The following is a 56,430-nucleotide window of genomic DNA, read 5'->3' on the forward strand; positions in this document are numbered from 1 at the left end:
TCGATGATCAGTCGAGAACTATCGCTCCTGACGGAGCGTTAGTCGAGATACAAGGAGCTGCCGAAGGCTGCGATCTTTTGATCTTGATTTTTTGAAGATCAAAATCAAAAGATCGCAGCCTTCGGCAGCTCCTACAGGGGGGGCACTCATCAGATGCCTTTGAAGATCCCCGGACGCCGCTCCACCAACGACCTGACCCCCTCCCTGGCATCTTCAGTGGCGAGCAACTTCTTCACCAGCGCCGGTAACGCCTGCGCCGCCGCTGTCTCACCCTCATAACGCGCCTGTCTCGCTGACATCAAGGTCGCTTGCACGCCCAGTGGTGCCTGCCGGGCAATCCGTTCGGCCAGCTCGATCGCGCGGGGCAGCAAATCTTCGCTGGCCATCACTTCCTGGACCAAGCCCAGATGCAAGGCATCGTGGGCATCGAATTCATCGCCAGTGAGCAGCCAGCGCATCGCGTTGCCCCAGCCAGCGATCTGCTGGAAACGCAAAGTCGCGCCGCCAAACGGAAAGATCCCACGCTGCACTTCCATCTGCGCGAAGCGGGTATTGCTCGCGCACAGGTTGATGTCCGCCGCCAGCATCAGCTCGATGCCGATGGTCAGGCAGTAACCCTGCGCGGCGACGATAACCGGTTTGCTCACCCGTGGGCCGACGAAAACACCCCAGGGATCGCAACCGCCGCTCGGAACCTGCCAGCCTTCGGCCAGTGCGGCGCTGGCATTGACCAGATCGAGTCCGGCGGTGAAGTGCTCGCCATGGCCGAACACCACGGCGACCCGCGCTTCGCGGTCGGCTTCGAATTCGCCGTAGGCCAGGCTCAGGTCGTTTAGCAGGTCGATATCGAAAGCGTTGCGCTTGGCCGCCCGATCAAGGCCGATCAAGTGCACATGACCACGACGTTCTCGGCTGACGCGGCCGGCGCAGGGCTGATTCATGGCTAAATCCTCGAGCGGGAAGGGCGGGTGCGCGGCGCTTTGCCGCAGATCGGTGAACCGTTTAAGCGTCATCGCCCGCAGGGCCGGGCCTTTGCAAAATAGACCGTTGCGCGATTATCCGCAAAACCCCGTTACACGGCGGTGACACCCGGATAAGGGCCACAAAAAAAGCTCCCTTTTCGGGCGAAATCCGGTATAGTGCGCGCCGGCCTTTAACCGGGCCGCGTTTAGGTAGCGCATTTCCCGAAGTCAGCTTCGGCTGCATGTCCGCATTGCGGGCTCTTCCTTGACGATTCATCTTCATTCATTCGTTTTCGCAAATCCCCGCCGACAAAGCTGCCAGGGCGACTCTTGAGTCTCAACACGGCATGCGCAGCTTTGGAGCATGGGTCTTTGCGGATGCACTTAGAGGCAGACCCATGACCCAGGAAACCGGCGGATTCGCCGCTTTTAATCTCAACCCGAATATTCTTGCAGCCGTCGCAGCGACTGGCTACGAAGAGCCTTCGGCGATTCAGCAGCAATCGATCCCGATCATCATGGCCGGCCAGGACATGATTGGCCAGGCGCAAACCGGTACCGGTAAAACCGCCGCGTTCGCACTGCCTATTCTGCACCGCATCGATCCTGCCAAGCGCGAACCGCAAGCCCTGATCCTGGCGCCGACCCGAGAGTTGGCGCTGCAAGTAGCAACCGCTTTTGAAACCTACGCCAAGCAAATGCCAGGCGTCACCGTCGTGGCTGTCTACGGCGGCGCGCCGATGGGCCCGCAACTCAAGGCAATCCGTAATGGCGCACAGATTGTTGTCGCTACTCCGGGTCGTCTGTGCGACCACCTGCGTCGCGACGAGAAAGTCCTGTCGACTGTGAACCATCTGGTTCTCGACGAAGCTGACGAAATGTTGAAGCTGGGCTTCATGGATGACCTGGAGGTCATCTTCAAGGCTCTGCCATCGACCCGCCAGACCGTGCTGTTCTCGGCGACCCTGCCGCAGTCGATCCGCGCCATTGCCGAACGCCACCTGCGCGATCCGCAACACGTCAAGATCCAGACCAAGACCCAGACCGTTACCGCGATCGAACAGGCTCACCTGTTGGTTCACGCTGACCAGAAAACCTCTGCCGTGCTCAGCCTGCTGGAAGTCGAAGACTTCGACGCGCTGATCATGTTCGTGCGCACCAAGCAAGCGACCCTGGACCTGGCCAGCGCCCTCGACGCCAAAGGCTACAAAGCCGCCGCGTTGAACGGTGACATTGCCCAGAACCAGCGTGAGCGCGTGATCGACTCGCTCAAGGATGGCCGTCTGGACATCGTTGTCGCGACCGACGTTGCTGCCCGTGGTCTGGACGTTCCGCGCATCACTCACGTATTCAACGTTGACATGCCGTACGACCCGGAATCCTACGTGCACCGTATCGGCCGTACTGGCCGTGCCGGTCGCGAAGGTCGTGCACTGCTGCTGGTGACTCCACGTGAGCGCCGCATGCTGCAAGTGATCGAGCGAGTAACCGGGCAGAAAGTTGCCGAAGTACGCCTGCCAGACGCTCAAGCCGTTCTCGATGCTCGCATCAAGAAACTGACCAACAGCCTGTCGCCGCTGGTCGCTGATGCCGAATCGACTCACGGTGAGCTGCTTGATCGCCTGACTGCCGACATCGGTTGCACCCCGCGTGCACTGGCTGCTGCGCTGCTGCGCAAGGCTACCAACGGTCAAGCGCTGAACCTGGCCGCGATCGAGAAGGAACGTCCACTGGTGCCGAACAACGCACCGCGTGGCGACCGTCCTGAGCGTTCCGGTGATCGTCCTGATCGTGGTGACCGCGAGCGTCGCGCGCCAATGCCTTTGGGCGAAGGCCGTGCTCGTTGCCGTACCGCGCTGGGTGCGCGTGACGGTATCGCTGCGAAAAACCTGCTGGGCGCCATCCTCAACGAAGGCGGTCTGGCCCGTGAAGCGATCGGTCGCATCCAGGTGCGTGACAGCTTCAGCCTCGTCGAGCTGCCGGAAGAAGGTCTGGAAAAACTCCTGACCAAGCTGAAGGACACTCGCGTTGCCGGTAAGCAGCTCAAGCTGCGTCGCTACCGCGAAGATTGATCCGCCCTTGGGTTGATTGATCGCACAGAAAAAATCCCCGACTGGTTCGGGGATTTTTTTTGCCTGTTCATTGGCTACTGTGGGAGCGAGCCTGCTCGCGAAGGCCTCAACCGAAGCGATAAATATCCATACCCAGCGCCCCCATCGTGAAACCCTGATGCGCCACGCTGAAAACCCCGCCAGCACCGCGAGCAAAATACAACGGCAACAAATGCTCATCACTGGGGTGACTGCGCACGGCATTCGGCGCCTGCTGGCGATAATCATGCAGCGCCGTTTCATCGTCGGCCGCCAGCTTGTCGATCATCCAGTCACGAAAATCCCGCGCCCACGGTTCAATGCTTTCCGGGCCGGCATGCCAGTCCAGCTCGCGGAGGTTGTGGGTGATGCTGCCGGAGCCGATCAACAGAATGCCTTGCTCACGCAGGCTCGCCAGCGCACGGCCAACCCGGGTCTGCAACGCCGGCCCGCCACGACTCGGCAACGAGACTTGCACCACCGGAAGGTCGGCCTGCGGATACATCAACGACAGCGGCACCCAGACACCATGATCAAACGGTCGTTGCGGATCGAGCCGCGCCGGCAGGTCATTGGTGTTCAACCGCTCAGCCACCTCTGCGGCCAGTTGCGGATTACCCGGGGCCGGGTACCGAACCTCAAACAGCGCACGGGGGAAACCGCCGAAGTCGTGCCAGGTTTCCGGATGCGGGTGGCTGCTGACCAGCAGTTCCTGGCTTTCCCAGTGCGCCGAGACGATGACGATGGCTTTGGGGCGTGGCAGTTCAGCGGCCAGTCGCGCCAGTGCCGGGCCGCTGGCACCGGGCTCCAGCGCGAGCATCGGTGAACCGTGGGAGATAAACAGGCTGGGCAACATGGACGGGCTCCTGAGCGCTAAGATGAGCCATCTTCAGTCAGATCATCGATCTGAATCCAATATAAGTTTCTGCGGTTTTTCATCGGTTTTTCGGGAGTGATCCATGCAGCCTGAGTTTTGGTACAAGAAATGGGATTCGAACCAGATCGGCTTTCACCAGTCCGAGGCCAACCCGTATTTGCAGCGCTACTGGCCGGAGCTGGCGATTGCACCGTCGGCGCGTGTGCTGGTGCCGCTGTGCGGCAAGAGTCTGGACCTGCTCTGGCTTGCCGGGCAGGGACACCAGGTGATTGGGGTTGAGCTAGCGGAAAAGGCTGTCGAGGAGTTTTTCAGCGAACATCAGTTGCAACCGCAGATCAGCGAGCAGGGCGCATTCAAGGTTTATCGCACTGTTGCGTTCGAGTTGTGGTGCGGTGATTTTTTTGCGCTGACGGCAGAGGATGTTGCCGGTTGCACCGCGCTGTACGACCGCGCCGCGCTGATTGCCTTGCCGGACGCGATGCGCCAGCGCTACGCGGCGCATCTGCAGCAGTTGCTGGCGCCAGAGATGAAGGGGCTGGTGATTACCCTGGATTACGATCAGACGCAGATTCCGGGGCCGCCGTTTGCGGTGAATGATGATGAGGCGCAGCGGCTGCTGGGCCAGGGTTGGCAGCTGGAGAAACTGGAAGAGCGGGATATTCTGGCTGAGAGCCCGAAGTTTCTGCAGGGCGGAGTTGAGTGGTTGGTGGAGCGGGTTTATCGGGTTTCTTCCAGATAGTTTTTTGTTAGCAGCTCCGGCGTCTTCGCGAGCAGGCTCGCTCCCACAGGGGAATGCATTTCAAAGGTGGGAGCGAGCCTGCTCGCGAAAGGGACTTTGCTGACAACGCATGATCTGGAGATACAAAAAAAGGCCCGCATCGCTGCGGGCCTTCTTTTTCACTTCGGTCAAATCAACCGCGACGACGCAGTGCGTCAATACGCTCTTCCAGCGGCGGGTGGCTCATGAACATGCGGGCGAAGCCCTGTTTGATGCCACCGTTGATGCCGAAGGCGTTCAGGGTGTCGGGCATGTGCACCGGCAGGCCCTGTTCGGCGCGCAGACGTTGCAGAGCGCCGATCATCGCGCTGGTACCGGCCAGGCGGGCGCCGGCTTCGTCGGCACGGAATTCGCGCTTGCGCGAGAACCACATGACGATTGCGCTGGCGAGGATGCCCAGCACCAGTTCGGCGAAGATGGTCGCCACGTAGTAGGCGATGCCCTGACCTTCTTCGTTCTTGAAAATCACCTTGTCGACGAAGTTGCCGATGATTCGCGCGAAGAACATCACAAAGGTGTTCACCACGCCCTGGATCAGCGCCAGCGTGACCATGTCGCCGTTGGCGACGTGACCGATTTCGTGGGCCAGTACGGCTTTCACTTCATCGGGCGAAAAACGCTCAAGCAGGCCCTGGCTGACCGCGACCAGCGCGTCGTTCTTGTTCCAGCCGGTAGCGAAAGCATTCGCTTCGTAGGCCGGGAAAATCCCGACTTCAGGCATCTTGATCCCGGCTTCGCGGGACAATTGCTCGACCGTTTGCAGCAGCCATTGCTCATGACGGGTGCGTGGCTGGCTGATGATTTGCGTGCCGGTGCTCATCTTCGCCATCCACTTGGAGATGAACAGCGAGAACAGCGAGCCGGCGAAACCAAAGACCGCACAGAAAACCAGCAGCTGACTGAGGTCGAGGTCGACCCCGTTGGCCGCCATGAACCCGTTGAAGCCGAACAGGCTCAGGGTGATGCTGGCTATCAGCACGACCGCCAGGTTAGTGGCCAAAAACAGCAGGATGCGCATCATGGTTGTAGAACTCTCCTCAAGCTAAAGATGTAGCGTACTGCGGGGTATATAAGGTGCGGCACCGGGCTATTCAACCGAGTGACTATTTCAAACTGTGTCCTACAGCGGTTTCCTGAGCAAAAAGAAAATTCCCACCCTCGATTCCGACACGGATGACACAGCCTTGCGCCCCGCCGCCATTAGGTCAGACACGTCTGTACGGCTCGCATCGCAAGTGTAGAAGGGCTGCAAAAGCGCGGAACAAAGATGTGTTGCTGAATCAGACAGTGCGCAACAGCCAATTCGTTGCGCACTGCTGGCCCATTACTGGCGGTAGGACTTGAGGAAGTTGCCGATGCGGCCGATGGCCATTTCCAGATCATCGACGCGGGGCAGGGTGACCACGCGGAAGTGATCCGGCCACGGCCAGTTGAACGCTGTGCCCTGGACCACCAGCAGCTTCTCGGAAAGCAGCAGATCAAGCACGAATTTCTCGTCGTTATGGATCGGGCAGACCTTCGGGTCGATTTTCGGAAACGCGTAAAGCGCGCCCATCGGCTTCACGCAGCTGACGCCGGGAATATCGTTGAGCAACTCCCAGGTGCGATTGCGCTGCTCCAGCAGGCGACCCTGCGGCAGCACCAGATCGTTGATGCTCTGGTAGCCGCCCAGCGCGGTCTGGATCGCGTGCTGGCTCGGCACGTTGGCGCACAGGCGCATGTTGGCCAGCATGTCGATGCCTTCGATGTAGCTTTGCGCGTTGTGTTTCGGCCCGGAGATGGCGATCCAGCCGGAGCGGAAACCGGCCACGCGGTAGGATTTCGACAGACCGTTGAAGGTCAGGCAGAGCAGGTCCGGCGCCAGCGAGGCAGTGCAGATATGCACGGCGTCGTCATAGAGAATCTTGTCGTAGATCTCGTCGGAGAACACCACGAGATTGTGCGCCCGGGCGATTTCCAGCATGCCCAGCAACACTTCCTTCGAATACACCGCACCGGTCGGGTTGTTCGGGTTGATGATCACCATGGCCTTGGTGTTCGGAGTGATCTTGGCCTTGATGTCGGCGAGATCCGGGAACCAGTCGGCGCCTTCGTCGCACAGGTAGTGCACAGCGTTACCGCCGGCGAGGCTCACCGCAGCGGTCCACAGCGGATAGTCCGGAGCCGGCACCAGCACTTCGTCGCCGTTGTTGAGCAGCGCCTGCAGCGACATCACGATCAGCTCGGACACACCGTTGCCCAGGTAGATGTCTTCGATGCCGACACCTTCGACCTGCTTTTGCTGGTAGTACTGCATCACCGCCTTGCGCGCGCTGAACAGGCCTTTGGAATCGCTGTAGCCCTGCGCGGTCGGCAGGTTGCGGATCACGTCCTGAAGGATTTCGTCCGGCGCTTCGAAACCAAACGGCGCCGGGTTGCCGATGTTCAGCTTGAGGATGCGCTGGCCTTCCTCTTCCAGTCGTTTGGCGTGCTTGAGCACCGGGCCGCGAATGTCGTAGCAGACGTTGGCGAGCTTGTTCGATTTGCTGAACTGCATGGCGATGTGATCCCGAAAATGAACGATCCAGGCGGCAAATGGACAACCGTACTGGGATTGCTGCGTCTTCGCACAGGCGGAGGTCTGGCGCTTTTGCGCTCAGAATCCGTTTGAATGCGCCCGGTCTGGCTGCCAGACTGGCGCGTGACGAGGCGCAATCATACGTGCCGCCCGATCCGTGGAAAAGGTACAGATCGGGCTTTTTCAGCCGCTGAGGTGTGATGATGGAAAAGTTGCAGAAAACCCTGGAAGAGTGGAAGGCCATGCTCGACCCCGAGCAGTACAACGTCTGCCGTCTGAGTGCCACCGAGCGCCCGTTCTCGGGCAAATACAACGACACCAAAACCGACGGTGTCTACCACTGTGTCTGCTGCAACGAGCCGCTGTTCGACTCCAAGACCAAATTCGACTCCGGCTGCGGCTGGCCGAGTTTCTATCAGCCGATCGGCGAAAGCGCGATGACCGAAATCCGCGACACCAGCCACGGCATGATCCGCACTGAAGTGAAGTGCGCGCGCTGCGATGCGCATCTGGGGCACGTGTTCCCGGATGGCCCGCCACCGACCGGCCTGCGTTATTGCATCAACTCGGTGTGCCTGAACCTCGAGCCCCGCGAATAACCGAAACAGGCGACATTGCGTCGCCTTTTTTATCGAGCAATTAGATTGCGCACGATTCAATTGCTCGTTATGTTTGTGCCTTCCTCACCATTGCGGAGCTGACCGATGAGCGACAACCTGCTGAATATCCCGTGCACTACCATCAAGGGTGAGCAAAAGACCCTGGCCGATTTCGCCGGCAAAGCGGTGCTGGTGGTCAATACCGCGAGCAAGTGTGGCTTCACTCCGCAATACAAGGGCCTCGAAGAACTCTGGCAGACCTACAAGGATCAAGGGCTGGTGGTACTGGGTTTCCCTTGCAACCAGTTCGGCAAACAGGAGCCGGGCAATGAGGGCGCCATCAGCGAGTTCTGCGAACTGAATTTCGGCGTCAGCTTCCCGCTGTTCAAGAAGATCGACGTCAACGGCGCCGATGCTCACCCGCTGTTCGTGCAGTTGAAGAAGCGCGCCCCGGGCCTGCTCGGCTCGCAGGGCATCAAGTGGAATTTCACCAAGTTCCTGATCGGCAAGGATGGCCAGTTGGTCAAGCGTTTCGCCCCGACGACCAAACCGCAGGACCTGAGCGGCGAGATCGAAGCTTTGCTGAAATGAGTCAGCCGGGTGATTCGCTGAAGCTCGACAACCAGTTGTGCTTCAAGCTGTACGCGGCCTCGCGGGCGGTGATTCGTGCCTACAAACCGATGCTCGATCAGTTGCGCCTGACCTACCCGCAGTATCTGGCGATGCTGGTGCTGTGGGAATGGCAGGACGCGGCGCCGGAGCAACCGACGGTCAAGGCCTTGGGCGAACGTCTGGCGCTGGATTCGGGCACGTTGACGCCCTTGCTCAAGCGCCTGGAGCAGATCGATCTGGTCCAGCGTCGGCGCTCGGCGCGGGATGAACGCGAAGTGCATTTGAGCCTGACGCCAGCAGGGCAAGCATTGCGCGAGCAGGTTGGGCCACTGAAAGGGCGCCTGCTCTGCGACAGTGGCGTTGATCTTGACCGGCTCAACGACTTGCGCGCCGGCCTCGATCATTTGCTCGGGCAAATCAAAGCGCTGACGTAGTCGGCATCCACTGGTCGAGCAGCGCGGCGAGTTCTTCGCGGCGAAACGGTTTGGCCAGATAGTCGCTCATGCCGGCCGCGCGGCAACGTTCGCGTTCCTCGGACATGGCATTGGCGGTCAGCGCAACAATCGGCAGATTCGGCCAGCGCCCGCTCTGGCGAATTTGCCGACTGGCTTCATAGCCGTCCATCACCGGCATGTTGCAGTCCATCAGCACCAGATCGAAGTCGGCAAACTCCAGCTGATCCAATGCTTCGGCGCCATGGCCCGCCACCACCACATCGCAGCCAAGCTTGCCGAGCATGCCTTTGGCGACCAGTTGGTTGACCGGGTTGTCCTCGACCAGCAGCACCTTGCCCCGACGCGCGGACGGCGAGGCGTCCGCTTGCGCTTCGGTGAGGGCGGCGACCTCCGGTTGCAGAATCCGTCGCAGATGCTGGTACAGCGCGTTGCGCGCCAGCGGCCGGGCTTGCTGCTGCAAGGGGGCGAGGGCGGCGGCTTCTTCGCTGGGCAGAAAACTGCCGTAGGCAGTCACCAGCAGAATCGGCGCGGTGATGCTCGGGCGCAAACCGAACAGACACTCGGGGCAATCAGTGATCAGGACGTCAGGATTCAGGCCCAGCAGGGAATCATCGATGGTGCGCTGCGTGTATTCCAGGCCCCACACCGGCAACAGGCTTTTCAGCAATTCCGCCAGGCCACTGCTGGCTGCAGTAATGGCGAGGACCTTGCCACGTAACGGCTGCGGAGGGAGGGCGCGAGTGTGGCAGGGCAGTGGCAGCTCTGCACAGAACTGGCTGCCGAAACCGCTTTCGGAGCTGATGGTCAGCCGACCCTGCATTGCCTCGCAGAGGTTATACGTCAGCGCCAGTCCCAGCCCGGTGCCGCCGTACTGACGGGTGATACCGGCGCCGGCCTGGGTGAACGGCTGGAAGATTTTCACCTGCGCTTCCTGGGCGATGCCGATGCCGGTGTCGCAGACTTCGATGCGCACACCATTCTTGTGCGCCGACAGACGCACATCGACGCGACCGAAGCGGGTGAATTTCAGCGCGTTGGACAGCAGGTTGCTGACGATCTGCCGCACCCGCGTCGGGTCGCCCAGCACCAGCGCCGGGAAGTGCGGCTCGATCAGACAGGTCAGCTCGACGCTCGGAGCGGCATTCTGCGAAAGCAGGTTGGCGGTGTCTTCGATCAGCGAGCCGAGGTCGAAGGGGATGTTTTCCAGCTCCAGTTGCCCGGCGTCGAATTTCGACAGGTCGAGAATATCGTTGAGCAGTTCCACCAGCACCTTGCCCGAGTCGTGGGCGATCGACAGTTGTTGCTGCTGTTCGGCGTTGAGCGGGCCGTCCAGCGACAGCGCGATCATCCCCAGCAGACCGTTGAGTGGCGTGCGGATTTCATGGCTCATGTTGGCCAGAAACGCCGAACGCGCTTCGGCCATGTCCAGCGCCGTGCGGCGTGCCACTTCAAGTTCTTCGTTGGACTGACTGAGGCGGGCATTGATCGCCTTGAGTTCGGCGGTGCGCGCCGAGACGATGTCTTCCAGTTGCGCGAGGTATTCGGTCAGGCGGTTTTCCGCAGTGCGCCGTTGCTGGATTTCTGTGGCGATGTTTTCGAACTGCTGATTGGCGACTTTGACCAGCACGCCGATTTCATCGTTGCCGTGGCCGGCGGGGCACTCGAGCGTGGTCGGCTCGGCACTGCGCGGGTCGCGGCCGCTGAGTTCACGGATGACCCGCACCAGTGGTTTGGTCAGCATCACGTAGAACAGCGCCAGGAGGATCCCGGTCAGCAGCAGACTGCGGGCGAAACCGTTGAGCAGGGTGACTTCCGCGCGGCGTAAGAAGCGGCTGCCGAAGGCATAAGTGTCGACTTCAAGCTTGAGCACGCCGAGGGATTCGTTGGGCAAGTGGTCGAGGTACAGGCGATCTTCGAAATGACGCTTGGCGCCGAACAGGAAGTCGCTGATCAGCCGATAGCTGCTCTGCAGTTCCGGGCGTTTGACGTTGGCCAGCACGGTATCGTTGTTGTCGATCAGTTGCGCGGCGATGATCGCCGGCGAGCGCAGCAGGCCCAGCGTGAGTTCCTGCGCCAGTTCGGCGTCGATGTTATAGGCGATGCGCGAGGCCGGATTGTGGCTGATTTCCAGCAGCGCGAGGATTTCCCGGTTGATGGAAGCGTCTTCGCTGGCATAATCGATGCCGATCTGCAGCAGACTGAGCAGGGTGCCCAGAATGAACCCGACCAGCACGGTAAGCCTGGCTTGCTTGTAAGACAGCCGGTGGGTGAATTTGATATCCATGGGTTGTTGAACCACTTCCGTTTCCCTTCGCTGCTCAAGCATAGTCGATCATGCAGGGATACCGAGGTTCCCGAATCGCCTTGTAACAAGGCTTGCTGAGGCGATTTTATCTGTGTGTCGTCGCTGGATCGTCATCATCACTGTGAAAGTGCCCGAGGAGAAGACGTGGATTCCCGATTGAATGCTTTTCTTGAGCGCGCCGAGTCGGTTCTGGCGCGAATCGAACCACTGTTGCCGGCACCGCGCCCCGTCATTGACTGGACCACTTGCCTGGCGGCGCGCTGGCAGCGTGACGGGCGCAGCGGCTACCTGTTGCCGCTGGAAGTCAGCCTCGACATGCGTCTGTCCGACCTGATCGGCGTGGACCGGCAGTTGGAGCAACTGGGGCGCAACACGCAACAATTTCTCGATGGCATGCCGGCCAACCACGCCTTGCTCTGGGGCTCGCGCGGCACCGGCAAGTCTTCGCTGGTGCGTGCGTTGCTGGCCGAGCATGCCGCTGCCGGCCTGCGTCTGATCGAAATCGAACGCGATCACCTGGCAGACCTGCCACGCGTGGTCGAGCAAATTGCCAAATTGCCGCAACGTTTCGTGCTGTTCTGCGATGACCTGTCGTTCGAATCCGGCGAAGGCGACTACCGCGTGCTGAAAAGCGTGCTCGACGGTTCGCTCGAGCAGGCCCCCGACAACGTCTTGCTGTACGCGACCTCCAATCGCCGCCACCTGGTGCCGGAAAAGGAAAGCGACAACGAAAACTGGAAGCGCGTCGACGGCGAACTGCACCCGAGCGAAGCGGTGGAAGACAAGATCGCCCTGTCTGATCGTTTCGGCCTGTGGCTGTCGTTCTACCCGTTTACCCAAGAACACTTTCTCAACGTCGTCGAGCACTGGATCGGCCAGTTGGCCGCCAAGGCCGGCCTGAGCTGGCAGCGCGACGAAGCACTGGACATCCTCGCCGTGCGCTGGGCCACCGGCCGCGGTAATCGCAACGGACGTTGCGCGTATCAATTCGCCCGCTACTGGGTGGGACTGAAATTGCTGGAGCACAAGGCATGATTGATTTGCAACAAAGCGGCCAGGGCCTCGAAGGCTACGGTATGTTGGCTGCGCAACTGGAATCGCTACTGGCGGACGAGCGCGATTTCATCGCCAATGCCGCGCAGTTTTCCGCGTTCCTGTTCAACCAGCTCGATGATCTGAACTGGGCCGGTTTCTACCTCAATCGCAACGAAGAGCTGGTGCTCGGCCCGTTCCAGGGTCAGATCGCTTGCGTGCGCATCCCGTTCGGGCGCGGTGTTTGCGGCGCTGCTGCTGCCAGCCTGCAAACCCAGCGCGTCGAGGATGTGCATGCTTTCCCGGGTCACATCGCCTGCGACAGCGCCTCGAACAGCGAACTGGTTGTGCCGTTGGTCAAGGACGGTCGACTGATCGGCGTGCTCGACCTCGACAGCCCGAAGCTGGCGCGTTTCGGCGCCGAAGATCAGGCCGGCATCGAGCAACTGGCGGCGATTTTCCTGCGCCTGACCGACTGCTGATCAACCGCTGAGGCCAGCCTTGTGCAACAGGCTGGCCGTATCCACGCTGTCGATTTGCGCGGGATCGAGAAACCGCGTCGCGTACTGCATGTACACCCCCTCGTTGATAAACAGGCCAAACAACGGAGCATCGATGTGCGCTTCACGGCACATGGTCGCCATGATTCCCAGCGCCTCGCTCAACGACTTGGCTTTCTTGTAAGGGCGGTCGGCGGCGGTCAGCGCTTCGAAAATATCGGCAATCGCCATCATCCTCGCCGGCAGGCTCATCTCCTCGCGTTTCAGCCGTTTCGGATACCCGGTGCCGTCCATTTTTTCATGATGACCGCCGGCGATCTCGGCAATGCTGTCCAGGTGGCCGGGGAAGGGCAGGTGGCTGAGCATCATGATGGTCTGCACCATGTGATGGTTGATGATGTAGCGCTCTTCGCGGGTCAGCGTGCCACGGGCAATCTTCAGGTTGTACAGCTCGCCGCGGTTGTACTTGTACGCGGGTACATCGAGTTTGAAGCCCCAGGGATTGTCCTCCGGGATCAGTTCGTTCTTGTCGCGTTCGATCAGATGCTCGGGTTTGTCGGCCAGCAATCTTTCACTGACGGGCAGCCTCGGCGCCGGTGTTTTTGCCTGGCGGCGGTTTTCTTCCCAGGACACACCGAGGCGATCATCAAGTGTGCGCAGCCATCTGCGTTGCGCGACTTGCTCGAGGCGTTGCAGATCAGCCTCGGCCATGGCCTCGCCACCGAGATTGCAGCGGGCGACAAAGGCGAAGTCGTCATCGAGCATCAGCAACTCACTATCACGGGTGCGGGCCAGCGCCGCTTGATCTGCACCGTTCGCCAGCGTCTGCCAGTAGTTGATCCACACGTCACGCTTGAGCACCTCGAAGCGGGTGCGGATTTCGTGGATGCGGTCGTTGATGGTCTCGAGTTTGGTGGCTTTGTCGACCACGTATTCCGGCGTCGTGACCTTGCCGCAATCGTGCAGCCACGCTGCGATGTGCAACGCCTCCCATTCATCCTCGCTCGGTTGGTAAGCGCTGAACGCCGGGTCCTGGCTCGCCGCAGCAGCCTGGGCGAGCATCAGCGTCAATTCCGGCACCCGCTGGCAATGGCCTCCGGTGTACGGGCTCTTGGCGTCGATCGCGCTGGCGAGCAGTTGGATGAAGGCGTCGAGCAGCTGTTTTTGCCGGGCCTGCAGACGCTGACTTTCAATGCTCACCGCCGCCGCACCGGACACCGCCTGCAAGAAGGCGATACGGTCGGGGCGCAGCTTTTCCAGATCGCCCGGCGCGCCGCTGTCATTGATCAGCAGAATCAGCAGGCCGATGGTTTCGTCGTGCTGGTTGTGCAGGCGGATCCCGATCAGGTGAATGCGCGGTGAGTCCATCGCCAAGAGGATTTGTTGCAAGTCGCCGGCCTGATCGAAACCCAGATGGCTGACAGTATTGTTGGCGCTGGCCAGTTGCTCGAACCAGGCCGGGCCGGTGTTTTTATGCAGCTCACGGCCCTGAATGTCGAACGCCTCCAGCGCCTGCGGCACGCCATTGATCACCAGCCCGTAAGGTTCCATGCGCGCGCCGTCGGCTTCGCGCAGGTAGATCAGACCGGCCTGCGCCTGAGCGATCTGCACGGTTTCGAACAGCACGCGTTCGAGCAGCGGGGCAAAACGGGTTTCGGCGCACAGGCTGTCGGTGATGCGGAAGAAACTGCCCAGGGTTTCTTTCATCCGCGCCATCGACAGGCTCAATTGATCGACTTCCAGTACGGGAGAGCGGCGCGCCAGCGGAGAACTGAAGTCGAAGCTGCGGATCGCGTCGGCTTCCTTGACCAGGGCATGCAGCGGCTTGACCAGAATCCGCGAAATCACCCAGCCCAATGGCAGGCACAGCAACAGGATGGCCAAGGTGATCAGCGCGCCTTGCCAGCGCATGCGCAAAGCATCTACCAGCAATTCGTCTTCCGGCACCAGCAGCGCCAGTTGCAGACCTTTCGGCCCGCCTTCCTCGATGCTGGTGCGCGCGACGATCCATTGCCGGTCGTTTACTAGCAGACGCTTGCCGATATTGTCGGAGCTGAGCAGCGCGTTCAGCTCAGGGCTGAAATCGGCGGCTCTGGCCAGACGCGCAGTGCGGTCATCGACGATCAGGCGATGGCTGTCGGGGTAGGCCACGGCGTTGCCGTCGGTGTCGTACAGCGCGATCTCTGTCGAGGGCGTGACCCGATGTTTGCCCAGGGCGGTCGACAGCGAAGCGAGGGTCAGGTCGGCGCCGATCACGGCATTCTCGCCGCTGCGCCGGGCCAGCGTGGTGCCGACATTGTGGGTCGAAAAAAATACATAGGGCTCGGTGGTGATCTGCCCGGCCTTTTGCAGGGCGTCGCTGAACCAGGTCCGGCTGCGCGGATCGTATGGCTCTTCGGAATGTTCGCGGCGGTTGATCGGTGTCAGGGCCTGATCGAAGAACAATGATTGCGAGCGCACGGTGCCTTGCGGCTCGTGCTCGATGCTCCAGACCTGATAGGCCGCCGCTTCCGGCGCCTGAAGCTGTGCCTTCAGAGCCGGCGTGCGCAGCGCGCGCACCATGAAGAAATCACCATTGGCGTAACCCAGATACAGCGACGCCAGCGCCGGGTTATCGGTGAGCGACTGGCTGAAGGGTTTGAGTAACGGCAGGCGTTGTTGCAGATCGCTGGCCTGGGCCGCCGGGGTGTCCGCCAGCAGGCTCAGCAGGTTGCGGATCGGCTGATAGGTTGCCTGCAGATCGAGGCGTACATCCTGTTCGATGCGGTCAAACAGCTTTTCGCTGCTCGACAGGATGATCTGCGTGGTCTGGTGGTAATTGAACAGGCCCAGCACCACGCCCGTAAGCAACAGGAGAAAGGTGAACATGACGCTGATGTGCACGTGCAGCGGCAACCGGCGTTGCTCGGGGCGCAGTGGGCTGTGCATTGCAGGCTCTCCATGAATGTTTAACTCACTGCTCAGCGCCCAAGCATAGTTAAGACTCGCTCACTGTGCCTTGATCGGCCAAGGTCAATTGATCCTGCAAGGCTTGCTCCAGTTCGAGCATGGCCTGGCTGGTTGCCGCCCAGCGACGGGCAATCTCCTTTGACGCGAGCGCTTGCTGACAAGCTTCCTCAAGGGCATCGCAACATTCGATCAATCGTGATGCCTGCGCGATGCGTGCGGCGCCCTTGATCTTGTGCGCGACCACTGCCAGCGCTTCGCGATCATCCTCGGGCGAGAGCCTGAGCAGTTCCTCGCGGTCGAGGCGGCTGCTTTTGAGCAATTCAACCAGCATGCGGCGGGTCTGCGCCGGGTGGTTGCCGGTCAGCAGGCTCAGACTTTGCAGGTCGAATACCAACGCGGATGAGGCCGGCGTGATGCCGTCGATCCACTGCCCGAGCAACGTCAGACTCAACGGTTTGAACAGGCAGTCGTTCATGCCGGCAAGCTTGCAACGCTGGATTTCTTCGGGCTGGGCATTGGCGGTGAAACCCAGCACGGTGCACGGCCGGCGGCGATTTTGCAGTTCAAGCTGGCGGATGGCGCGGGTCATCTCGTAGCCGTTCATCAAGGGCATGTTGCAGTCGACGATCACCAGATCGAAATGATCGGCCTTCCATCGTTCCAGACCGCTGCAGCCGTCCTCGGCAATGCTGAACCGATGGCCGAGAAACTCCAGTTGCTGACACATGAGCAAACGGTTGGCCGGATGGTCGTCGACAACCAGGACATGTAACGGCGTTGCCGATGGCTTGATCAACGGTTCGCTTTTCGGCGGATTGGCTTTCACCGGCACGCTGTCCAGCGGCAACGAGACGCAGACCTGAGTGCCGATACCGGGCTGGCTGCTCAACTGCAGTTGCCCGCCCATCATTTCGCACAGATTGCGACTGATGACCAGGCCCAGGCCGGCACCGTTTTTTGCCTGTTGACTGCCGTTACTCGCCTGCGAGAAGGGCTCGAACAAGCGCTGTTGATCTTCGGCGCTGATGCCTGAGCCACTGTCCTGCACGGTCAGTTGCATCAATGCTCGACCAGCAGCGTCTGACGAGATCAGGTCGAGGCTGATCCGCACGTGGCCAGACTCAGTGAACTTGATCGCGTTGCTGACCAGATTGGACAGCACCTGCTTGAAGCGCAGCGGATCCAGATACACATCAACGGCCGGGTGCGGCGGGTTGAAGACGACTTGCAAGGCGAGGTTTTTCTGTCGGGCCAGGCCGTCGAAAATGCGTGCAACGGACGTCACCGTATCGACCAGATTGATCCATTCCGGGCACAGGCTCAGGCGCCCGGACTCGATACGCGCAATGTCCAGAATATCGCCGATCAGCCCCAGCAGATCCTTGGCCGAATGGTAGGCGGTGTCGATCGAAGCGCGATCGGGGTGCTGCGGTTCAATGCGGCGCAGGGTCAGTTCGAGCATGCCGATCACGGCGTTCATCGGCGTCCGGATTTCGTGGCTCATGGTCGCCAGAAAGGTACTCTTGGCTCGGTTCGCCTCGTCCGCCTGCTCCTTGGCCGCGCGCAACTCTTCGAACAATTGGCGGCGCTCACTGATGTCTATCCAGCCGCCGATAATGCCTTGAACGTCGCCGCTGGAGTCGCGATAGGGAAGAATCCAGTGGTAAATCGTCAAACGGCGGTTGCCGATGTGCAGGGGGCGGTCGAGTATCAAGGGAGTGCCTTCGGCGATGACTCTCTGGTAATCGGCCTGGAACGCCTGCGCTTCGAAGGCATTGCCGAGTGTGCCTTGCATGACATCTTTGCCAATGATGTCCTCGCGTCTGGCGTTGAACGCCTCGAGATAGCTGTCGTTGCAACTTTGCAGCAGGCCCTGTCGATCCCGGACATAGATCGGGTGCGGCGTACCGTTGACCAGCGACCGCATGAACTCCAGCTGATCGTTCAGCGCACGCTCGGCGGCCTGGCGCTGTTTGATCTGGTGGCGCATGTAGGCGTTCCAAGTCAACAACAGCAGCAGGATCAGGCCGGCGGCGGCAATCACCTGATAGAACAGGCGCTGATAGTTCTGCCAGATGTTCTGGGACGCGGTGGAGTAACCGCGCCAGCGGCCGTTGATCACGCCGAGCTCCTCGGGAGCGATGCTCAGCAGCGCCTTGTTGATGATCGAGGCCAGCTCGGTGTTGTCACGGGCGGTTGCCAGGGAGAAGGCGGCCTGGCTGGTGCCGATCGTGGTGGTGATTTGCAGTGGCCGGTCAAAGATGCGCGAGGAGATGAAATAGTTGGCGATCACCAGCGAGTTGACGGCGCCGTCGACGTGGTTGTCGGCGAGCATCGACACGGCGCTGAAGGTGTCGGGGGTTTCGATCAGTTCGATGCCCGGAAAATTCTCGTGGAGGTAAGCGACCAGCGGATTGCCCTGAGCGATCGCCAGTCGCTTGCCTTTGAGTTGGGCCAGGTTGGTGGGGCTGTCGGCGCTTTTGCGGGTCAGCAGCACATAGGAGTTTTCCAGATACGGGCGACTGAAACTCAGGTTTTTTTCACGTTCTGCGCTGGGCAGCAGGGCGGCGATCAGATCAGCCTTGTGGTTGTCGATCTGCCTGATCATTTCCGCATCGTTGCGACTGCGCTGAACCTCGAAACGCAGGCCGGTACGCAAGCGGATCAGCTCGAGCAGGTCGGCGCTGATGCCGCGAAAATTGCCGGCGCTGTCGAAGAAGGTCAACGGTGCGTAAGCTTCATTGACCACCACGCTGACGATGGGGTGACGCTTGAGCCAGGCCTGTTCGCGTTGGGTCAGTTGCAGTTTTTTGTCAGTCAGCAACATGTCGCTGCCAGCGCTCCAGCGCTTGGCGATGTCGTCGCGCTGGGCGCTTGGCACCGCGGTGAGCACGGCGTCGATGATGCCCAGCAGCTGGGGATTGCTGCGCCTTACGGCAAAGCTGAAGCCTTGCGCTTCCTGTTTGCCGAAATTGGCCATGCGGACGTTGTTGAGATAGCCCTTGTTGATCATGTAATGGGTGGAGAGGGTATCGCCGAGAAACACATCGGCCTGATCGAAGGCGACGGCGTTGATTGCGTTCTGATAAGAGGGGTAGCAAGTAATCAGCGCCTTGGGATACAGCGCCTTGATCTCGGGCAGCGGCAGGTAGTGATAGACCATGCTCAGGCGCAGGCCTGCCAGGCCTTCGGTTAACGAGCGGGCGTCATCCTCGCGCGTCACCAGCACCGGCTGATCGACCGCATAAGGTCTGGAGAGGGCGAGATTGGCATTGCCTGCTTCGTAGCCGTTGGCTGTGCCAAGAAGGTCGATCTGGCCATCGATCAAGGCGCGAATTGCAGCCTCGCGCGAGGGAAAGCGTTGCACGCGAATCGGCAAACCGGTGGCCTGACCAAGAATCCCTGCGTAATCGGCGGTCAGTCCCTCGTAGTCCTGGCCACTGACGGTCATGTCGAATGGCGGGTAATCAGGTGCGGAGGTACCCAGTTTCAGTTCGCTGCGAGTCTGCAGCCATTGCCGTTGTGACGGCAGCAAGACAGTTTGAACGGCCTCGCTGGCCGAGCGGCTGAGCAATGCGTAATCCGGTGAAGCGCTTGGCGTGGCGAAGGCATTGGCGCTCAGATAGAAAACAGCGCTCAAGGCGATCAGGTAGTCCTTTACACGGCTGGGCATGCGGAGTCTCACACGAGTGCGTTGCGTTTGGCCATCTCGATAAGTTCTACAAGGGATCTGGCTTTGAGTTTTTGCATCAGACGCTTTTTATAAGTGCTGACGGTCTTGTTGCTCAGAAACATGCCTTTGGCGATTTCCTTGTTGGTACGTCCTTGGGCAAATAACTGCAATACCATCAATTCGCGGTCATTGACGGATTTGAATAATTCAAGTTCAGCATATCGAGTGTCGTCGCTGCGCACCGGATTAAGCGCTTGGCTGGGGAAATAGTTGTAACCGGAAAGTACCGCTTTGATTGCGCTGACCAGTTCGCTCAAGTCTTCCTGCTTGCAGACATATCCTGATGCGCCGGATTGCATGCACCGGATACCGAACAGCGTAGGACACTGCGCCGTCAGTATGAGAATCTTGAAATTCGAACCCATGGTGTTGAAGCGGGCCAGTACTTCGAGGCCGTCCAGCTTGGGGATGCTGATATCGAGGATGACCAGGTCGGGCATGCATTCTCGGACCATCTGCATGGCGTCGACACCGTTATCGGTCTCACCGACGACCTTGTAGCCTTCATGTTCCAGAAGCATTCGCACGGCGAGGCGGATTACCGGATGATCGTCCACAATAAAAACGGAGTTCATAAAAAGAGTCCCATGCAAGCATGAATAAAGCGCGCACCTTAGCTCAGATGCATGAGCACTCGCATTGACTGGTAGTGTCGCGACTACGTTATCGGATTAATCCTACGCGTAATGAGGAAAGGGACTACGTTGAAATTAGGTTTGACGTAAGGAAGTACGAGTATGCAATTGGCCAAAGATGGAAATTATCCAAGAGCTATTATTGATCTCCGATTATTTGCTGGTGTTTAAGGTCGTGTTTAATTAGTGCAGTTTGTTTTATTGGTCGCATGGGTCAGCGCAGCTGAATCTGACCAGAATCAAAAGCGCGTTATTGCGATACGTGGCGAGGAAACTCAGCGGGAATTCAGCCGGCCAGATCAACGGTCGGCTGAATGCGGCATGCTCAATGACTGGAACGCCCGGTCATTTCCAGTGCCATGTCACTGGCGTAGCTGTCGGTCATGCCGGCGATGAAATCGATCATGCGTAGAAACGAACTGTGCAACGAACCCTGTGGATCCGGCGCGTTATTGCCGAGCAAATCGAGGATGCGCCGGCTCTTGAACGACGGCGTGCGGCCGTTGTGCTGCTCCAGCGCGGCGCCACAGAACGAATTGAGCAGGATCTCCAGCGTCGTGTACGCGCCGATTTCATGCAATGTCTTGCGCTTGTCCTGGAAGATCTTCTTGCGCGCGATGTCCTTGGCGTTCAACACGCAGCGCTTTGCCGGCCCATGCATGTGTTCGACCAGATCACCGTGCAGCGTGCCGGCGAGCAGAGCATCCTGCTGTTCGACAAACGCCCGCGCTGCCGCGTTGGTCAGGTGCTCGATGGCTTTGCCGCGCAGGATCGCCAGTTTACGCCGGCGGGAATCCTGCGGGCCGAGCTGGCGATAGGTCTCCGGCAAGTCGTCACCGACCAGGCCGAGCAGCAGTGACTCGACCTCGGCATATTCGAGCAGATCCATTTCCAGACCGTCTTCGAGATCGATCAGCGCATAGCAGATGTCATCGGCGGCTTCCATCAGGTAGACCAATGGATGGCGTGCCCAGCGCTGGTCTTCGATTTGCGGCAGACCGAGCTTGTGAGCGATCTGTTCGAGCAGCGGCAGCTCGCTCTGATAGCAGCCGAACTTGTGTTTCTTGTAGCCGAGGGAGTCGGCATGGCGCGCGGTCCAGGGGTACTTCAGGTATGTGCCCAGCGTCGCGTAGGTCAGGCGCGTGCCGCCGTCGAACTGGTGATATTCCAGCTGCGTCAGCACGCGAAAGCCCTGGGCGTTGCCTTCGAAATTGAGAAAGTCACCACGCTCGGCGTCGCTCATGCCGTCCAGCCAGCCGCGCCCGGCAGCTTGTTGGAACCAGTGGCGAATGGCGTCTTCGCCGGAATGGCCGAACGGCGGGTTGCCGATGTCATGCGCCAGGCAAGCCGATTGCACGACCATGCCGAGGTCTGCCGGGTCGCACCATTCCGGCAGCGCACTGCGCAAGGTTTCGCCGACACGCATGCCCAGCGAGCGGCCGACGCAGCTGACTTCCAGCGAGTGGGTCAGGCGGGTGTGGATGTGATCGTTGCTGGTGACCGGGTGCACTTGAGTCTTGCGCCCGAGGCGGCGGAAGGCACCGGAGAAAATGATGCGGTCATGGTCTTTGTGAAAAGGGCTGCGGCCGAGTTCTTGCGGGCTGTGCAGCGGCTTGCCGAGGCGTTCGCGGTTGAGCAGGGTAGGCCAATCCAAGGCTGATTCTCTCCGTCAGGTGACTGATTGCACTAGCTTCCCGGTTCGGCCCTGCGCCTGCAAGCGGAACTATAGGCCTGCGGCATCGATATCGATCAACAACAACCGTTCACCGTTATCGAAAAACTGTCCGGCAGTCAGGCAATACTGGTTGCTGGTGGCATCGCGATACGTGCTCGACAGGGTCAGGCGGCGTTCTTCCCAGCCTTCGGCCAGCAGATGATAGAAGTATGGTCGCCACGACCAGTTGTGCCCCAGATAGCGATCATCGGCGAACCAGCCGTCATGACGCCATTCGAGGTTGGGAGTCAGTTGCGTGCCGTGGCGGTCGCACTGGTAAAAGCGCAGCAGCCAGGGAAACGCCTGCAATTGCGGCAAGGCACTGAGCGGGGCGCGGGCCTGCGCCCATTGCTGCAGAATCGCCATCAGCTCGCTGAGCTGCTGACGCATTTGCATTAACCGCCCGCGCTCGCTGAGTTTCTGCTTCACGTAGCGTTGCCTGAGTTGGGCGAAATGCGCGACGAATGCGTCTGTAGCGAAGAATTCTTCCTGCGCCCGGGCGAAGAGAAATCCCTGCACGTAGCGCGAGCCGCATTCCAGGGCGAAATTCAGCTGCGCTTCGGTTTCGACGCCTTCAGCGATGATCCAGCAGCCGGTTTTTTCGGCCATCTGCGCAAGTGCTTTGACCACGTCACTGCTCGGTCCGCCGAGAGCCGCAGCCTGAAACAGGCGCATGTCGAGCTTGAGAATGTCCGGTTGCAGGGCCAGCACCCGATCCAGCTGCGAATAGCCGGCGCCGAAATCATCAATGGCGATTCTTGCCCCTGCGTCACGGTAGCGCCCGACCACGTGGGCCAGGCGTTCGCTGTTACCACCCAGTTCGGTGATCTCGAAAACGATGCGCTGCGGATCAACCTGGTGTCGCGCCAATTGCTTGAGACTTGGCAGCGCTTGATCGGCGCGTAGCCGGCTGATCCAGCGTGGCGACATGTTCAGGCTGAGAAACCACTCCGCCGGTGCTTCATGCAGGCGGCTGAGGGCGTGGTCACGGATCTGCCGATCGAGACGGCGCAAGGCAGTGGCCGGAGTGCGCGGATCGGCGAACAATGGTCCGACCGAGGTCAGTTGACCATCGCTCTGACGCAGGCGACCCAATGCTTCGACGCCTGCGATGCGGCCGGTGGCGGTATCGATGAAAGGCTGAAAACAGGCGAGCGGTTGCCCGTCGATCACGGCAAGTCCTTAATCTTGTTTTTGGTTTGGCCGCGTCTGCCGGATAGGCACGCGGGACTGAATTCCCCGATAGGGAGATTCATCCCGGCGCTATTGCAAGAATGTAGCCAGAGGGGCGCGTCAGCGTTTGCCCGAGCTGTGCATGACCAGTCTGATCAGCGGCCCAAGCGTCGTGCCCAGACGCAGCAGTCGGGTCAAACCGCCCCCGCCGCTGCGTTTCGAGCCTTTGCCGGTGAGGAAGCCCAGCAACGTCACCGCCGCCACGCCCCACAACGGCGCATGCTTGATGCCGAAACCGTCCTGCACGTTCTGCTTCATGCCACGCATGCGCTGCAACGGCTGCAGCACTTGCGCGGTTTCGTGGCGGATTTCCTGTCGGTGCATTTCCATGCGCAGGCGGATCAGTGCCTTGCGCATTTCCCGACGTGAGCTGTTGTGCGGAAGTTCAGGCAGGCTCATGGCAGCAGGCGCTCCCGGTCGTTGGCCAGCTCTTCGAGCGTGCCGTGGAAAGGCGAGGACTCATCGAAAATCGCCGCTTTGAGGCGCAGGCCGCAGAAGATCGACGCCAGCGTGTAAAACACGCACAGGCCGATGATCGCCGCCAGGCGGTAGGTGTCCCAGAAGATGATCATCACCAGCGTCGACAGACCCACCAGCAACAGCAGGGCAAACACCAGCGCCAGGCCGGCGAACAGCAGCAGGCTGACGGTGCGTGATTTCTGCTCCTGCAATTCGATGCCGAACAACTCGACATGACTGTGCAGCAGGCCCAGAACGGCAGCGCCGAGGCGACGCGTGGAGGAGGCGGTGCCCGCAGTCGGGCCGGATTCACCGATCGACATGATCAGCGCCGAGTTGCCAGCAGGCCGATCAGAAAGCCGACGCCGGCAGCGATGCCCACCGATTGCCATGGGTTGGCCGATACATAGTCTTCAGTAGCGGTGACCGCCGCCTGACCGCGTTCGCGCAGGGTGTCTTCAGTCACTTTCAGGGTTTCCCGGGCACGCAGCAGGCTGTCGTGAATCTGGGCACGCAGCTCATCGGCCTGATCGCCAGCGAGGGTCTTGGTGTGCTCGAGCAGGCGTTCGGTGTCGGCGACCAGAGTCTGGAAGTCGTTCATCAGGATTTCTTGAGCAGTCTTTGCCTTGATGCTGGCCATTGGTGGATCTCCGTAGGTGGCTTTGAAGCGTTCGAGTATGAGCCTTGCGTGAAGGTTCAGTGCAAATGCCTGGTACAACTTTTGCTGTGTCGTGGTGCGTCGCTCGGTGCGCGTGCGCTGTTGCCGGGCGTCCGCGCAGAAAAAACTCTAATTCATTTGCTCGCGGTTCGTGATCGGACATCGATCTGTGCGCCAAATCAGCTCATCGACCCTGCGGTTGCATGAATGGTGAGTCTTGATTTGGTGCATGAAATGCCCGCATGAACCGCTTTGGTGCCTTTTAGCCTTGGGTCTGCCTCCTCATGGAAAATCTGCAAAGCGCTGTGGACACGCTGGTTCACAGCTCCAATACATTGTTCATTCTGATCGGTGCGGTGATGGTACTGGCGATGCACGCCGGTTTCGCCTTTCTGGAGGTCGGCACGGTCCGGCAGAAGAACCAGGTCAACGCACTGGCGAAAATCCTCAGCGACTTTGCCGTGTCGACCCTGGCCTATTTCTTTATAGGCTATTGGATCTCCTATGGCGTCACCTTCATGCAACCGGCGGCGGTGCTCACGGCAGACCACGGCTATGGCCTGGTGAAGTTTTTCTTCCTGCTGACCTTCGCTGCCGCGATCCCGGCGATCATTTCCGGCGGCATTGCCGAGCGCGCGCGGTTTGTTCCGCAGTTGTGCGCGACGGCGCTGATCGTGGCGTTTATCTATCCGTTCTTCGAGGGCCTGATCTGGAATGGCAACTTCGGCTTGCAAGGCTGGCTGGCGGCGCAGTTTGACGCGGCATTTCATGATTTCGCCGGCTCGGTGGTGGTGCATGCCGTGGGCGGTTGGCTGGCGTTGGCCGCTGTTCTGCTGCTCGGCCCGCGCAATGGTCGCTACCGCGATGGGCGCCTGGTCGCGTTCGCGCCGTCGAGCATTCCGTTTCTGGCGCTGGGCTCGTGGATCCTGATTGTCGGCTGGTTCGGCTTCAACGTGATGAGCGCGCAGACCCTGCAAGGTGTCAGTGGCCTGGTCGCGCTCAACTCGCTGATGGCCATGGTCGGTGGCACCGTCGCCGCGTTGATCGTCGGGCGCAATGACCCGGGCTTTCTGCACAACGGCCCGTTGGCCGGTCTGGTGGCGATTTGCGCCGGATCCGACCTGATGCATCCGGTGGGTGCGCTGGTGACGGGGGCGATCGCCGGAGCCTTGTTTGTCTGGTGCTTTACCGCTGCGCAAGTCAAATGGCGCATCGACGATGTGCTGGGCGTATGGCCGCTGCATGGTTTGTGTGGCGTGTGGGGCGGGATTGCCTGCGGCATCTTCGGTCAGTCTGCGCTGGGTGGCCTGGGCGGCGTCAGCCTGATCAGCCAGTTGATCGGCACCGGGCTCGGCGTTGTGGTGGCGCTGGTTGGCGGCTTCGTGGTTTACGGCGCGATCAAGGCATTGCATGGGCTGCGCCTGAGTCAGGAACAAGAGTATTACGGCGCCGACCTGTCGCTGCACAAGATCGGCGCGGTGAGTCAGGACTAGATTTCCTCATCATTGGCTCCGGGATAGAAACCGTGGAGCAGGCGATAGCGATCGATGCGCACTTGATCGACCTTCTCCTGCACTTTGTGCGCGGGCAGGCCGAGCATGATCAGCGCATGTGAAGCGAGCATCAGGCTCGACTCCAAAAGCTCCGGCACCACCTCGGTGGCGCCGGCGGCCCTGAGCTCGGCCGACTGGGTATCGTCACGGGTGCGCACCAGAATCGGCACCTGCTGGTTAAGCCGGCGGGCTTCACGAAGAATACGCAACGCCACGTCGCTCTGATCCACGGCGATCACTAGCAGCCTGGCGCGCAACAGCCCCACTGCCGTGAGCAAGTCGCCGCGCGCCGAGTCGCCATAATGCACGTCGCTTTCCGCAGATGCGGCTTCCTGCACCCGCACCGGATCGTTGTCCAGCGCAACATAGGCTTGCCCGGCGTTGCCCATGAAGCGGCCGATGGACTGACCGACGCGCCCGTAGCCGCAGATCACCACGTGCTGGTCGAGGTCGGCGTTGAGCGCGCTGATCTGTTCGATCTGCGCGTCCTGATTGGGCTTGCGGTGCAGCACGGCGGCGATGCGCGGCGCCGCACGCAAAAGCAGTGGCGTGAGCAGCATCGAACAGAACGTCGCCGCGAGCAGCAGCGCACCCGGCTCGGCCGGCAACAGGCTGTTCTGCTGCATCTGCGCCATCAAGGCAAAACAGAACTCCCCGCCCTGGGCCAGGGCCAGGCCGCTGCGCCATGCGGTTTCGCTGTCACTGCCGTGCCACTTCACCAGCAGCGCGACCACGATGCCCTTTATCAGCATCAGGCCCAGCGTCAGACCGATGATCAACAGGCTGTGACTGACGAACAATTGCAGGTCGATCAGCATGCCGATGCTGACGAAGAACACGCCGAGCAGAATGTCGCGAAAAGGTCGGATGTCAGCTTCGATCTGGTGCCGATAATGGCTTTCCCCGAGCAACATGCCGGCGAGGAAAGCGCCGAGTGCAGGCGACAGCCCCAGCAAATGCGTCAGCCAAGCGGTGAGCAGCACGATCACCAGTGCCAGCAGGACGAAAAGCTCTGCCGAGCGTGAGGCCGCCACTTCATGAAACAGCCGTGGCAGCAACCAGCGACTGGCCAGCAGCAGGCCGAAAAACAGCACCACGGTTTTGCCCAGGGTCAGCGGCAAGGCCCAATACCAGGCCTGCTCGCTGGTGCCGGCGAACACCGGAACCAGTGTCAGCAGCAATACCGCGACCACATCCTGAAACAGCAGCACGCCGACCGCGTTCTGGCCGTGGCTGCTGAACACTTCACCGAGGCTGCCCAGCTCCTTGGTCACGATCGCCGTGGATGACAGCGATAAACCGGCTCCGAGCAACAGCGCTGGCATCAGTGGCATGCCCAGCAACATCAACAGTGTGCCGAGCAACGCTGTGCTGATCAGCACTTGCTGACTGCCAAGGCGAAACACCACCTGACGCAGCGCAATCATCTTCGACAGGGAGAACTCCAGACCGAGCGAGAACAGCAGGAACACCACGCCCAACTCGGCGACATCCGGCAAGTGTTCGCTCTCGTTGACCCAGTCGAACGCGTTCGGCCCGACCAGCAATCCCACGCACAGGTAGCCCAGCACCGGCGGCAGTCGCAGGCGCCGGAACAGGGCAATCACCACCAGGGATGAGGCGAGGATGATCAACAGGTTTGCAAACACGGGACACTCCGCTGTCAGGGCGTTGGCCTCTGAAGCGTAGAGGCAAAAAGTCCGCGAGGATGACGCAATTGCACTTTGCGCTGAATGATTTGCGTCAGGATTTTGCGCCGGGAGCGTCGCGGCCTTTGGGCGGCGCTGGGTCGACGAGGGTTCGGCGGCGTCCTAGAATGGCCTCACCTGTTTTCCGGTAACGCCGTCATGCCTCCAGAATGTCAGCTGTTCGGCACCCTTGGGTGTCATCTGTGTGAAGTCGCCGAAGCCGAGCTGATGCCCTTCGTCGAGCATGGTCTGCTGGTTGAACTGGTGGACATCGCCGAAGACGAATCGTGGTTCGAAAAATACAGCTTGCGTATCCCGGTGCTGCGGCGGATCGACACTGGCGCCGAGCTGGATTGGCCTTTCAGCGCAGACCAGGTCGTGGCGTTTTTACGCTGACGCAGATTGATCTCCTTCATTCCGCTGGTCGCAGCAACCCATCCTTGCGTTGGCACTCGCCGGCTTCTTCGGTTACTGTATGTCCATACAGCAATCGAGTCAGAGGGATGAACCGTGGTCAATGTCGAACAGTTGAAGAGCAGCGTTAACCGGATGTCGGTCGACGTGGTGCGCGAGGCCGTCCTCGAATTGCGCCTGGACGGGCTGGTCACGGAAGGCAAGACGCCGTTCAACAAGCTGCATTTCAATACCTGCTTTGCCGAAATCGAAGCGTTGTTTCAGCGCGCCGGTTATCACAAGCAACTGGATGTGGTCGGTTATCAGGGGCTGTTGTACGCCTTGTACGATCCGGGACGCTGGGAAGCGGTCGATGTGTTGCGCTGGCTGAAGGAGTTCACCGAAGCGGCGGCGCTCAAGTCGATTCCGGCCTGATCAAACTGCGCTAGGTGGCTTTGCCTCGGTGTTGGATAATGCCGGCCCGCATTGAGGATTTCCGTTTCGTATGTCCAGCCCCGTATTTTCCGCTGCGCACAATCAGGCCAGCACCTTGTACTTGCCGCCCGGGCACTGGCTGACGGTATTCGATTGCCTCTGCGAGCACTTCAGTGCCATCGGCCGCGAACAATGGCTCGACCGCATTGCTCGGGGACGGGTGCTGGATGCGCAGGGCCAGCCAATTGCGCTGGACTTGCCGTACAAGGAAGGGCTGCGCATTCATTACTTTCGTGAGGTGCCGGACGAAAAGCCGATCCCGGTTCTCGAGTCGATTCTCTATGCCGATGAGCATCTGGTGGTGGCCGACAAACCTCACTTTCTGCCAGTCACCCCGGCCGGAGAATATGTCGAACAAACCCTGCTGCGCCGGCTGATCCGTCGGCTGGACAATCCGCATCTGGTGCCGCTGCACCGTATTGACCGGCACACCGCAGGGCTGGTGATCTTCTCGGCCAATCCGCAGACCCGCTCGGCCTATCAGTCATTGTTTCCGACCCGGCAGATCGACAAGCGCTACGAAGCGATTGCCCCGGCGTTGCCCGAGCTGAATTTCCCTCTGGTGCACAAGAGCCGCCTGGTGGATGGCGAGCCGTTTTTCCGCATGCAAGAAGGGCCTGGCACCAGCAATACCGAAACGGCGGTCGAGGTGCGTGAGAAAAATGGTGATCTGTGGCGCTATGGCCTGTATCCCGTGACCGGCAAAAAGCATCAGTTGCGGGTGCACATGACGTCGCTGGGAGCGAGTATTTGCAACGATCCGTTTTATCCGACTGTGTTGAAAGATGTCGAGGACGATTACGCCAACCCGTTGAAGCTGCTTGCGCAAGGCCTGCGCTTCATTGACCCGGTGACCGGGGAATTACGGGAGTTCGAGAGTCGAATCACCTTGCAGTGGTAATGCTGAAGCTGCTTTCCGAGCGCCCATGAAAAAGCCCGCATGACAATGCGGGCTTTTCTGTATCCGGTAACGACGCGGAGCCTTACAGCTCTTTAACGGTACGAACCTGATCCTTGTTGATGCGGGTCTCTTTGCCGTCCAGCTGCTGGAACTCGTAGAAGCCCGAATCATCATCGTATTTCGGGGTGTCGACGGCCTGGATTTCGCGACCGTCATTCAAGGTAATCACTGTCGGCGAGGAGCAACCGGCGAGGGTTGCCAGGCCCAGTGCGAGCATGAAAGTGGCGAGGGTCCGTTGGGTCATGAGTGTGTCTCCGAATGGGAAATCTTCTGGTTACTGAGCTTGAGACGTAAACAAGGCGTGAGAGTTCCTTGCATGGTGTCAGTCTGACACAGTGTTGTGCAGATGTAACAATTGCGGGGTGTTGAGGTTGGCCAGCCGCGGATCGTTTTCGGGGCACTGCAACGCGACGGCGCCGAGGCTGCGCATTACCCGCCCCGGGCTACGTTCGCCAGCATTCCATGCCGCTTCGAACGCTGGCAACAGCGCCACCGGAATCACGCACAGCAGCGGTTCCCAATGTTCGCCATGGCGCAGCATTAAAGGTTTTTCACGTTGCTGATCGGCAGTCACCAGCATCTCCTTCAGCAGCGCCTCGTCGATTCGCGGCACATCGCAGGGCAACACCAGCAAATGCGAATGCCGTGCAGCCTTCAGCCCTGCCCGAATCCCGGCCAACGGCCCGGGGAAATCGCCTTCATCATCCATCACCAACTGATCGGCAAATCCGGCATAACGCTCGCGATTGCGGTTGCACGAGATGATCAGATCGTCGGTCAACGAACGCACCTTGCGCTGCAAATGCGCGATCAAAGGCTCGCCCAGCCACTCGATAAGCCCCTTGTCCTGACCGCCCATGCGCTGGCCGCGTCCACCCGCCAGAAGCAGGACGGAGCAGGGCGGCAATTGACTGTTCGACGGCATGATGACTCTCCAGAGGGGCGGCGGAAAAATGAGCCGCTGTGATATAACACCGGGCTGTTTCCCCTACAACTGGAAGAGCCTATGAAAGCCAAGGCTGATGTACCTTTCGTGCCGCTCAATATTGCGGTGCTGACTGTCAGCGACACCCGAACCCTGGAAACCGATACCTCCGGCCAGGTCTTCGTTGATCGCTTGATCGCGGCCGGCCACGCGCTGGCCGAGCGGGTTTTGCTTAAAGATGATCTCTACAAAATTCGCGCGCAAGTCGCCAACTGGATTGCCGACGATGTGGTTCAGGTTGTGTTGATCACCGGCGGCACCGGCTTCACCGGGCGTGACAGCACGCCGGAAGCGGTGGCATGCCTGCTCGACAAACAGGTCGACGGATTTGGCGAACTGTTCCGCCAGATCTCCTTGGCCGATATCGGCACTTCGACCGTGCAGTCCCGGGCCTTGGCGGGTCTGGCCAACGGCACGCTGGTGTGCTGCCTGCCGGGTTCGACCAATGCGGTTCGCACCGGCTGGGATGGCATCCTCGCTGAACAACTGGATGCCCGTCATCGTCCGTGCAATTTCGTCACCCACCTGAAGCAGGCGGCGCCTTGTGAAACCCGTGGGTAAGCCGGGCAAGACTGGCAGTTTGCTGCCCGTCGAAACGGCGCTCGAGCGTTTGCTGGCAATGGCCGATGCGTCGCGCATTGTCGAGCGCGAATATTTACCGCTGTCTCAACTCGAAGGGCGGGTGCTGGCGGAAGATCTGATTTCGACGCTGGATCTGCCGCCTTGGCCGAACAGCGCCATGGACGGCTACGCGTTGAACCTGGCGGATTGGCAGGGCGAGCCGCTGCCAGTCAGCCAAAAAGTTTTTGCCGGGCAGTCTCCGCAACCGTTGGAGCCTGGTAGCTGCGCACGCATCTTTACCGGGGCACCGCTGCCGCCGGGCGCCGACTGTGTCGAGATGCAGGAAAACGCTGAAGTCCAGGCCGACGGCCGAGTGCGCTTCCTCGAGCCTTTGAAAGCCGGGCAGAACATTCGTCCGCAGGGCCAGGAAACCACGGTCGGTGAATTGGTGCTGCAAGCTGGCACCCGGCTCGGACCGATTGAGCAGGGCTTGGCTGCTTCGCTTGGCTGTGCCGGCGTCAACGTCGTGCGCAAGCCGCGGGTGGCGGTTCTGTCCACTGGAGACGAACTGGTTGAACCCGGTCAGGCATTGGGTCCGGGCCAGATCTATAACAGCAACCGCGTGCTTTTGTGCAGCTGGCTGCAGCGTCTGGGTTGTGAAGTGATTGATGGCGGAATTCTCCCGGACGATCTGGCCACCACGCGGGCGCGGTTGGGGGAGCTACAAAATGTCGATCTGATTCTGTCTACCGGCGGTGTCTCGGTCGGTGAGGCGGATTTCCTCGGCATTGCCCTGCGTGAAGAAGGCGAGTTGGCCTTGTGGAAGCTGGCCATCAAGCCTGGCAAACCGTTGACTTTCGGCCATTTCCGCAACGTGCCGGTGATTGGCCTGCCCGGCAATCCCGCCTCGACGCTGGTGACGTTTGCCTTGCTGACACGCCCTTATCTATTGCGACGCCTCGGGGCGCAGGACGTCGAGCCGCTGAAGTTTGCAGTGCCCGCAGGCTTTGTCTGGCCGGTGGCCGGCAATCGTCGCGAATACCTGCGCGGGCGTCTGGAGCAGGGGCGAGCAATCATTTATCGCAACCAGAGCTCGGGTGTGCTGCGCAGCGCGGCGTGGGCCGACGGGTTGGTGGAAGTCCGAGAGGGCCGCACGCTGCACGAGGGTGATGAAGTGAGCTTCATTCCGCTCAGTGACCTGCTGGGCTGACCGTTCTTGCCCAAGCACGCGTCGGCTGATGTGCGCGGCGCGTGCGACAAGTGATTCGGTCAGTTGCTGATCAGGGTCACCAACTGGTCGAATCGGCTGTTGGCCACCCATCCCAGCAGTCCCAGGATGACAGCGGTCGCACCCGCCGAATACGCCAGACGGTGTTTGATCGTGCGGACGTCATTGAGCACTTCGTCCATGTCGCGGCGCATGTATTTGAAGTGGGTTTCCAGCTCGCTGACACGGGGTTCCATATCAAACTCTCCAGTGGGCTTGGTGCTGTTACAGAAGTCTGGTTTCTTGCTGGCACGGCTTTCGGCGAGAGCGGCGACCGGGCTCACCGGTGCCTTGGTTTCATGGTTGTGCATGGAAGTACTCGCTGATCGTAACGATTGCACGCCTGCTGGTTTTTCCGTTGCGCGATTCATGAAAATAAATCGGGGGGTATCCGTACATTACCGGCACATCCTTGTGTTATTGGGTTGAAGGTTAAAGGTTGATGCTGCCAGCACACGGTGACCCATGGGGTGGGCGGGGTCAATTGAGCCGATTCCTCTTGTTTCGTAAGAAAAAATACCGCCGTGTAGGACGCCAGCTGCTGGATGAGCAATTAATTGCCAGCTCCGTGGCTTTTTTAAGGCGCACAGTGGTCAAGATGTTTCAATCGATTCAATTCTTGGAGTGACGTTATGAGTGAACGCCGGGCACTGCTGATCTTGCATGGCAAACAGGCACTCAACGAGGATGTCCGCGCTGCCGTCGAAGCCAAGCGCGAGCAAGGCTGGGAGCTGGCCGTGCGAGTGACCTGGGAGGCCGGCGACGCCCAGCGTCTGGTAGAAGAAGCGCTGGCAGCGGGCTACACGAAAATCATCGCTGGCGGCGGCGATGGCACCTTGCGCGATATCGCCGAAGCGCTGGCTCAACACCCGAAGAAAGCCAGCCTCGTTTTGCTCCCGCTGGGGACCGCCAACGATTTTTCCCGCGCCGCCGGTATTTCCCTGGAGCCTGCCGAAGCCCTTGAGCTACTGGATGTTCACCCCTCGGATATCGATTTGGGCGAGGTGGGCGGGCAGATTTTCCTGAACATGGCGACCGGCGGATTCGGCAGTCAGGTTACCGCCAATACTTCAGAAGACCTGAAAAAGGTCTTGGGCGGCGCTGCGTATCTGTTCACCGGCCTGACCCGGTTCAGCGAGCTGCATGCCGCTTACGGCGAGTTGCAGGGGCCGGACTTTCATTGGCAGGGCGAGCTGCTGGCGCTGGGCATCGGTAATGGGCGGCAGGCGGGTGGCGGCCATGTGCTTTGCCCCGAGGCGCGAGTCGACGATGGTTTGCTGGATATCAGCATCCTCCCGGCACCGCAGGAGCTGGTCGGCACGCTGAAGAATCTGCTGAGCGAGGGCTTCGGCCTCGACAATATGTTCGTGCGGGCGCGATTGCCGTGGGTCGAGATCAAGGTCGCCGAAGGGCTCAGCATCAATCTCGACGGCGAGCCGCTGGAGGGCGACAGTCTGCGATTTGTTGCGAAACCTGCGGCGTTGCAGGTCCACTTGCCAAAGGACTCGCCATTACTGGGCCAACAACCGTCGATCAGTCATCCAGGCTGATGATCTGCTCACGCACGGCGAACAGCACCAGACCCGCCACGTCGTAGATTTGCAGGCGCTTCATGATCTGCGCACGGTGGGTTTCGACGGTCTTGACGCTCAAGCCCAGACCGTTGGCGATTTCCCGGGTCGATTTGCCGCGCACGATCAGCCGCAGGATTTCCAGCTGGCGCGCGGTCAGATTGTGTGAATCGGCGATGTCGGGCTGGCTTTTCTGGTTTCGGGTCAGTGCCTGATTGATCACCGTATGAGCGATGGCCGGGCTGAGGTAGCGTTCGTTGTTGCGCAGTGCTTCCAGCGCGTGCTCGAGCTCGGTGGCCGTGGTGTCCTTGAGCAGATAGCCGTGGGCGCCGGACTCCAGCGCCTGCATGATCAGCGCCGGATCGGTGTGCATCGACAGGATCAGCACTTTGCTCTGCGGGCGCACGCGCTTGAGGCGTTGCAGCGCTTCCAGGCCACCGGTTTCCCTCATCGAGATGTCCAGCAATACGATGTCCGGGCTCAGGTGCTCGACCATTTCGAGCAATTGCGAACCATCACTGGCTTCGCCGATTACCGCGTAACCGGGAATATCCAGTACCAGAGCGCGCACGCCGGCTCTGATCAGCGAGTGGTCATCCACCAGAAGTAAGTTACAAGTCAACGCATAACCTTATTCGTACTGGCCCTTTCGAGCGCTCGCGGCGCCCAGGGGAAAAGTGCTTCGATTCTTGTGCCTTTGCCCGGCTCGCTGGTAACGCTCAATGTACCGCCCAACTGTTCGACGCGCTCGGCCATCCCGGCCATGCCGCGTTGGCCTTCTCTGGCCGGATCGCTAGCAGGCGCGAAACCGAGACCGTCATCGCTGATCAACAAAGTCAGACCTTGCGGCAGACGCTGTACCCGAATCAACAGGTTTTTCGCCTGTGCGTGGCGCAGGATGTTGGTCACGGCTTCCTGGGCGATGCGAAACGCGGCGACGGCCATTTCCTCGGGGATTCCGTTGAGCCGCTGCTGGCAATCGAGACTCCAGTTGACCGGCGTGTTGGCCAACGTCTTGAGCAAGTGCGCACGCAGGCTGGCTTCGAGTCCCAGGCTGGTCAATTGCCGTGGATTGAGAATCGCCGAGACATCACGCACCTTGGTCAGGGTTTCATCCAGGGTGTCGCAGAGCACCGCGCATTGCTCCTGGAGTTCTGCCGGCAGGCGGCGCTTGAGCCAGTCACTTTGCAGTTTGGCGGCGGTAAGCAACTGGCCGATATCGTCGTGCAGTTCACGGCTGAGGCGATGGCGCTCGTTCTCCTGGACTTGCAACAGTCGATCAGCCAGCTCTTGTGGCTGAAACTTGATCGATTTGCGCGACAAGCGATATTGCACCCAGACGCACGCGGTGGCGGCGATGTCGAGTGCCAGCAACCCCAAGGGAATGCGCGCGGAAACAACATACGCCAGCAGACTGCCCAGGGTCGCCAGAACACACAGAACCAGTGTGAAGCGCCGGGCGTTTTCCCGCGAGGGTGGCCATGTGATGAGTGACTTGAGACTGGCGTACATAACGGATGGAGCCAATGGATGTTCGCTGCGGGCAGACCGGCCGGTGGATGGCGGATCTCTGTCTGGAAATACTGTCAATTATGTTATGGATTCAAACCGTATTCGTTAAGCAATCATTGACTGGCAATAACATCGCTAATGAAACGCTGGAGTCAGTGTGCCATTAAGTGGCAAGCAATTAATCGGCGGCATAATACCACTTAACATACCGTTGGTCGCGGTTGCTATATATGTCCATTCAGTCAGGAAATACCGGAACGTGGACGCAAGTTCCATATTGGAAAAGTCTGAATTCTTGTTTTTTGAATGACTTCCATACGTTTGGAAGTATCGCTTGCGGCACACAGGAAAACCCTGAGGGCGGCGCCTGGAAATCAGCCGTTGGTCGGGTTGATTATTTGGCCCGGACTGTCGCTGACAGGTACGAACTATTCATTTACGACAATATTGCTGCAGACAGGCTCAAGCCTGGCGAGCGGTAACGGACGCAGAGAGCAAAAGTTTGCTCATCATCTTCGGCTCAAACGAGGTCTGGCCCATTTGTGCCGCAAAGGCTTCGAGCAGATCAGCCTGCTCGCGTTCATCCAGGCTTAGCTGCCCGGTCTTATGGTCGACCAGCTCAAGCTGCCAAGCCATCAGGGTGAAGCAGTCACGTAGCGCATAAAGGGCCTGTTCGTGCAGATCTACCCGGTCCTGAGTCAGATTCAGCAGGCTATAGATGTGCAGGGAGAATTCGGAGATCGCTTCCAGCGCCAACGCTTCGGCACGGCCAGCCAATTTCAGCAGAGTGCCGAGCATGCAGTCGATGGCATCCTTGTCATTGCTGATCAGTTGCAGATGGCTCAGGCATTCTTCGGACTTGGCGAGAAGCATTTCGGCCTCGACCAGAAATTCGGGGAAGCGTTGCGCCCAGTCTTTACGGTCGATTGGCATGTTCATCTCCACCACGTCGTGTTGGTTGACGGATGGCCGTGTGTGGCGACGATCGTGAATCGTCGGCAGATCGCGCCCGGCGGTGCAGGTGCACGGACCGAGGGGTTCCAGAGGGTGGGTTGCCACTGAATTGCGATCGCACACAATAGCCTGACTCCGTTCATGCAATGAGAATGGCGTCACAGTAATGGCTATTGGAAATGGCGAATATCAGGTTGGGCCTGATTGATCCTAGGGGAATCCCTTAGGCGCGGGAACCTAACGTGCAAACCGAGGTCGCGCCGCAATGAATCTAGCAGATGAAATCACGATTGCCAGTAAAGCATGATGTCAGTGTGACATCAATGGCCGTTTATGGCATTTTTAGCGGCGCGCTTTACAGCAATCAAGATTAGCTGAATGCAGCCGATAAACCCCCATAGTGAATTCATCAGAACAAGCCCAGGAGTCATTGATGGCCGGCATTCTCGACACGGTAGACCAACGCACGCAACTGGTGGGTGAGAATCGCCTGGAAATCCTCATGTTTCGCCTGGCCGGACGTCAATTGTTCGCGATCAACGTGTTCAAGGTTCAGGAAGTTCTGCAACTGCCAAAGCTGACCCTGATGCCGCAGCGTCATCCTTTCGTCTGCGGCGTGGTCAACCTGCGCGGCCAGACATTGCCGGTGATCGACCTGTCCCAGGCAATCGGCATGCGCCCGCTGGTGCCGGGCCCGAACAGCACGATCATCGTCACCGAATACAACCGTTCGGTGCAGGCCTTCCTCGTCGGCGGTGTCGACCGCATCGTCAACATGAACTGGGAAGCCATTCTGCCGCCGCCGACCAGTGCCGGCCGCCAGCATTATCTGACCGCAATCAGCAAGGTCGACGAGCAACTGGTAGAGATCATCGACGTCGAAAAAGTCCTCGCCGAGATCGTCCCGTACAACGCCAAGGTCTCGCGCGAAAAACTCGACGACCCGGTACTGGAGCGCGCCCGTGGCCGCGAAGTCTTGCTGGTGGACGACTCCAACGTAGCGCTTTCGCAATTGCGCGATACCCTCGGCCAGCTCGGGGTGAAAATGCACATTGCCAGCGACGGTCTGAAAGCCTTGAACATGCTCAAGGCCTGGGCCGATACCGGCGTGCACATGACCGACAAACTGCTGATGATCTTCACCGATGCGGAAATGCCGGAAATGGACGGCTATCGCCTGACCACGGAGATCCGCAACGACCCTCGTCTGCGTGGCCTGTACGTCGTGCTGCACACCTCGCTGTCCGGCAGTTTCAACGACTCGATGGTGAAGAAGGTCGGCTGCGACAACTTCCTCTCCAAATTCCAGCCGGACAAACTGGTCGACGTGGTGCGCCAGCGTCTGATGCTCGACGTTGTGCCGGCCTGAAACACGCACATCTTGCTTCCTGTGGGAGCGAGCCTGCTCGCGAAAGCGCAGGGTCGGACACATTGATGGCGAATGTGCCGGCCTGTTCGCGAGCAGGCTCGCTCCCACGGGGATTGTGTTTAAACCCCAGACGGCTTTGATTCGGTATTGAAGCTCGTATAGGGTGGCGTTTTTCCTCCAAGGAAGCTGGTCATGCTGCGTCTGAGCGCGCTTTATCGTTACCCGTTGAAATCCGGCAAGGGCGAAATCCTGCAAAGCATCGAGCTGGACAAGCTCGGGCTGGCGGGTGACCGACGCTGGATGTTGGTGGACGAGGCCAGCGGGCGCTTTCTGACCCAGCGTGCCGAAGCGAAGATGAGTCAGTTGTCGGCGCTGTGGAATGCCAGTGGTGGCTTGACCTTGAGCACGCCCGAGCAGGGTTCGATTGAAGTCCCATTGCCTGCTGCCGACGCCGAGCTGCGCGGTGTGACGATCTGGCGTGACACCCTGCGGGTGCCGGACGCCGGTGATCAAGCCGCGCGTTTTGTCAGTGAATTCCTCGGCAAGCCGACACGTCTGGTGCAAATGCCACTCGAGCGGGCGCGCACCACGCAGTCGGGTTTCGGCAAGGATGACGATCAAGTGGCGTTCGCCGATGGTTATCCATTGCTGCTGATCGGCGAAGCCTCGCGGCTGGCGCTCTCGGAGACGGTAGGGCGAGAGCTGGAGATGCTGCGCTTCCGCCCGAATCTGGTGATCGAAGGCAGCGCGCCTTACGCTGAGGACAACTGGAAACGTATTCGTATTGGCGATATCGAGTTTCGTGTGGTCAAGCCGTGCGCGCGTTGCATCATGACCACCGTCGACCCGCAAACCGGTGAGCGCAGCGCCGATCGTGAACCGTTCGCGACGTTGCAGAAACACCGCAGCACCGCGGATGGCGCGATGTTCGGGCAGAATCTGGTCAATGACGGCAACGGCCGCCTTGAAGTCGGCATGCCGGTGGAAATTCTCGAATAGTTTTTCCCTGAAACGAAAAATGCCCGGGTCTTTTGGACTCGGGCATTTTTTTGCGCAGTGAAACCGGCGGGATCAGCCGCGGTATTCGCACAGGTAAGCGGTATCGACCGCGACCTTCAGCTGGAACTTGCTGTTGGCCGGAACGTTGAACTGGCTGCCAGCGGCGAAGGTTTCCCAGTCGCTGCTGTCTGGCAGTTTTACGCTCAGCGCGCCGGACACCACGTGCATGATCTCGCGCTGGCTGGTGCCGAATTCGTATTCGCCCGGGGCCATGACGCCAATGGTCGCCGGACCTTCAGCGGTGCCAAAGGCGATCGACTTGACGGTGCCGTCGAAGTACTCGTTGACTTTAAACATGGGCGGATTCCTCGAAAAGGGCTTAAAAGGGGGCGGCCAGTATGCACAAGGCTTTTCGCGCCGTCACGCGCCTATAGCGGCAGAACCAATGGCAACAACCGTGCAGTATTGCGGGCATCTTCCAGTGCTCGATGTTGTTGCCCGGAAAACTGCATGCCTGCCAGCTGCAACGCGGCGTTGAGCCCCAGTGGTCGCTCCAGGCGCCGGGCCTTGGCGAAGCGCTGTTTGAGGTTCATGTGCGGGACTTTGCTCAGGCGGCTGTCGATGTGCAGACGCTGCCACTCCTGCAGCAATTGCTGGCGATCGTAACCGCCCCAACTGGCCCAGCCTTCAAGGCGAGCCTGATGCTGCGCCAGCCAACGCTCAAAGGCCGGCCAGACTTCGCTCAGCGGTTGCGCCGAATCGATGTTGGCTTGGGTGATGTGTGTCAGCTCCCGACAGAACGGCGTCAGCAATGGCCGGCGGGTCGGTTTGACGAAGCGCTGGAAGTGATCCTGCTCGCGCCCGGCGCGGTCGACCAGGGTCGCACCGATCTCGATAATTTCCATTTCCGTGACCGGCCAGCCACCCTCGTCTGTGGTGGCTTCCAGATCTATGACCAGCCAATGGGGCATCGCAGGGTTCCTGATTTCCGCGTTCTGATTTATCAGAGCGTAGTCAAACCCCGCGCTTGTGCCCGGGCGACTACTCGACCTGCAACAGAACCTGACGATTTTTTACCTGATCGCCGACCTTCACTTGCACCCGCTTGAGCACGCCATCGATGCCGGCCTTCAACGGATGCTCCATTTTCATTGCCTCCAGTACCACCAGCAATTGACCCTTGCTGACCATACTGCCTTCGCTGACCAGCACATCGACAATGGCACCGTCCATCGGGGCTTTCAGGATGCCGGAGGCGACGCTGGTCTGACTGTCGATCGGCGCATGAGTTCGATCCTCCAGGCGCAGGCTGCCCGGATGGGTGAACAGCCAAAGCTGCCGATCGTGCAGACGATAGGCGTGACGCTGGCGCAGACCATCGACTTCGATGGTGATCGATTGCGCGGCGTGCTCAATGATTTTCACCTCCACAGTGCTTTCGCCAGCCTGCACGACCAACTCGCCGGTTTTGCGCGCCAGCACCGACAGCGTCCAGTCCTGTTCGTCACTGCCGAGTCGATAGTGCAACGGCACGCTGGCGTTGTTGCGCCAGCCATTCAACGGGGCGCGATGGTGCAGGGCGCTGGCCTGATAGAACAACGCCACGGCAATCGCCAGTTGCGCCGTCGTCGGTACGTAAGGGTTGAGGCAGGCATGGCTGGAAAAATGTTGCTGGATGAAAGCGGTGCTGAAATCGCCACTGATGAACTGCGGATGTTGCAGCAGGCCTTCGAGTAAGCGTTGATTGCTCTGCACGCCAAGCAGCACGGTGTCCTGCACCGCACGCAACAATTTGCGTCGCGCCTCTTCGCGGGTTGCGCCGTGGGCGATCAGTTTGCCCAGCATCGGGTCGTAGAACGGGCTCACCGACTGACCTTCAAGCAGACCGTGATCGATGCGCGCACCGTGATCCGACGCCGGTTGCCATGCGGCAATTCGGCCGGTTTGCGGGAGAAAATCCGCAGCGGGATCTTCAGCGTAGAGGCGTACTTCCATGGCGTGACCGTCGAGACGGATCTGCTCCTGCGTCAGCGGCAGCGGCTGGCCCTCGGCAACCAGCAACTGCCACGCGACCAGATCCAGCCCGGTGATCAATTCCGTCACCGGGTGTTCGACCTGCAGACGGGTGTTCATCTCCAGAAAGTAGAACTGCCCGCGCGCGTCGAGGAGGAACTCCACGGTGCCGGCGCCGACGTAATCCACCGCGCGCCCGGCCTTGAGCGCCGCTTCGCCCATGGCCTGGCGCAGCTCGGCGGTCATCACCGGGCACGGCGCTTCTTCGATGACTTTCTGATGGCGGCGCTGGATCGAGCAATCGCGTTCGCCGAGGTAGACCAGGTTGCCGTGCTGGTCGCCGAACAGCTGCACTTCGACGTGGCGCGGCTCGATCAACGCCTGTTCGAGAATCAGTTCGTCACTGCCGAAACCGTTCAGCGCTTCGGAGCGCGCGGTGCGCAGTTGCGCCAGCAGATCGCTGGCCTCGTGCACCAGACGCATGCCGCGTCCACCACCACCGGCGCTGGCCTTGATCATCAGCGGATAACCGATGCGCTCGGCTTCGGCCAACAGGGTCGCATCGTCCTGCGCTGCGCCTTGATAGCCGGCAATGCACGGCACGCCCGCGTCGAGCATGGCGATTTTCGACAGGCGTTTGCTGCCCATCAGTTCGATGGCTTCGACGCTGGGGCCGATGAAAACCAGCCCTGCCTCGGCGCAGGCGCGGGCGAAATCGGCGTTTTCCGAGAGGAAGCCGTAGCCGGGGTGAATCGCATCGGCACCGCTGCGCCGGGCGGCGTCGATGATCGCCGCAATGTTGAGGTACGACTGCTGCACCGGCGCCGGGCCGATGTGCACGGCCTGATCGGCCATTTGTACATGCAGCGCATCGGCGTCGGCGTCGCTGAACACGGCGACGGTGCGATAGCCCAGCGCTTGGGCCGTGCGCTGGATGCGGCAGGCGATTTCACCGCGGTTGGCGATCAGGATTTTGTGGAGGGTGGGCATGGGCTATTTCCTCAGAAGTTGCGTCGCAGGTGCTGGCCTCTTCGCGAGCAAGCTCGCTCCCACAGAGATTTGTAAGTGATCCAGATCCAATGTGGGAGCGAGCTTGCTCGCGAAGCTTTCAGATAGCCCACCGCGGTTTACGCTTTTGCATAAAGGCCAAGGTGCCTTCGATCCCTTCGTCTCCAGTCACTGCCGCGCTGAACCACTGCGCCGCCTCATCAAGCAACTCACTCGACGGCTGTCCGGCACTCGCCAGCAACAATGCTTTGGTCGCGGCATTCGCTTCGGGTGCGCAGCGCAGTACCTGTTGCAAGACCTCATCCAGTCGCTCGGCCAGCGCCTGGGCATCCTGTTCAACGAAATGCACCAGCCCCAATCGCTGCGCCTCGGCGCCATCGAAACGCGCCGCCGTCAGCGCGAGCCGGCGGGTTTCGGTCAAGCCAATCCGCTGTACCACAAACGGTGCGATTTGCGCCGGGATCAGGCCAAGGCTGGTTTCCGGCAAGCCGAACTGCGCCTTGTGATCGCTAATCGCAACATCGCTGACGCAGGCCAGGCCGAAGCCGCCGCCGAGCACGGCGCCTTGCAGCACCGTGATCAGCACCTGCGGCGTGTGCTGGGCTTCCTCCAGCAACGCACCGAACGCCCGGTTCAAATCGCGATAAGCCTCCGCGCCTTGAGCACGGGCATTGGCCATGTCCTTGATGTCGCCCCCGGCACAAAAATGCCCGCCGGCACCGCTGAGCACCATGGCCCGCACTGTGCGGTCATCGTGCACCGCCGTCAGCACCGCGCGCAGTTCGGCGACCATTTGCAGGCTCATCGCGTTGCGGCTGTCCGGGCGGTTGAGGGTGATGTGCAGCACGCCGCCATGCAGTTCCAGCAACAGCGTCTGGCAATCGGGCAGGGGGCTCATTTCTTTTTCCCCGGCAGGATGCCCATCAGTTTGCAGATGATCCCCAGCATGATCTCGTCGGCGCCGCCGCCAATCGATACCAGACGCACATCGCGATAGGCGCGGGCCACCGGGTTGTCCCACATGAAGCCCATACCGCCCCAATATTGCAGGCAGCTGTCGCTGACTTCACGGCCGAGGCGTCCGGCCTTGAGCTTGGCCATCGACGCCAGGCGCGTGACGTCCTGGCCTTTGATGTACTGCTCGGTGGCCTGATAGACCAACGCGCGCAGGCATTCGATTTCGGTCTGCAATTCGGCGAGACGGAAGTGGATCACCTGGTTGTCGATCAGCGCGTTACCGAAGGTCTTGCGCTCCTTGCAGTACTCGATGGTGCTGTCGATGCAATATTCCAGGCCCTTGATCATGTTCGCGGCGCCGAACAGGCGTTCTTCCTGGAACTGCAGCATCTGCATCATGAACCCCGCGCCTTCGTGGCCGATGCGATTGCGCTGCGGCACGCGCACGTTGTCGAAGAACACCTGCGCGGTTTCCGAGCTGCGCATGCCGAGCTTGTCCAGGTGCGAACTGAGGCTGATTCCCGAAGTGTTCATCGGCACCATGATCAGCGACTTGTTGATGTGCGGCTTGTCGTCCGAGGTGTTGGCGAGCAGGCAGATGAAATCGGCGCTCGGCGAGTTGGTGATCCACATCTTGCTGCCGTTGATCACGTAGTCATCGCCGTCCTTGCGCGCCGTGGTTTTCAGCCCGGCGACATCGGAACCGGCGCCGACTTCGGAAACGCCGATGCAGCCGACCTGTTCGCCAGTGATCGCCGGCCGGAGGAATTCTTCGCGCAGTTCATCGGAGCCGAAACGCGCCAGCGCCGGTGTGCACATATCGGTCTGCACGCCGATCGACATCGGAATCCCGCCGCAATGAATGGTGCCGAACTCTTCGGCGGCGACAATCGAATAGCTGTAGTCGAGGCCCATGCCGCCGAATTTTTCCGGCTTGGAAATGCCCAGCAGACCCAGCTCACCGGCCTTGCGGAAAATTTCGTGGATGGGAAAGCGTCCGGCCTTTTCCCACTTTTCGACGTGCGGGTTGATCTCGTGCGTGACGAACTGGCGGACGGTGCGGCGCAGGGCTTCGTGTTCCGGGGTGAAGATCATTGTTGTTGTTCTCCGTAGGATCCGTGGCGGTCAGAAGCGGCTGACGCCGAAGCTGTTGGGTTGCAGCGTGCGCATGTCGGCTTCGTGGCAGATATCCAGCAAGTAACCGAGCAGGGTGCGGGTGTCCCGCGGATCGATCAGGCCGTCGTCCCACAGGTTGGCGCTGCCGTACAGTGCGGTGGATTGACTGTCGAGTTTCTGCGCGGTCATCTGTTCGAGCATGTCGAGCATTTTCGGATCCGGCTCGATGCCGTCCTTGAGCTGTTTGGCTTCGGTAACGATGCGCAAGACCTTGCCGGCCTGAGCGCCACCCATCACTGCCGTGCGGCTGTTGGGCCAGGCGAAGATGAAGCGCGGATCGAGCCCGCGTCCGCACATGGCGTAGTTGCCGGCGCCGTAGGAACCGCCGACGACAATGGTCAGTTTAGGCACTCGTGCGTTGGCCACCGCCTGGATCAGTTTCGAGCCGTGCTTGATCACCCCTTGCTGTTCCGATTCGGTGCCGACCATGAAACCCGTGGTGTTATGAAAAAACAGCAGTGGTGTCTGGCTCTGGTCGCACAACTGGATGAATTGCGCCGCCTTGCTCGCACCTTGCGGGGTGATCGGGCCGTTGTTGCCAATAAAGCCGCAGGCGCGGCCCTGGATTTTCAACTGGCCACAAATGGTTTGCTGATCGAACTCGCCTTTGAATTCGAGAAAGTCCGACTCATCGGCAATCCGCGCGATGATTTCGCGCACGTCGTAAGGCTTTTTTGCATCGTCCGGGATCAGCCCGAGCAGTTCGTCGATGGGGTAAAGCGGTTCTTTGAATTGCGGCTGCGGCAGCCACGGCAGCTGCTCGTTCCAGGGCAACATGCGCATGATGTCGCGGACCTGGCGTATGCCGTCAGCGTCGTTTTCGGCGAGATATTCGGCAGTGCCGGCGACCTGCGCGTGCATCTCGGCGCCACCGAGTTCTTCATCACTGGCCACTTCGCCGGTCGCTGCTTTGAGCAATGGCGGGCCGGCGAGAAACAGCTTGGCCTTGCCGCGCACCACCACCACGTAATCCGACAATCCCGGTTGATAGGCGCCGCCTGCGGTGGCCGAGCCGTGTACCACGGTGATCTGCGGCAAACCCATCGCTGACATGCGCGCCTGATTGGCGAAACTGCGCGCGCCTTCGACAAAAATCTCCGCCGCGTAGTTGAGATTGGCACCGCCGCTTTCGGCGAGGGTGATCATCGGCAGTTTGTTTTCCCGCGCGATCTGTTGCAGGCGCAGGGATTTTTTCAGGCCGCTCGGCGAGATCGTGCCGCCCTTGATCGCGCTGTTGTTGGCGACCACCATCGCGCGGATGCCGCAGACATAACCGATCCCGGCAATCAGCCCGCCACCGGCCGAGCTGCCGTCCTTGTCGTCGTGCAATTTATAGCCGGCGAGGCTGGCCAGTTCGAGGAACGGCGCGCCGGGGTCGAGCAGCAGGTTCAGGCGTTCGCGGGGCAACAGTTGCCCGCGTTTGCTGAATTTGTCTTTGGCTTCGGCGGCCTTGTTCAACAGGTTCTGTTCGAGCTGCTGCACCTGCTCGATGGCGGCGAGCATGGCCGCGCGGTTGCGCGCGAACGCTTCGCTGTGCGGATCGAGTTGCGACTGAATCTGCGCCATGGCTTATTCCTTGTCCTTGAGCACGTCGGGACGCAACACTTCTGGTAAATACGCGCGGTGAAAACCGTTGAACGATTCGCTGTGGCTGGCCTTGTGCAGCGGCCAGGCGCGACTGCCGAGGCTGGCGGCGCCGTCGATTTTCACTGTGGTGCCGCTGATGAATGCCGCCGCCGGGCTGAGCAGAAACACGATTGCCGCGCTGACTTCCGATTCGGTGCCGATACGCTTGAGCGGCACATGCTCGCGCAGGGTCGGAATCACCGCTTTGAATGCGCCCTCGTAAGTGTCCATGCCGCTGGAGGCGATCCAGCCCGGCGCCACCGCGTTGACCCGGACCCCGGCGTAACCCCACTCGAACGCGGCAGTCTTGGTGAAGTTGTCCATGCCCGAACGCGCCGCGCCCGAGTGGCCCATGCCGGGCATGCCGCCCCACATGTCGGCAAGCATGTTGACGATGCTGCCGCCGTGTTTGCTCATCGACTGGTTGAACACTTCGCGGGCCATCAGAAAACCGCCGACCAGATTGGTGCGCAGCACGGTTTCGAAGCCCTTCTGATTGATCGAGGCCAAGGGCGACGGGTATTGGCCGCCGGCGTTGTTGACCAGGCCGTGGATCGGCCCGTGTTCGGCGATCAGCTCTTTGACCAATTGCTTGACCGCTTCTTCATCGCGGATATCGCAGGCCTTCCAGTGCGCGCGGCCGCCGTCCTCGGCGATTTCGGCGGCGACCTTTTCGAGTTTTTCCGGCTTGCGCCCGACCAGCAGCACATTGGCGCCGAGCGCTGCCAGTTCATGGGCGGTGCAGCGACCGATGCCGCTGCCGCCGCCGGTGACAATCAGGTTCTGGCCGCTGAACAGATCGGCGCGAAAAATCGACGCGTAAGCCATGCACACCATCCTCTAGTCGAGCTGTTCGGCGATGCTCTGCGGCACCGGGATCTGGATTTCCAATAGTTGCTGGGCGAAGGCTTTGCCTTGCGGGTCGATGCGCAGACTGGCGACACCGCCACCGCCGAGGGCGTTTTCCAAAAGAAAGTTGAGGCTGTGGGTGCCGGGCAGATACCAGCGTTCGACACGCCCGAGAAGCGGATCGAGGACGTGGCGCATCCAGTCGACCACCACCGAGGTGGTGAGCGCTTCGGCGATCCACGGCAGGTAATCGGGATGACGCGGCATCACGCCGATATTGCTGTGGTTGCCCTTGTCGCCGGAGCGCGCCACCGCCAGTTTCACCAGCGGCACACTGGCATCGGCGCGGCCCTGGGGTTTGGGTGGCTGATGGGCGAGCGGCAAATCTGCGCTGTCGAGGGCCACTGGGTCGGGGAGGGCGCACGGATGACGTTCGCCTGCGATGTCGACTTGCAGGTCGCAGGCGCTTTTATCGACGAGGAACGAGAACAAGCGGATGACTGGGTACACGGTCGGACGTCCGCCGACGATGCCGGTCAAACCGGGCGCCATACCGGTCGCGGCCTGGGCGATCTCTTTGGAAAACAGCACCAGCGCGCGTTTGTCGGGATGGCGCACGGCGATTTTGATCACCACTTCACGGCTGTCGCGGCGCTGGCCGTGGGGGCCGTAGGTGGCTTCGCTGCCGAGCAGTTCGACATGGGTTTCGCTGTACGGCGCCCAGCCGCGCAGGCTGAACATCTCGGCGGTCTTGTCGATGATCGCCTGACTGACCCGCCGCGCCTTGTCCACCGCGTCGATGCCGGCCATCAGGCAACTGGCGGTGCAGCGAAAACCGTCCGGGTACGTGGCGCTGACCTTGTATTTGTCGCTGGGCGGCAGGCCTTTGGCACCGTGCACCTGCACGACGTTTTTGCCTTGTTGCTGAAGTTTGACCTGAGTGAAATCGCAGATCACATCGGGTAACAGATAGGCCTGCGGATCGCCGATTTCGTAGAGCATCTGCTCTCCGACGGTCAGCGGCGTGACCAGGCCGCCGGAGCCTTCGGGTTTGCTGACGAGGAACTGGCCATCGGCGCTGACCTCGACGATCGGAAAACCGATGTGCTCGTAATCCGGCACCTCGCGCCAGTCGGTGAAATTACCGCCCGTGCACTGTGCGCCGCATTCGATGATGTGCCCGGCCAACGCGGCCTGAGCGAGTTTGTCGTAGTCGTGCCACGACCAACCGAACTCGTGCACCAGCGCCGCGCTGACCACGGCGCTGTCGACCACCCGGCCGGTGATGACAATGTCGGCACCCAGGCGCAACGCTTCGACAATCCCTGGCGCGCCGAGGTAGGCGTTGGTCGACACGCACATGCGCGGAAGTGGCGCGCCGCTGAACATTTCGCGGATGTCGGCGGGGTTTTTGAGCTGTCCTTGCAAGTCGTCGCCGAGCAACACGGCAATCTTCAGCTGGACTCCAGCCTGATCGCAGGCCGCTTGCAGGGCCGCTGCGCAAGCCTGCGGATTGACCCCACCGGCATTGCTGATCACGCGGATGTTCTGTTCGGCCAGTTGCGTCAGCAGCGGCGCCAGCACTTCGATGAAATCGCTGGCGAACCCGGCCTGTGGGTCTTTAAGACGCGCACCAGCCATGAGCGACATGGTGATTTCGGCCAGATAATCGAAGACCAGATAATCGAGGTTTCCCCCCGTCACCAGTTGGGCGGCGGCGGTGCAGGTGTCGCCCCAGAAAGCACTGGCGCAGCCGATTCGCACGGTGGTTGGCATTTTTATCTCCGACTCAGGGACCTGCGACAGAAGTGTCTGGAGGCTACCAAGCAAGCGCTTGGTTTGTAAACAGGCGAAACATTCTTCTGCCCAAGCGCTTGCTTGGTGCCCGCGCGCGGCTTAAATTGCGCGCAACCCTGCGGTTACAGGGGGCAACACACTGATCGACTGTAGGAGAGAACGGGTGGACGAGCAAAAAGCCCTGCGGGTCATGCGCGAACTGGTCGACCAGGGCCAGTTGACCGACCCGGACAGCGCCCGCGGCAAATTGCTGCAAGTGGCGGCTCACCTGTTTCGCAACAAAGGCTACGAGCGCACCACGGTGCGCGATCTGGCCAGCGCTGTGGGCATTCAGTCGGGAAGCATTTTTCATCACTTCAAAAGCAAGGATGAAATTCTCCGCGCGGTGATGGAGGAAACCATCCGCTACAACACCGCGCTGATGCGCGCAGCCCTGGCCGAAGCCGGCGAAGTGCGCGAGAAAGTGCTGGCGCTGATTCGCTGCGAATTGCAGTCGATCATGGGCGGCAGTGGCGAGGCGATGGCGGTGCTGGTGTACGAATGGCGCTCATTGTCCGAAGACGGCCAGGCTAAAGTCCTTGCTTTGCGTGACGTTTATGAAGACATCTGGCTGCAGGTTCTGGGCGAGGCCAAGGACGCCGGCTATATTCGCGGCGACGTTTTTATTACCCGACGTTTCCTTACCGGCGCACTGTCCTGGACCACCACCTGGTTCCGTGCCGGCGGCAGTTTGAGCCTCGATCAGCTCGCCGATGAAGCGCTGATTCTGGTCCTCGAAGCGCGTTGAACGGTTGTCGGACCGGCCGACAAACTGGCTAAGTCGGCGAAACCGCCTAGCTTGAATGCATTGATCGCTATTTTTTTCGGGGAGTGGGGTGTTTTGAAGTCTTCGCCAATTCGGACAGCCGCCGGGCTGATGCTCGCTGCGCTGGCTGCGTTATGGGTATTGCCCGCTCAGTCAGCGCAATTGGTCCGGGTCGGCGCCGCGCATTTCCCGCCTTATACGATTCGCCCGGAAAACGGCGCCGATACCGGCCTGTTGCCGCAATTGATCGAGGCGCTGAACCGCTCGCAAAGCGACTATCAGTTCGTCCTGGTGCCAACCTCGATCCCGCGCCGTTTCGGTGATTTCAAGCAGGGCCGCATCGATATGGCGATCTTCGAGAACCCCGAGTGGGGCTGGAAGGACATTCCCCACGACGACGTCGACATGGGCCTGGAAGACGCCGAAATCTTCGTCGCACAACGCGAAGACGGTCGCCAGCAGAATTACTTCTCGAGCCTGTCGGGCAAGCGTCTGGCGCTGTTCAGCGGTTATCACTACGAATTCGCCAACTTCAATGCCGACCCGAAATTCCTCGCGCACAACTACAACGCCACGCTGACCTATTCCCACGACAGCAACCTGCTGATGGTCCTGCGCGGGCGCGCCGACATTGCCTTGGTCACCCGTTCCTATCTGTTCGATTACCTGCTGCGCAACGAGAAGGTCCGCGATGAGCTGTTGGCGTCGCAGCGTACCGATCAGATCTATCACCATTACGCGATTCTGCGGCCAAGCGCTCCGATCACCGGCGACGCCTTCGGCAATCTGTTGCAGCGTCTGCGTGACAATGGCGAATTGCTGAAGATTTTCGAGCCTTACAAGATTGCCGTGGTGCCCGTGCCGCATCACTGAAGCGCTGTTTTCGTCCCGCGCTTAAATTTCCCCTCCCGGCTCACGTCACTTCGTTGAACTGTCGACGATTACGTGAGCCCGACCCATGTCCAATCTGAATGACCTGACTGCCCTGGCGTTGCCCTCGGGCAGTCGATTGATCGCTGATGCTACCGAGAGCCGACTGAGCCTGAGCCTGGACGGGCAACCGCTGATTCGGCTGCGCCTGGACCGCGAGGCCAATGGCCCGATTCAGCTTGATGAACGTTTTGCCCTGCCGCCCGGGCAAGCCTTGTGGGCCGCCTGTTATTGGTTGTTCGCCCGTGATCCGGCGTGCCAGCAATTGACCTGGCAACTCGATCAGCCGCCGACCGAAGCCTTGCGCAGTGGTCTGCTGATCAATACCGAAGTCGCCGGCGAGTATCGCTGCGAGCGCACGCTGTTCTGGCAATTGCCGCAGCCGTGGCTGGGCACTTCACTGACCGGCAGCTATCCGCAGCAAATGGTCATCAGCCACGGCAAGCGCCATCCGCTGCGACCGGTGAAGCCGCGCGGTGAAGTCTATCGGCGTTTCGATGCGCGGCTCGGCGCGTGGATTTCCTTGCGAACGCTGGAAATCGAGGAAGATCTGTCGCGCTTCAATCGCTGGCAGAACAGCCCGCGCGTGGCGAGTTTCTGGCAGGAGGAGGGCAGCCTTGAGCAGCATCGCGAATATCTCAGCAAGCTCGATGGCGATCCGCACACATTGACGCTGATTGGCTGTTTCGATGATCAGCCGTTCGCTTATTTCGAAGCCTACTGGGCCAAGGAAGATCGTATCGCGCCGTTCTATGATGCCGACGATTACGACCGTGGCATTCACATGCTGGTCGGCGAGGAGAGTCATCGCGGCCCACACAAAGTGGCGAGCTGGTTATCGGCACTGGTGCATTACCTGTTTCTCGATGATCCACGCACCCAGCGCGTGGTCGCCGAGCCACGTGCCGACAACGCGAAGATGATCGGACATATGCACAACCAGTGCTTTCACTGCGAGAAGGAATTCGATTTTCCGCACAAGCGCGCGGCATTGATGATTCTGGGGCGGGAGCGGTTTTTTGATCGGTGCAAGCTGGCCTGATGCGTTCGGCTTCGGTATTGCGTTGAGTCTGAGGCCGCTTTCGCGAGCAGGCTCGCTCCCACACTGGGTTTGTGTTGTTCATCAAACCCTGTGGGAGCGAGCCTGCTCGCGAATGGCTTGACGCAGAATCCGGATCCTAACGACGACCCGCAATCACTGCATCCCGCCGACTGCCCGACACCTTGCGGCAGTGCACCAGCGCATCACGAATCATGAAGTTGACCAGGGTGGGCGATACGCCCAGTTCCTTGGCGATGTCTTTCTGCGGCACGCCGTGCAAGCGGTACATCTCGAAGGCATAGCGGGTGCGGCTGGGCAGTTCGGTCAGCGCATCGGCGATGTGTTCGAGGGTCGAGAAGTTGATGTGCGAAGTTTCCGGCGAAGCGCCCTGAATCACCACGTTCAAGCCTTCCTCTTCCGGGCCTGAGTATTTCTGTTCGAGCGCCTGCTTGCGGTAGTGATCGATGGCGAGGTTGCGCACGATCTGGAACAGGTAGCTCAGCTGAGCCTTGATCGACGACGTGATCGGCGGCGCCGATTGCAGTCGGAAAAACGCATCCTGAACCACGTCTTCGGCACGAGACCTGCAACCGGTAATGCGGGCTGCAATCTTGACCAGAATCAGTCGATTGTCGACGAATGCCTGAAGTAGCGGTGAATCGCACCTGCTTGTGGATACTTGTTCCGTCATGGAAATCACCTTGCTGCCAATAGGTTAGTGGGAGGGCCTCGGGGGACGGCGCCGTCCTACACATCGAGCGACAAATTATGTTGAATGATAATGATTGTCAAATGAGAAAGAGAGGTATTGCTGTAAGGCGATGTGTTTTGCCAACTGCGACACGCCGCCGCACCCCAGCCCCGCTGGACGTCGCGCCTGCCGACTAATTATTTCCCCACTCCATCCGTTCTCATTGGTGAATGGCCCGGGTGCAGATCCCCGGCCTCAGCGCATTCCGATGCCTTGCGCGGTCGGCACAGACCGCGCCCCGCACGCCTCTCGACAGGTGTGACGCAGCCACCCGATTCCACTTGCAAGCCGAATTCAGGCAGGAAACCTCATGACCGACGCGTTCGAACTTCCCAGCACCCTGGTCCATGCCCTCAAGCGTCGCGCGGCCCTGACGCCGGACCGACTGGCCTTGCGTTTTCTCGCCGAAAACCCGGAGCAGGCTGTGGTGCTCAGCTATCGCGAACTCGATCAACGCGCGCGCACCATCGCCGCTGCGTTGCAGGCTCAGGCTGGATTCGGTGAGCGTGCGGTGCTGCTGTTTCCCAGTGGCGCGGATTACGTCGCGGCGTTTTTCGGTTGCCTGTATGCCGGTGTGATTGCGGTGCCGGCCTATCCGCCGGAATCCGCGCGTCGTCATCATCAGGAGCGTTTGCTGTCGATCATCGCCGACGCCGAGCCCACGCTGTTGCTGACCAGCGCCGACCTGCGCGATGCCTTGCAACAAATCGACGGCGCGCCGCCGCTGTTGTGTGTCGACACCCTCGACAGCGCACTGGCCGAACAGTGGGTTGAACCGAGCCTGCCGGCCGAGCACATCGCCTTTCTGCAATACACCTCTGGCTCCACCGCGCTGCCCAAGGGTGTGCAGGTCAGCCATGGCAATCTGGTCGCCAACGAACTGCTGATCCGTCGCGGTTTCGGGATCGACGTCAATCCGGACGACGTCATCGTCAGTTGGTTGCCGCTGTACCACGACATGGGTTTGATCGGTGGTCTGCTGCAACCGATTTTCAGCGGCGTGCCGTGCATTCTGATGTCGCCGGCGTACTTCCTCGGCCGGCCGTTGCGCTGGCTGGAAGCGATTGCCGAGTACGGCGGCACCATCAGCGGCGGCCCGGATTTCGCCTATCGCTTGTGCAGTGAGCGGGTCAGCGAATCGGCCCTTGAGCGCCTCGATCTGAGTCGATGGCGCGTGGCCTATTCCGGCTCCGAGCCGATCCGCCTCGACACCCTCGAGCGCTTCGCCGAGAAATTCGCCGCCTGCGGTTTCAGCGACAACAGCTTCATGGCCTCGTACGGTCTGGCCGAGGCGACCCTGTTTGTCGCTGGCACACCGCGCGGCAACGGCATCCCGGCGCTGCGTGTGGACGATCAGGCGCTGGCGCAAAACCGCGCCGAGCCGGGCGACGGCAGCGCGATCATGAGCTGCGGCATCAGCCAGCCTGAGCACGCGGTGCTGATCGTCGAACCGAATACCCTCGAAGAACTCGCCGATAACGCCGTCGGCGAAGTCTGGGCCGCCGGCCCGAGCATCGCCCACGGTTACTGGCGCAACCCCGAAGCCAGCGCCAAGACCTTCGTGCAGCACGCCGGCCGCACCTGGTTGCGCACCGGCGACCTGGGTTTTATCCGTGCGGGCGAGTTGTTCGTCACCGGGCGCCTGAAAGACATGCTCATCGTCCGTGGCCATAACCTCTACCCGCAGGACATCGAGCAGACCGTCGAGCGCGAAGTCGAAGTGGTGCGCAAGGGCCGCGTGGCGGCGTTCGCGGTCACTCACAACGGCGAAGAGGGCATCGGCATTGCTGCGGAAATCAGCCGCAGCGTGCAGAAAATCCTCGCGCCAGATGCGCTGATCAAAGCCATTCGCCAAGCCGTGGCCGAGGCGTATCAGGAGGCGCCAAGCGTGGTGGTGCTGCTCAATCCGGGCGCGTTGCCGAAAACCTCCAGCGGCAAACTGCAGCGCTCGGCGTGCCGCAATCGTCTGGCTGATGGCAGCCTCGACAGTTACGCGCTGTTCCCTTCGATCACAGCGGCAACGGAAACCGCGACCAGCAGCACTTCGGATCTTGAAGCGTTGATCGGGCAAATCTGGGCCGAGCAACTCAACGTCAAGCAGGTCAGTGGCGACGACCATTTCTTTCTGCTCGGCGGCAACTCGATCGCTGCCACGCAAGTGGTGGCGCGGGTTCGCGAAGCACTCGGTGTCGAGCTGAGCCTGCGCCTGCTGTTCGAAGCGCCAACCCTCTGCGCTTTCGCCGCCGCTGTGGCGCAGCTAAAACAGGACGGCGGCAGCGCTCAAGGTCCGATCAGCACCTTGTCGCGCAGTGAGCCGATGCCGCAGTCGCTGGCACAAAACCGTCTGTGGATCACCTGGCAACTCGATCCACAGAGCAGCGCCTACAACATTCCCGGCGGCCTGCGCTTGCGTGGCGAACTGGATGAAGACGCCCTGCGCGCCAGCTTCCAGCAACTGATCGAACGCCACGAATCTTTGCGCACACGTTTCTTCGAGCGCGACGGCGTGGCATTGCAGCAAGTGCTCGCTGATGCCGAATTCAACCTGCAACTGATCGACATCAGCGACCTGCCAATGGCCGAGCGTGAAGCCCGTGCCGAGCAGATTCGCGAAGACGAGGCGCGCACTCGGTTCGATCTGGAAAAAGGCCCGCTGCTGTCGGTGACACTGGTGCGTCTCGATGACGAAGAACATCAACTGCTGGTGACCCTGCACCACATCATCGCTGACGGCTGGTCGCTGAATATCCTCCTCGATGAATTCTCGCGTCTCTACGCGGCGGCTACCCAAGGTGCGCCGGCGACACTGGCAGCGCTGCCCACGCATTACGCCGATTACGGCAACTGGCAGCGGCAATGGTTGGCGCAAGGCGAGGGCGAGCGGCAACTGGCGTACTGGAAAGCGCAGTTGGGCGAAGAACATCCGCCATTGGAACTGGCCACCGATCACCCGCGCTCGGCCAGACACAACCACAGCGCCGCACGCTACAACGTGCGCTTGAGTAGCAAACTCAGCGAGGCGATCCGCCAGACCGCGCAGGCTCACGAAGCCACGCCGTTCATGCTTCTGCTCGCTGCGTTGCAAAGTTTGCTGCACCGCTACAGTGGTCAGCGCGACATTCGCATCGGCGTGCCCAACGCCAACCGTCCGCGCCTGGAAACCCAAAGCCTGATCGGCTTCTTCATCAATACCCAGGTGTTGCGTGCGCAAATCGATTCGCGCCTGACATTTGCCGAGTTGCTGAACCAGACCCGCCAAGCCGCACTCGGCGCCCAGGCCAATCAGGATCTACCGTTCGAACAACTGCTCGAAGCTTTCCCGCAGGCCCGCGAACAGGGACTGTTCCAGGTCATGTTCAACCATCAGCAGCGCGACCTCAGTGCGCTCAAGCGCCTGCCGGGTCTGCTCGCCGAAGAACTGCCGTGGCACAGCCGCGAGGCCAAGTTCGATCTGCAATTGCACAGCGAAGAGGATCGCAACGGTCGCCTGAGCTTGTCCTTCGACTACGCCAGCGAACTGTTCGACGCCACGACCATCGAGCGCCTGGCCGAGCATTTCCATAATCTGCTCAGCGAGGTCTGCGAACAGCCAAAGCAGGCCATCGGCGATCTGCGCTTGCTGACGGCCAGCGAGCAGAATCAGCAGAAGGACTGGAGCGTCGCTCCGTGCACCCCGGCGCAACAATGGCTGCCGGAACTGCTCGAGCAACAATTGCGCAACACCCCGCAACGCACCGCGCTGGTGTGGGACGGCGGTAGTCTGGATTTTGCCGAGCTGCACGCGCAAGCCAACCGGCTCGCCCATTACCTGCGCGACAAAGGCGTTGGCCCGGACGTGTGCGTGGCCATCGCCGCCGAGCGTTCGCCGCAACTGCTGATCGGTCTGCTGGCGATCATCAAGGCCGGCGGCGCCTATGTGCCGCTTGATCCGGATTATCCGGCCGAACGTCTCGCGTACATGCTCCGCGACAGTGGCGTCGAATTGCTCCTGACCCAGACGCAATTGCTCGAGCGTCTGCCGGCCAGCGATGGCGTCAGCGTGATCGCCATGGATGCGCTGCACCTGGATAAATGGCCGAGCCAGGCACCGGGACTGCGACTGCACGGCGACAACCTCGCCTACGTGATTTACACATCGGGTTCCACCGGGCAACCGAAAGGGGTCGGCAACACCCACGCCGCGCTGGCCGAGCGCCTGCAATGGATGCAGGACACTTACCGTCTCGACGAAACCGACGTGCTGATGCAAAAAGCGCCGATCAGTTTCGACGTCTCGGTGTGGGAATGCTTCTGGCCGCTGATCACCGGCGCGCGTCTGCTGCTTGCCGCCCCCGGCGAGCACCGCGACCCGCATCGCATCGCGCAACTGGTTCAGCAATACGGCGTGACCACGCTGCACTTCGTCCCGCCGCTGCTGGCGCTGTTCATCGACGAGCCGCTGAGTGCCGAATGCACCAGCCTGCGCCGGCTGTTTTCCGGCGGTGAAGCCTTGCCCGCCGAGCTGCGCAACCGGGTACTGGCGCAATTGCCAGCGGTGCAATTGCACAACCGTTACGGGCCGACTGAAACCGCAATCAACGTCACTCATTGGCACTGCACAACTGTCGATGGTGAGCGCTCGCCGATTGGCCGGCCGCTGGGCAATGTGGTCTGCCGCATTCTCGATGCCGATCTCAATCCAGTGCCGGCGGGCGTGGCGGGCGAGTTGTGCATCAGCGGCATCGGTCTGGCGCGTGGTTATCTGGGGCGTCCGGCGTTGACCGCCGAGCGTTTTGTCGTCGATCCACTGGGCGAGCAGGGTGCCCGTTTGTACCGCACCGGCGACCGTGCGCGCTGGACCGCTGATGGCGTGATCGAATACCTCGGCCGTCTCGATCAGCAGGTCAAACTGCGCGGCTTTCGCGTCGAACCGGAAGAAATCCAGGCGCGACTGCTGGCGCAAAATGGCGTCGCCCAAGCCGTGGTGCTGGTGCGCGAAACCGCTGCCGGTGGGCAACTGATCGGCTACTTCACGGCGAGC

Annotated in this window: 49 protein-coding genes (1 of these 49 only partly in view); 20 read left to right on the plus strand and 29 right to left on the minus strand. The window is 60.7% G+C overall.

Going from position 1 to position 56,430, the window contains the following annotated elements:
- Window positions 1-149 precede the first annotated feature (149 nt).
- Window positions 150-941 (minus strand): crotonase/enoyl-CoA hydratase family protein, encoded by a 792-nt coding sequence (locus PspCFBP13508_RS25720; protein ID WP_073472434.1) that lies wholly within the window; start codon window positions 939-941, stop codon window positions 150-152.
- A 419-nt stretch (window positions 942-1,360) separates the two neighbouring features.
- On the opposite strand from PspCFBP13508_RS25720, the gene PspCFBP13508_RS25725 reads away from it, so the two are divergent.
- A complete protein-coding gene (locus PspCFBP13508_RS25725; RefSeq protein WP_016770859.1) occupies window positions 1,361-3,034 on the plus strand; it encodes a DEAD/DEAH box helicase in 1,674 nt (557 codons plus the stop codon).
- 106 nt (window positions 3,035-3,140) lie between these two features.
- On the opposite strand, the gene PspCFBP13508_RS25730 is transcribed toward PspCFBP13508_RS25725, so the two are convergent.
- Window positions 3,141-3,908 carry a class III extradiol ring-cleavage dioxygenase gene (locus PspCFBP13508_RS25730; RefSeq protein WP_137216141.1) on the minus strand — a complete coding sequence of 256 codons (768 nt, stop codon included), beginning with the start codon at window positions 3,906-3,908 and terminating at the stop codon, window positions 3,141-3,143.
- A gap of 103 nt (window positions 3,909-4,011) precedes the next feature.
- On the opposite strand from PspCFBP13508_RS25730, the gene PspCFBP13508_RS25735 reads away from it, so the two are divergent.
- Window positions 4,012-4,668: a thiopurine S-methyltransferase gene (locus tag PspCFBP13508_RS25735; RefSeq protein WP_137216142.1), complete on the plus strand. Its 657-nt coding sequence runs from the start codon at window positions 4,012-4,014 to the stop codon at window positions 4,666-4,668.
- 172 nt (window positions 4,669-4,840) lie between these two features.
- Here the strand turns inward: PspCFBP13508_RS25735 and htpX are convergent, their stop codons facing one another.
- Together htpX and PspCFBP13508_RS25745 are read right to left on the minus strand one after the other, a co-directional pair.
- The gene (htpX, locus tag PspCFBP13508_RS25740) at window positions 4,841-5,728 is read right to left on the minus strand and encodes a protease HtpX (RefSeq protein WP_007908619.1); all 888 of its coding nucleotides are present in this window, start codon (window positions 5,726-5,728) and stop codon (window positions 4,841-4,843) included.
- Window positions 5,729-6,031: 303 nt separating this feature from the next.
- Window positions 6,032-7,243: a pyridoxal phosphate-dependent aminotransferase gene (locus tag PspCFBP13508_RS25745; protein WP_016770856.1), complete on the minus strand. Its 1,212-nt coding sequence runs from the start codon at window positions 7,241-7,243 to the stop codon at window positions 6,032-6,034.
- 224 nt (window positions 7,244-7,467) lie between these two features.
- On the opposite strand from PspCFBP13508_RS25745, the gene msrB reads away from it, so the two are divergent.
- From msrB to PspCFBP13508_RS25760, 3 genes are all read left to right on the plus strand, one after another.
- A complete protein-coding gene (msrB, locus tag PspCFBP13508_RS25750; protein ID WP_130911598.1) occupies window positions 7,468-7,863 on the plus strand; it encodes a peptide-methionine (R)-S-oxide reductase MsrB in 396 nt (131 codons plus the stop codon).
- Between the two features lie 105 nt (window positions 7,864-7,968).
- Entirely contained in the window at window positions 7,969-8,454 is a 486-nt protein-coding gene (locus PspCFBP13508_RS25755) for a glutathione peroxidase (protein WP_016770854.1), read from the plus strand.
- Window positions 8,451-8,909: a MarR family transcriptional regulator gene (locus tag PspCFBP13508_RS25760; RefSeq protein ID WP_130911599.1), complete on the plus strand. Its 459-nt coding sequence runs from the start codon at window positions 8,451-8,453 to the stop codon at window positions 8,907-8,909. Before PspCFBP13508_RS25755 ends, PspCFBP13508_RS25760 begins: the two co-directional genes overlap by 4 nt.
- Here PspCFBP13508_RS25760 and PspCFBP13508_RS25765 read toward each other — a convergent pair.
- A complete protein-coding gene (locus tag PspCFBP13508_RS25765; protein WP_130911600.1) occupies window positions 8,893-11,214 on the minus strand; it encodes a response regulator in 2,322 nt (773 codons plus the stop codon). The genes PspCFBP13508_RS25760 and PspCFBP13508_RS25765 overlap by 17 nt on opposite strands.
- Window positions 11,215-11,379: 165 nt before the next feature.
- On the opposite strand from PspCFBP13508_RS25765, the gene PspCFBP13508_RS25770 reads away from it, so the two are divergent.
- Complete coding sequence (locus PspCFBP13508_RS25770) at window positions 11,380-12,270, plus strand: ATP-binding protein (protein WP_137216143.1); 891 nt, start codon at window positions 11,380-11,382, stop codon at window positions 12,268-12,270.
- Complete coding sequence (locus PspCFBP13508_RS25775; protein WP_016770850.1) at window positions 12,267-12,749, plus strand: GAF domain-containing protein; 483 nt, start codon at window positions 12,267-12,269, stop codon at window positions 12,747-12,749. Before PspCFBP13508_RS25770 ends, PspCFBP13508_RS25775 begins: the two co-directional genes overlap by 4 nt.
- Here PspCFBP13508_RS25775 and PspCFBP13508_RS25780 read toward each other — a convergent pair whose 3' ends face one another.
- The 8 genes from PspCFBP13508_RS25780 to PspCFBP13508_RS25815 all read right to left on the minus strand — a co-directional run bounded on the left by PspCFBP13508_RS25780 (window position 12,750) and on the right by PspCFBP13508_RS25815 (window position 24,130).
- Complete coding sequence (locus PspCFBP13508_RS25780) at window positions 12,750-15,695, minus strand: HD domain-containing phosphohydrolase (protein ID WP_137216144.1); 2,946 nt, start codon at window positions 15,693-15,695, stop codon at window positions 12,750-12,752.
- 49 nt (window positions 15,696-15,744) lie between these two features.
- The gene (locus PspCFBP13508_RS25785; RefSeq protein ID WP_130911603.1) at window positions 15,745-19,389 is read right to left on the minus strand and encodes a transporter substrate-binding domain-containing protein; all 3,645 of its coding nucleotides are present in this window, start codon (window positions 19,387-19,389) and stop codon (window positions 15,745-15,747) included.
- A gap of 8 nt (window positions 19,390-19,397) precedes the next feature.
- Window positions 19,398-20,024 (minus strand): response regulator transcription factor, encoded by a 627-nt coding sequence (locus tag PspCFBP13508_RS25790; protein WP_041478434.1) that lies wholly within the window; start codon window positions 20,022-20,024, stop codon window positions 19,398-19,400.
- Between the two features lie 385 nt (window positions 20,025-20,409).
- Window positions 20,410-21,738: a deoxyguanosinetriphosphate triphosphohydrolase gene (locus tag PspCFBP13508_RS25795; protein ID WP_137216145.1), complete on the minus strand. Its 1,329-nt coding sequence runs from the start codon at window positions 21,736-21,738 to the stop codon at window positions 20,410-20,412.
- A gap of 69 nt (window positions 21,739-21,807) precedes the next feature.
- Window positions 21,808-22,971: an EAL domain-containing protein gene (locus PspCFBP13508_RS25800; protein WP_137216146.1), complete on the minus strand. Its 1,164-nt coding sequence runs from the start codon at window positions 22,969-22,971 to the stop codon at window positions 21,808-21,810.
- Window positions 22,972-23,091: 120 nt separating this feature from the next.
- Window positions 23,092-23,430, minus strand: coding sequence for a hypothetical protein (locus tag PspCFBP13508_RS25805; RefSeq protein ID WP_041478436.1), 339 nt, complete (start codon window positions 23,428-23,430; stop codon window positions 23,092-23,094).
- Window positions 23,427-23,813: a phage holin family protein gene (locus PspCFBP13508_RS25810; RefSeq protein ID WP_008079909.1), complete on the minus strand. Its 387-nt coding sequence runs from the start codon at window positions 23,811-23,813 to the stop codon at window positions 23,427-23,429. Before PspCFBP13508_RS25810 ends, PspCFBP13508_RS25805 begins: the two co-directional genes overlap by 4 nt.
- 2 nt (window positions 23,814-23,815) lie before the next feature.
- Window positions 23,816-24,130 carry a YqjD family protein gene (locus tag PspCFBP13508_RS25815; protein WP_016770842.1) on the minus strand — a complete coding sequence of 105 codons (315 nt, stop codon included), beginning with the start codon at window positions 24,128-24,130 and terminating at the stop codon, window positions 23,816-23,818.
- A 302-nt stretch (window positions 24,131-24,432) separates the two neighbouring features.
- Here PspCFBP13508_RS25815 and PspCFBP13508_RS25820 point away from each other — a divergent pair, with 302 nt between their 5' ends.
- Entirely contained in the window at window positions 24,433-25,641 is a 1,209-nt protein-coding gene (locus tag PspCFBP13508_RS25820) for an ammonium transporter (protein ID WP_137216147.1), read from the plus strand.
- Here the strand turns inward: PspCFBP13508_RS25820 and PspCFBP13508_RS25825 are convergent.
- Window positions 25,638-27,350, minus strand: a complete 1,713-nt coding sequence (locus PspCFBP13508_RS25825) for a monovalent cation:proton antiporter-2 (CPA2) family protein (RefSeq protein ID WP_137216148.1) — start codon at window positions 27,348-27,350, stop codon at window positions 25,638-25,640. The genes PspCFBP13508_RS25820 and PspCFBP13508_RS25825 overlap by 4 nt on opposite strands.
- Window positions 27,351-27,548: 198 nt before the next feature.
- Between PspCFBP13508_RS25825 and PspCFBP13508_RS25830 the strand changes: the two genes are divergently transcribed.
- From PspCFBP13508_RS25830 to PspCFBP13508_RS25840, 3 genes are all read left to right on the plus strand, one after another.
- Window positions 27,549-27,785: a glutaredoxin family protein gene (locus PspCFBP13508_RS25830; protein WP_137216149.1), complete on the plus strand. Its 237-nt coding sequence runs from the start codon at window positions 27,549-27,551 to the stop codon at window positions 27,783-27,785.
- A 114-nt stretch (window positions 27,786-27,899) separates the two neighbouring features.
- Entirely contained in the window at window positions 27,900-28,217 is a 318-nt protein-coding gene (locus PspCFBP13508_RS25835) for a hypothetical protein (RefSeq protein ID WP_016770837.1), read from the plus strand.
- A 70-nt stretch (window positions 28,218-28,287) separates the two neighbouring features.
- Entirely contained in the window at window positions 28,288-29,178 is an 891-nt protein-coding gene (locus PspCFBP13508_RS25840; RefSeq protein WP_130909914.1) for a pseudouridine synthase, read from the plus strand.
- Window positions 29,179-29,260: 82 nt separating this feature from the next.
- On the opposite strand, the gene PspCFBP13508_RS25845 is transcribed toward PspCFBP13508_RS25840, so the two are convergent.
- Both PspCFBP13508_RS25845 and mobA read right to left on the minus strand, forming a co-directional pair.
- Window positions 29,261-29,482, minus strand: coding sequence for a YgdI/YgdR family lipoprotein (locus PspCFBP13508_RS25845; RefSeq protein ID WP_016770600.1), 222 nt, complete (start codon window positions 29,480-29,482; stop codon window positions 29,261-29,263).
- Between the two features lie 78 nt (window positions 29,483-29,560).
- A complete protein-coding gene (mobA, locus tag PspCFBP13508_RS25850; RefSeq protein WP_137216150.1) occupies window positions 29,561-30,163 on the minus strand; it encodes a molybdenum cofactor guanylyltransferase MobA in 603 nt (200 codons plus the stop codon).
- 81 nt (window positions 30,164-30,244) lie between these two features.
- Between mobA and moaB the strand changes: the two genes are divergently transcribed.
- Window positions 30,245-30,784, plus strand: coding sequence for a molybdenum cofactor biosynthesis protein B (gene moaB / locus PspCFBP13508_RS25855; RefSeq protein ID WP_137216151.1), 540 nt, complete (start codon window positions 30,245-30,247; stop codon window positions 30,782-30,784).
- Entirely contained in the window at window positions 30,768-31,994 is a 1,227-nt protein-coding gene (gene glp / locus PspCFBP13508_RS25860; RefSeq protein ID WP_137216152.1) for a gephyrin-like molybdotransferase Glp, read from the plus strand. The genes moaB and glp overlap by 17 nt, the downstream gene beginning before the upstream one ends.
- A gap of 59 nt (window positions 31,995-32,053) precedes the next feature.
- On the opposite strand, the gene PspCFBP13508_RS27475 is transcribed toward glp, so the two are convergent.
- On the minus strand, window positions 32,054-32,362 hold the full coding sequence (locus PspCFBP13508_RS27475; RefSeq protein ID WP_178083628.1) for a hypothetical protein: 309 nt from the start codon (window positions 32,360-32,362) through the stop codon (window positions 32,054-32,056).
- Window positions 32,363-32,683: 321 nt separating this feature from the next.
- Here PspCFBP13508_RS27475 and yegS point away from each other — a divergent pair, with 321 nt between their 5' ends.
- Window positions 32,684-33,601, plus strand: coding sequence for a lipid kinase YegS (yegS, locus tag PspCFBP13508_RS25870; RefSeq protein WP_137216153.1), 918 nt, complete (start codon window positions 32,684-32,686; stop codon window positions 33,599-33,601).
- Here the strand turns inward: yegS and PspCFBP13508_RS25875 are convergent.
- The 3 genes from PspCFBP13508_RS25875 to PspCFBP13508_RS25885 all read right to left on the minus strand — a co-directional run bounded on the left by PspCFBP13508_RS25875 (window position 33,585) and on the right by PspCFBP13508_RS25885 (window position 36,067).
- Window positions 33,585-34,244, minus strand: coding sequence for a response regulator transcription factor (locus tag PspCFBP13508_RS25875; RefSeq protein ID WP_137216154.1), 660 nt, complete (start codon window positions 34,242-34,244; stop codon window positions 33,585-33,587). The two genes, yegS and PspCFBP13508_RS25875, sit on opposite strands and share 17 nt — an antisense overlap.
- Entirely contained in the window at window positions 34,241-35,134 is an 894-nt protein-coding gene (locus PspCFBP13508_RS25880) for a sensor histidine kinase (RefSeq protein WP_137216184.1), read from the minus strand. The genes PspCFBP13508_RS25875 and PspCFBP13508_RS25880 overlap by 4 nt, the downstream gene beginning before the upstream one ends.
- Window positions 35,135-35,596: 462 nt before the next feature.
- Window positions 35,597-36,067 carry a hypothetical protein gene (locus PspCFBP13508_RS25885; protein WP_137216155.1) on the minus strand — a complete coding sequence of 157 codons (471 nt, stop codon included), beginning with the start codon at window positions 36,065-36,067 and terminating at the stop codon, window positions 35,597-35,599.
- Between the two features lie 454 nt (window positions 36,068-36,521).
- Between PspCFBP13508_RS25885 and PspCFBP13508_RS25890 the strand changes: the two genes are divergently transcribed.
- Entirely contained in the window at window positions 36,522-37,457 is a 936-nt protein-coding gene (locus PspCFBP13508_RS25890) for a chemotaxis protein CheV (protein WP_130909850.1), read from the plus strand.
- A 192-nt stretch (window positions 37,458-37,649) separates the two neighbouring features.
- Complete coding sequence (locus PspCFBP13508_RS25900; protein ID WP_137216157.1) at window positions 37,650-38,456, plus strand: MOSC domain-containing protein; 807 nt, start codon at window positions 37,650-37,652, stop codon at window positions 38,454-38,456.
- Between the two features lie 72 nt (window positions 38,457-38,528).
- Here the strand turns inward: PspCFBP13508_RS25900 and PspCFBP13508_RS25905 are convergent, their stop codons facing one another.
- The 8 genes from PspCFBP13508_RS25905 to PspCFBP13508_RS25940 all read right to left on the minus strand — a co-directional run bounded on the left by PspCFBP13508_RS25905 (window position 38,529) and on the right by PspCFBP13508_RS25940 (window position 47,861).
- On the minus strand, window positions 38,529-38,813 hold the full coding sequence (locus PspCFBP13508_RS25905; protein WP_039759849.1) for a pyrimidine/purine nucleoside phosphorylase: 285 nt from the start codon (window positions 38,811-38,813) through the stop codon (window positions 38,529-38,531).
- Between the two features lie 71 nt (window positions 38,814-38,884).
- Complete coding sequence (locus PspCFBP13508_RS25910; protein WP_137216158.1) at window positions 38,885-39,427, minus strand: exonuclease domain-containing protein; 543 nt, start codon at window positions 39,425-39,427, stop codon at window positions 38,885-38,887.
- A 70-nt stretch (window positions 39,428-39,497) separates the two neighbouring features.
- Window positions 39,498-41,459: an acetyl/propionyl/methylcrotonyl-CoA carboxylase subunit alpha gene (locus PspCFBP13508_RS25915; protein WP_137216159.1), complete on the minus strand. Its 1,962-nt coding sequence runs from the start codon at window positions 41,457-41,459 to the stop codon at window positions 39,498-39,500.
- Window positions 41,460-41,577: 118 nt separating this feature from the next.
- Window positions 41,578-42,375, minus strand: coding sequence for an enoyl-CoA hydratase-related protein (locus PspCFBP13508_RS25920; RefSeq protein WP_137216160.1), 798 nt, complete (start codon window positions 42,373-42,375; stop codon window positions 41,578-41,580).
- On the minus strand, window positions 42,372-43,529 hold the full coding sequence (atuD, locus tag PspCFBP13508_RS25925; RefSeq protein WP_137216161.1) for a citronellyl-CoA dehydrogenase: 1,158 nt from the start codon (window positions 43,527-43,529) through the stop codon (window positions 42,372-42,374). Before atuD ends, PspCFBP13508_RS25920 begins: the two co-directional genes overlap by 4 nt.
- Window positions 43,530-43,559: 30 nt before the next feature.
- The gene (atuC, locus tag PspCFBP13508_RS25930; protein WP_137216162.1) at window positions 43,560-45,176 is read right to left on the minus strand and encodes a geranyl-CoA carboxylase subunit beta; all 1,617 of its coding nucleotides are present in this window, start codon (window positions 45,174-45,176) and stop codon (window positions 43,560-43,562) included.
- Window positions 45,177-45,179: 3 nt separating this feature from the next.
- Window positions 45,180-46,064 carry an SDR family oxidoreductase gene (locus PspCFBP13508_RS25935; RefSeq protein ID WP_122700113.1) on the minus strand — a complete coding sequence of 295 codons (885 nt, stop codon included), beginning with the start codon at window positions 46,062-46,064 and terminating at the stop codon, window positions 45,180-45,182.
- Between the two features lie 12 nt (window positions 46,065-46,076).
- A complete protein-coding gene (locus PspCFBP13508_RS25940) occupies window positions 46,077-47,861 on the minus strand; it encodes an acyclic terpene utilization AtuA family protein (protein ID WP_137216163.1) in 1,785 nt (594 codons plus the stop codon).
- Window positions 47,862-48,045: 184 nt separating this feature from the next.
- Here PspCFBP13508_RS25940 and PspCFBP13508_RS25945 point away from each other — a divergent pair, with 184 nt between their 5' ends.
- The 3 genes from PspCFBP13508_RS25945 (at window position 48,046) to PspCFBP13508_RS25955 (ending at window position 50,659) form a co-directional block, all read left to right on the plus strand.
- Entirely contained in the window at window positions 48,046-48,669 is a 624-nt protein-coding gene (locus PspCFBP13508_RS25945; protein WP_137216164.1) for a TetR/AcrR family transcriptional regulator, read from the plus strand.
- A gap of 93 nt (window positions 48,670-48,762) precedes the next feature.
- Window positions 48,763-49,560 (plus strand): transporter substrate-binding domain-containing protein, encoded by a 798-nt coding sequence (locus PspCFBP13508_RS25950; protein ID WP_130912581.1) that lies wholly within the window; start codon window positions 48,763-48,765, stop codon window positions 49,558-49,560.
- 85 nt (window positions 49,561-49,645) lie between these two features.
- The gene (locus tag PspCFBP13508_RS25955) at window positions 49,646-50,659 is read left to right on the plus strand and encodes a GNAT family N-acetyltransferase (protein WP_137216165.1); all 1,014 of its coding nucleotides are present in this window, start codon (window positions 49,646-49,648) and stop codon (window positions 50,657-50,659) included.
- Window positions 50,660-50,795: 136 nt separating this feature from the next.
- Here PspCFBP13508_RS25955 and PspCFBP13508_RS25960 read toward each other — a convergent pair whose 3' ends face one another.
- Window positions 50,796-51,350 (minus strand): RNA polymerase factor sigma-70, encoded by a 555-nt coding sequence (locus tag PspCFBP13508_RS25960; RefSeq protein ID WP_008088195.1) that lies wholly within the window; start codon window positions 51,348-51,350, stop codon window positions 50,796-50,798.
- Window positions 51,351-51,720: 370 nt separating this feature from the next.
- Between PspCFBP13508_RS25960 and PspCFBP13508_RS25965 the strand changes: the two genes are divergently transcribed.
- A protein-coding gene (locus PspCFBP13508_RS25965) for a non-ribosomal peptide synthetase (RefSeq protein WP_137216166.1) crosses the window boundary here: on the plus strand, window positions 51,721-56,430 show its 5' portion. It continues 8,289 nt past the right edge of the window; only the first 4,710 of its 12,999 coding nucleotides appear in the window; its start codon is at window positions 51,721-51,723; its stop codon lies off the right edge, out of view.

This window comes from Pseudomonas sp. CFBP13508, from assembly GCF_005233515.1.
GTDB classification, from domain to species: Bacteria; Pseudomonadota; Gammaproteobacteria; order Pseudomonadales; family Pseudomonadaceae; genus Aquipseudomonas; species Aquipseudomonas mercuritolerans.

What these genes read in the sequence shown, in the direction of transcription:
- PspCFBP13508_RS25780 (WP_137216144.1), bottom strand. Translation starts at nt 15,695, where the DNA reads ATGCACAGCCCACTGCGCCCCGAGCAACGCCGGTTGCCGCTGCACGTG.
- PspCFBP13508_RS25940 (WP_137216163.1), bottom strand. Translation starts at nt 47,861, where the DNA reads ATGCCAACCACCGTGCGAATCGGCTGCGCCAGTGCTTTCTGGGGCGAC.
- mobA (WP_137216150.1), bottom strand. Translation starts at nt 30,163, where the DNA reads ATGCCGTCGAACAGTCAATTGCCGCCCTGCTCCGTCCTGCTTCTGGCG.
- PspCFBP13508_RS25920 (WP_137216160.1), bottom strand. Translation starts at nt 42,375, where the DNA reads ATGAGCCCCCTGCCCGATTGCCAGACGCTGTTGCTGGAACTGCATGGC.
- PspCFBP13508_RS25725 (WP_016770859.1), top strand. Translation starts at nt 1,361, where the DNA reads ATGACCCAGGAAACCGGCGGATTCGCCGCTTTTAATCTCAACCCGAAT.
- PspCFBP13508_RS25815 (WP_016770842.1), bottom strand. Translation starts at nt 24,130, where the DNA reads ATGGCCAGCATCAAGGCAAAGACTGCTCAAGAAATCCTGATGAACGAC.
- PspCFBP13508_RS25730 (WP_137216141.1), bottom strand. Translation starts at nt 3,908, where the DNA reads ATGTTGCCCAGCCTGTTTATCTCCCACGGTTCACCGATGCTCGCGCTG.
- PspCFBP13508_RS25900 (WP_137216157.1), top strand. Translation starts at nt 37,650, where the DNA reads ATGCTGCGTCTGAGCGCGCTTTATCGTTACCCGTTGAAATCCGGCAAG.
- yegS (WP_137216153.1), top strand. Translation starts at nt 32,684, where the DNA reads ATGAGTGAACGCCGGGCACTGCTGATCTTGCATGGCAAACAGGCACTC.
- PspCFBP13508_RS25790 (WP_041478434.1), bottom strand. Translation starts at nt 20,024, where the DNA reads ATGAACTCCGTTTTTATTGTGGACGATCATCCGGTAATCCGCCTCGCC.
- PspCFBP13508_RS25935 (WP_122700113.1), bottom strand. Translation starts at nt 46,064, where the DNA reads ATGGCTTACGCGTCGATTTTTCGCGCCGATCTGTTCAGCGGCCAGAAC.
- PspCFBP13508_RS25805 (WP_041478436.1), bottom strand. Translation starts at nt 23,430, where the DNA reads ATGAGCCTGCCTGAACTTCCGCACAACAGCTCACGTCGGGAAATGCGC.
- PspCFBP13508_RS25840 (WP_130909914.1), top strand. Translation starts at nt 28,288, where the DNA reads ATGTCCAGCCCCGTATTTTCCGCTGCGCACAATCAGGCCAGCACCTTG.
- PspCFBP13508_RS25915 (WP_137216159.1), bottom strand. Translation starts at nt 41,459, where the DNA reads ATGCCCACCCTCCACAAAATCCTGATCGCCAACCGCGGTGAAATCGCC.
- PspCFBP13508_RS25735 (WP_137216142.1), top strand. Translation starts at nt 4,012, where the DNA reads ATGCAGCCTGAGTTTTGGTACAAGAAATGGGATTCGAACCAGATCGGC.
- PspCFBP13508_RS25810 (WP_008079909.1), bottom strand. Translation starts at nt 23,813, where the DNA reads ATGTCGATCGGTGAATCCGGCCCGACTGCGGGCACCGCCTCCTCCACG.
- PspCFBP13508_RS25720 (WP_073472434.1), bottom strand. Translation starts at nt 941, where the DNA reads ATGAATCAGCCCTGCGCCGGCCGCGTCAGCCGAGAACGTCGTGGTCAT.
- atuD (WP_137216161.1), bottom strand. Translation starts at nt 43,529, where the DNA reads ATGATCTTCACCCCGGAACACGAAGCCCTGCGCCGCACCGTCCGCCAG.
- PspCFBP13508_RS25830 (WP_137216149.1), top strand. Translation starts at nt 27,549, where the DNA reads ATGCCTCCAGAATGTCAGCTGTTCGGCACCCTTGGGTGTCATCTGTGT.
- PspCFBP13508_RS25765 (WP_130911600.1), bottom strand. Translation starts at nt 11,214, where the DNA reads ATGGATATCAAATTCACCCACCGGCTGTCTTACAAGCAAGCCAGGCTT.
- PspCFBP13508_RS25760 (WP_130911599.1), top strand. Translation starts at nt 8,451, where the DNA reads ATGAGTCAGCCGGGTGATTCGCTGAAGCTCGACAACCAGTTGTGCTTC.
- htpX (WP_007908619.1), bottom strand. Translation starts at nt 5,728, where the DNA reads ATGATGCGCATCCTGCTGTTTTTGGCCACTAACCTGGCGGTCGTGCTG.
- PspCFBP13508_RS25880 (WP_137216184.1), bottom strand. Translation starts at nt 35,134, where the DNA reads ATGTACGCCAGTCTCAAGTCACTCATCACATGGCCACCCTCGCGGGAA.
- moaB (WP_137216151.1), top strand. Translation starts at nt 30,245, where the DNA reads ATGAAAGCCAAGGCTGATGTACCTTTCGTGCCGCTCAATATTGCGGTG.
- PspCFBP13508_RS25905 (WP_039759849.1), bottom strand. Translation starts at nt 38,813, where the DNA reads ATGTTTAAAGTCAACGAGTACTTCGACGGCACCGTCAAGTCGATCGCC.
- PspCFBP13508_RS25785 (WP_130911603.1), bottom strand. Translation starts at nt 19,389, where the DNA reads ATGCCCAGCCGTGTAAAGGACTACCTGATCGCCTTGAGCGCTGTTTTC.
- PspCFBP13508_RS25955 (WP_137216165.1), top strand. Translation starts at nt 49,646, where the DNA reads ATGTCCAATCTGAATGACCTGACTGCCCTGGCGTTGCCCTCGGGCAGT.
- PspCFBP13508_RS25845 (WP_016770600.1), bottom strand. Translation starts at nt 29,482, where the DNA reads ATGACCCAACGGACCCTCGCCACTTTCATGCTCGCACTGGGCCTGGCA.
- PspCFBP13508_RS25890 (WP_130909850.1), top strand. Translation starts at nt 36,522, where the DNA reads ATGGCCGGCATTCTCGACACGGTAGACCAACGCACGCAACTGGTGGGT.
- PspCFBP13508_RS25820 (WP_137216147.1), top strand. Translation starts at nt 24,433, where the DNA reads ATGGAAAATCTGCAAAGCGCTGTGGACACGCTGGTTCACAGCTCCAAT.
- PspCFBP13508_RS25775 (WP_016770850.1), top strand. Translation starts at nt 12,267, where the DNA reads ATGATTGATTTGCAACAAAGCGGCCAGGGCCTCGAAGGCTACGGTATG.
- PspCFBP13508_RS25745 (WP_016770856.1), bottom strand. Translation starts at nt 7,243, where the DNA reads ATGCAGTTCAGCAAATCGAACAAGCTCGCCAACGTCTGCTACGACATT.
- PspCFBP13508_RS25885 (WP_137216155.1), bottom strand. Translation starts at nt 36,067, where the DNA reads ATGCCAATCGACCGTAAAGACTGGGCGCAACGCTTCCCCGAATTTCTG.
- PspCFBP13508_RS25755 (WP_016770854.1), top strand. Translation starts at nt 7,969, where the DNA reads ATGAGCGACAACCTGCTGAATATCCCGTGCACTACCATCAAGGGTGAG.
- atuC (WP_137216162.1), bottom strand. Translation starts at nt 45,176, where the DNA reads ATGGCGCAGATTCAGTCGCAACTCGATCCGCACAGCGAAGCGTTCGCG.
- msrB (WP_130911598.1), top strand. Translation starts at nt 7,468, where the DNA reads ATGGAAAAGTTGCAGAAAACCCTGGAAGAGTGGAAGGCCATGCTCGAC.
- PspCFBP13508_RS25960 (WP_008088195.1), bottom strand. Translation starts at nt 51,350, where the DNA reads ATGACGGAACAAGTATCCACAAGCAGGTGCGATTCACCGCTACTTCAG.
- PspCFBP13508_RS25910 (WP_137216158.1), bottom strand. Translation starts at nt 39,427, where the DNA reads ATGCCCCATTGGCTGGTCATAGATCTGGAAGCCACCACAGACGAGGGT.
- PspCFBP13508_RS27475 (WP_178083628.1), bottom strand. Translation starts at nt 32,362, where the DNA reads ATGCACAACCATGAAACCAAGGCACCGGTGAGCCCGGTCGCCGCTCTC.